General features: G+C 46.9%; 40 protein-coding genes (1 of these 40 cut by a window edge). 29 read left to right on the forward strand and 11 right to left on the reverse strand.

Annotation, left to right across the window (positions count from 1 at the left end):
• Positions 1 to 208: 208 nt before the first annotated feature.
• Positions 209 to 1,546, forward strand: a complete 1,338-nt coding sequence (locus AC6H3C_RS12475; protein ID WP_497521234.1) for an ammonium transporter — start codon at positions 209 to 211, stop codon at positions 1,544 to 1,546.
• Positions 1,547 to 1,669: 123 nt separating this feature from the next.
• Here AC6H3C_RS12475 and AC6H3C_RS12480 read toward each other — a convergent pair whose 3' ends face one another.
• Both AC6H3C_RS12480 and AC6H3C_RS12485 read right to left on the reverse strand, forming a co-directional pair.
• Positions 1,670 to 2,152 (reverse strand): Lrp/AsnC family transcriptional regulator, encoded by a 483-nt coding sequence (locus AC6H3C_RS12480; RefSeq protein ID WP_497515686.1) that lies wholly within the window; start codon positions 2,150 to 2,152, stop codon positions 1,670 to 1,672.
• 226 nt (positions 2,153 to 2,378) lie between these two features.
• Positions 2,379 to 3,644, reverse strand: coding sequence for a mechanosensitive ion channel family protein (locus AC6H3C_RS12485; protein WP_497515688.1), 1,266 nt, complete (start codon positions 3,642 to 3,644; stop codon positions 2,379 to 2,381).
• 72 nt (positions 3,645 to 3,716) lie between these two features.
• On the opposite strand from AC6H3C_RS12485, the gene AC6H3C_RS12490 reads away from it, so the two are divergent.
• A complete protein-coding gene (locus AC6H3C_RS12490) occupies positions 3,717 to 4,994 on the forward strand; it encodes a M64 family metallopeptidase (RefSeq protein ID WP_497515690.1) in 1,278 nt (425 codons plus the stop codon).
• A gap of 4 nt (positions 4,995 to 4,998) precedes the next feature.
• Here AC6H3C_RS12490 and AC6H3C_RS12495 read toward each other — a convergent pair whose 3' ends face one another.
• From AC6H3C_RS12495 to AC6H3C_RS12510, 4 genes are all read right to left on the reverse strand, one after another.
• On the reverse strand, positions 4,999 to 5,586 hold the full coding sequence (locus AC6H3C_RS12495) for an LOG family protein (RefSeq protein ID WP_497515692.1): 588 nt from the start codon (positions 5,584 to 5,586) through the stop codon (positions 4,999 to 5,001).
• Positions 5,587 to 5,659: 73 nt separating this feature from the next.
• Entirely contained in the window at positions 5,660 to 7,630 is a 1,971-nt protein-coding gene (gene gyrB, locus AC6H3C_RS12500) for a DNA topoisomerase (ATP-hydrolyzing) subunit B (protein WP_497515693.1), read from the reverse strand.
• A gap of 344 nt (positions 7,631 to 7,974) precedes the next feature.
• Positions 7,975 to 9,744, reverse strand: a complete 1,770-nt coding sequence (locus tag AC6H3C_RS12505) for a hypothetical protein (protein ID WP_497515694.1) — start codon at positions 9,742 to 9,744, stop codon at positions 7,975 to 7,977.
• Positions 9,745 to 9,761: 17 nt separating this feature from the next.
• Complete coding sequence (locus tag AC6H3C_RS12510) at positions 9,762 to 12,827, reverse strand: tetratricopeptide repeat protein (RefSeq protein WP_497515695.1); 3,066 nt, start codon at positions 12,825 to 12,827, stop codon at positions 9,762 to 9,764.
• A gap of 663 nt (positions 12,828 to 13,490) precedes the next feature.
• Here AC6H3C_RS12510 and AC6H3C_RS12515 point away from each other — a divergent pair.
• Positions 13,491 to 15,458 carry an alpha-L-arabinofuranosidase family protein gene (locus AC6H3C_RS12515; protein WP_497515697.1) on the forward strand — a complete coding sequence of 656 codons (1,968 nt, stop codon included), beginning with the start codon at positions 13,491 to 13,493 and terminating at the stop codon, positions 15,456 to 15,458.
• 42 nt (positions 15,459 to 15,500) lie between these two features.
• Here AC6H3C_RS12515 and AC6H3C_RS12520 read toward each other — a convergent pair whose 3' ends face one another.
• Positions 15,501 to 16,421, reverse strand: a complete 921-nt coding sequence (locus AC6H3C_RS12520) for a DMT family transporter (RefSeq protein ID WP_497515698.1) — start codon at positions 16,419 to 16,421, stop codon at positions 15,501 to 15,503.
• A 142-nt stretch (positions 16,422 to 16,563) separates the two neighbouring features.
• The gene (gene pheT / locus AC6H3C_RS12525) at positions 16,564 to 19,017 is read right to left on the reverse strand and encodes a phenylalanine--tRNA ligase subunit beta (protein WP_497515699.1); all 2,454 of its coding nucleotides are present in this window, start codon (positions 19,015 to 19,017) and stop codon (positions 16,564 to 16,566) included.
• Between the two features lie 294 nt (positions 19,018 to 19,311).
• Between pheT and AC6H3C_RS12530 the strand changes: the two genes are divergently transcribed.
• Complete coding sequence (locus AC6H3C_RS12530; RefSeq protein WP_497515702.1) at positions 19,312 to 21,423, forward strand: M3 family metallopeptidase; 2,112 nt, start codon at positions 19,312 to 19,314, stop codon at positions 21,421 to 21,423.
• 53 nt (positions 21,424 to 21,476) lie between these two features.
• Here AC6H3C_RS12530 and AC6H3C_RS12535 read toward each other — a convergent pair whose 3' ends face one another.
• Both AC6H3C_RS12535 and AC6H3C_RS12540 read right to left on the reverse strand, forming a co-directional pair.
• Entirely contained in the window at positions 21,477 to 21,932 is a 456-nt protein-coding gene (locus AC6H3C_RS12535; RefSeq protein ID WP_497515704.1) for a response regulator, read from the reverse strand.
• A complete protein-coding gene (locus AC6H3C_RS12540; RefSeq protein WP_497515706.1) occupies positions 21,901 to 23,592 on the reverse strand; it encodes a PAS domain-containing sensor histidine kinase in 1,692 nt (563 codons plus the stop codon). The genes AC6H3C_RS12535 and AC6H3C_RS12540 overlap by 32 nt, the downstream gene beginning before the upstream one ends.
• A 238-nt stretch (positions 23,593 to 23,830) precedes the next feature.
• On the opposite strand from AC6H3C_RS12540, the gene AC6H3C_RS12545 reads away from it, so the two are divergent.
• Entirely contained in the window at positions 23,831 to 25,150 is a 1,320-nt protein-coding gene (locus AC6H3C_RS12545) for a Gfo/Idh/MocA family protein (protein WP_497515708.1), read from the forward strand.
• A 312-nt stretch (positions 25,151 to 25,462) separates the two neighbouring features.
• On the opposite strand, the gene AC6H3C_RS12550 is transcribed toward AC6H3C_RS12545, so the two are convergent.
• Positions 25,463 to 26,629, reverse strand: coding sequence for a hypothetical protein (locus tag AC6H3C_RS12550; protein ID WP_497515709.1), 1,167 nt, complete (start codon positions 26,627 to 26,629; stop codon positions 25,463 to 25,465).
• A gap of 154 nt (positions 26,630 to 26,783) precedes the next feature.
• On the opposite strand from AC6H3C_RS12550, the gene AC6H3C_RS12555 reads away from it, so the two are divergent.
• The 24 genes from AC6H3C_RS12555 to AC6H3C_RS12670 form a co-directional block, all read left to right on the forward strand.
• Positions 26,784 to 28,130, forward strand: a complete 1,347-nt coding sequence (locus tag AC6H3C_RS12555) for a 3-keto-disaccharide hydrolase (RefSeq protein WP_497515710.1) — start codon at positions 26,784 to 26,786, stop codon at positions 28,128 to 28,130.
• Between the two features lie 3 nt (positions 28,131 to 28,133).
• On the forward strand, positions 28,134 to 28,973 hold the full coding sequence (locus AC6H3C_RS12560) for a sugar phosphate isomerase/epimerase family protein (RefSeq protein ID WP_497515711.1): 840 nt from the start codon (positions 28,134 to 28,136) through the stop codon (positions 28,971 to 28,973).
• A 20-nt stretch (positions 28,974 to 28,993) separates the two neighbouring features.
• Positions 28,994 to 30,337 carry a Gfo/Idh/MocA family protein gene (locus AC6H3C_RS12565; RefSeq protein ID WP_497515712.1) on the forward strand — a complete coding sequence of 448 codons (1,344 nt, stop codon included), beginning with the start codon at positions 28,994 to 28,996 and terminating at the stop codon, positions 30,335 to 30,337.
• Positions 30,338 to 30,427: 90 nt separating this feature from the next.
• Positions 30,428 to 31,714 carry an acetylxylan esterase gene (locus AC6H3C_RS12570; protein WP_497515713.1) on the forward strand — a complete coding sequence of 429 codons (1,287 nt, stop codon included), beginning with the start codon at positions 30,428 to 30,430 and terminating at the stop codon, positions 31,712 to 31,714.
• A 298-nt stretch (positions 31,715 to 32,012) separates the two neighbouring features.
• Positions 32,013 to 33,227, forward strand: coding sequence for an outer membrane protein assembly factor BamB family protein (locus tag AC6H3C_RS12575; protein WP_497515714.1), 1,215 nt, complete (start codon positions 32,013 to 32,015; stop codon positions 33,225 to 33,227).
• Positions 33,228 to 33,276: 49 nt separating this feature from the next.
• The gene (locus AC6H3C_RS12580) at positions 33,277 to 34,518 is read left to right on the forward strand and encodes an outer membrane protein assembly factor BamB family protein (protein WP_497515715.1); all 1,242 of its coding nucleotides are present in this window, start codon (positions 33,277 to 33,279) and stop codon (positions 34,516 to 34,518) included.
• Between the two features lies 1 nt (position 34,519).
• Entirely contained in the window at positions 34,520 to 35,944 is a 1,425-nt protein-coding gene (locus tag AC6H3C_RS12585) for an outer membrane protein assembly factor BamB family protein (protein ID WP_497515716.1), read from the forward strand.
• Positions 35,945 to 35,964: 20 nt separating this feature from the next.
• Positions 35,965 to 36,936, forward strand: a complete 972-nt coding sequence (locus AC6H3C_RS12590; protein ID WP_497515717.1) for an NHL repeat-containing protein — start codon at positions 35,965 to 35,967, stop codon at positions 36,934 to 36,936.
• On the forward strand, positions 36,933 to 37,127 hold the full coding sequence (locus AC6H3C_RS12595; protein WP_497515718.1) for a hypothetical protein: 195 nt from the start codon (positions 36,933 to 36,935) through the stop codon (positions 37,125 to 37,127). Before AC6H3C_RS12590 ends, AC6H3C_RS12595 begins: the two co-directional genes overlap by 4 nt.
• The gene (locus AC6H3C_RS12600; protein ID WP_497515719.1) at positions 37,117 to 37,713 is read left to right on the forward strand and encodes a 4Fe-4S binding protein; all 597 of its coding nucleotides are present in this window, start codon (positions 37,117 to 37,119) and stop codon (positions 37,711 to 37,713) included. The genes AC6H3C_RS12595 and AC6H3C_RS12600 overlap by 11 nt, the downstream gene beginning before the upstream one ends.
• A gap of 11 nt (positions 37,714 to 37,724) precedes the next feature.
• A complete protein-coding gene (locus AC6H3C_RS12605) occupies positions 37,725 to 38,978 on the forward strand; it encodes a 4Fe-4S binding protein (protein WP_497515720.1) in 1,254 nt (417 codons plus the stop codon).
• A gap of 4 nt (positions 38,979 to 38,982) precedes the next feature.
• Positions 38,983 to 40,821: an outer membrane protein assembly factor BamB family protein gene (locus AC6H3C_RS12610; protein ID WP_497515722.1), complete on the forward strand. Its 1,839-nt coding sequence runs from the start codon at positions 38,983 to 38,985 to the stop codon at positions 40,819 to 40,821.
• Between the two features lie 5 nt (positions 40,822 to 40,826).
• On the forward strand, positions 40,827 to 43,181 hold the full coding sequence (locus AC6H3C_RS12615) for an NAD(P)H-dependent oxidoreductase subunit E (RefSeq protein ID WP_497515724.1): 2,355 nt from the start codon (positions 40,827 to 40,829) through the stop codon (positions 43,179 to 43,181).
• 154 nt (positions 43,182 to 43,335) lie between these two features.
• Positions 43,336 to 44,415, forward strand: a complete 1,080-nt coding sequence (locus AC6H3C_RS12620) for an SGNH/GDSL hydrolase family protein (RefSeq protein ID WP_497515725.1) — start codon at positions 43,336 to 43,338, stop codon at positions 44,413 to 44,415.
• Between the two features lie 43 nt (positions 44,416 to 44,458).
• Positions 44,459 to 46,048, forward strand: coding sequence for an FAD-dependent oxidoreductase (locus AC6H3C_RS12625; RefSeq protein ID WP_497515727.1), 1,590 nt, complete (start codon positions 44,459 to 44,461; stop codon positions 46,046 to 46,048).
• A gap of 33 nt (positions 46,049 to 46,081) precedes the next feature.
• Complete coding sequence (locus AC6H3C_RS12630) at positions 46,082 to 47,191, forward strand: outer membrane protein assembly factor BamB family protein (protein WP_497515728.1); 1,110 nt, start codon at positions 46,082 to 46,084, stop codon at positions 47,189 to 47,191.
• A 283-nt stretch (positions 47,192 to 47,474) separates the two neighbouring features.
• Complete coding sequence (gene dpp5, locus AC6H3C_RS12635; RefSeq protein ID WP_497515729.1) at positions 47,475 to 49,496, forward strand: dipeptidyl-peptidase Dpp5; 2,022 nt, start codon at positions 47,475 to 47,477, stop codon at positions 49,494 to 49,496.
• The gene (locus tag AC6H3C_RS12640; protein ID WP_497515730.1) at positions 49,484 to 49,693 is read left to right on the forward strand and encodes a hypothetical protein; all 210 of its coding nucleotides are present in this window, start codon (positions 49,484 to 49,486) and stop codon (positions 49,691 to 49,693) included. The genes dpp5 and AC6H3C_RS12640 overlap by 13 nt, the downstream gene beginning before the upstream one ends.
• 308 nt (positions 49,694 to 50,001) lie before the next feature.
• Positions 50,002 to 51,195 (forward strand): aminotransferase-like domain-containing protein, encoded by a 1,194-nt coding sequence (locus AC6H3C_RS12645; RefSeq protein WP_497515732.1) that lies wholly within the window; start codon positions 50,002 to 50,004, stop codon positions 51,193 to 51,195.
• Between the two features lie 569 nt (positions 51,196 to 51,764).
• Positions 51,765 to 52,043, forward strand: a complete 279-nt coding sequence (locus tag AC6H3C_RS12650) for an ArsR/SmtB family transcription factor (protein WP_497515733.1) — start codon at positions 51,765 to 51,767, stop codon at positions 52,041 to 52,043.
• A gap of 401 nt (positions 52,044 to 52,444) precedes the next feature.
• Positions 52,445 to 53,611, forward strand: a complete 1,167-nt coding sequence (locus AC6H3C_RS12655) for an efflux RND transporter periplasmic adaptor subunit (RefSeq protein ID WP_497515734.1) — start codon at positions 52,445 to 52,447, stop codon at positions 53,609 to 53,611.
• Positions 53,612 to 53,935: 324 nt separating this feature from the next.
• Positions 53,936 to 54,394 (forward strand): hypothetical protein, encoded by a 459-nt coding sequence (locus AC6H3C_RS12660; RefSeq protein WP_497521267.1) that lies wholly within the window; start codon positions 53,936 to 53,938, stop codon positions 54,392 to 54,394.
• Positions 54,395 to 54,758: 364 nt separating this feature from the next.
• Positions 54,759 to 57,113, forward strand: coding sequence for a TonB-dependent siderophore receptor (locus tag AC6H3C_RS12665; protein ID WP_497515735.1), 2,355 nt, complete (start codon positions 54,759 to 54,761; stop codon positions 57,111 to 57,113).
• Positions 57,114 to 57,131: 18 nt separating this feature from the next.
• Positions 57,132 to 57,671, forward strand: the 5' end (the start) of a protein-coding gene (locus AC6H3C_RS12670) for a PepSY-associated TM helix domain-containing protein (protein ID WP_497515736.1). Its footprint extends 609 nt past the window's final position; the window shows 540 of its 1,149 coding nt (coding positions 1–540); its start codon is at positions 57,132 to 57,134; its stop codon lies beyond the right edge, outside the window.

Raw genomic sequence — 57,671 nt, forward strand, 5'->3', positions numbered from 1 at the left:
TTGTTATTCAGTGAATTTTTAAATCCAAATCCGGGTCATTGAGCTGTTGTGCTAAAAATGAGATAAAATATCTGTCAAAAATACCGTAAAATTTTAATTTATATTTTAAAATGCTATTTTTGTCGATGTAATAATGTCAAATTGATATTAGCTGAAGATATTTTGTTTGACTTTCCGCTGTAATTGTAGGTATATTAAATATGTTGACATGATGAAAAATGCTAATCTGAGTTGGCTTTTTATGCTCTTGCTGCTGATTGTGGTAGGCCTTGTTGGAATATTGGTTCCCAGTGACTTTGGTGGGTTGGACGACCCCAATCTGGTTCCGGGTGATGTTGCCTGGATGTTAACAGCAACCGCCCTGGTTTTATTGATGACGCCTGGTCTCGCCTTTTTTTATGGCGGGATGATTCAACCCAAAAATATTCTGTCAACCATGCTTCAGAGCTACATTGCAATGGGCCTGGTCAGTGTGCTTTGGGTGCTTGTTGCTTTTAGCCTGGCATTTGGCGACAGTATTGGTCCCGAAGGTTTTGGCTTATTCGGTAACCCGGCTACCTTTTTTATGTTTAAGGGAGTGAACGGAGCCACTCATGCCGATTTAAGTCCGACGATTCCCTTGGCTTTGTTTGCCATGTTCCAGTTAAAGTTTGCGATTATTACGCCGGCTTTAATTACCGGATCTTTTGCCGGAAGGGTTCGTTTCCGTTCGTATATGCTGTTCATGGTTTTGTTTACCTTGTTTATTTACGCGCCTTTATGTCATTGGACCTGGCATCCGAATGGATTTTTGCGGAACTGGGGCGTACTCGACTTTGCCGGTGGTACGGTTGTTCATATGTCGGCTGGTTTTGCCGCGCTTGCAGGTGCCATTTTCCTTGGAAAACGAAAAGAGTTTAATAAAGAATTCCGGCCGGCCAACATTCCTTTTGTTTTATTAGGCGCCGGTATGCTTTGGTTTGGCTGGTTTGGTTTTAATGCCGGTTCGGCATTGGCTGCCAACTCTGTTGCCGCATTGGCGCTGATGAACACGAATACGGCATCGGCTGCGGGGATGCTGGCATACCTGTTCCTCGATATGGCCAAAGGCAAAAATCCCTCGGGAATGGGCGCCGCGATCGGTTTGGTGGTCGGTTTGGTTGCCATTACTCCGGCGGCAGGTTTTGTGAGCGTGGGCTCCAGTATTTTTATTGGTGTCGCGGCATCGATGATCAGTAATTATGCTATCGCATTACGTTCAAAAACCAGGCTGGACGATACCCTCGATGTATTTCCGGCACACGGAATGGGAGGTATTGTCGGGATGTTGTTAACGGCTGTATTCGCGCAGGAAGTAGGGCTTATTCACGGTGAAACGGAAACCTTTCTGTACCATTTGCTGGCCTTGCTGATTGTAGGTGTTTTTACTTTTGGAGGCTCGGTGCTGATGTATAAAATAACGGATCTTATTGTGCCATTGCGTGTTTCAGCCCAGGCCGAGAAAGTGGGCCTGGACATCAGCCAGCACAACGAGTCGTATGCTTTTGAATATAAAAGCGACGAATAGCTTTAACGTGGTCGCTCTTTTATATGCTCGAGGACTCCCCGTAACAGGGGAGTTTTTTTGTATATGTATAAAAAAAACCGTCGCTTGCGGACGGTTTTCATTTATTTTTGTCGTTCGTTGGTTTTATTTGATGGCCACCTGACGTTTAAAATCCATTTCCAGCGAAATAAAGGTTTCGGTACGTGCAATTCCTTCAATTTCCTGCAATTCTTCGTCAATCAGTTTTTTCAGGTGCTTATTGGTTTTTGTCTGAATTTTGATAAAAATGGCGTATTGACCCGTCGTATAATGGCATTCAACAATCTCGGGAATTGTTCGCAAGGCCTTCGCCACCTCGGTGTGATACTTTGCTTTTTCAAGATAAATTCCCATATAAGCACAGGTATTATAACCCAGTTTTGACGGGTTGACAATAAATTCACTTCCTGAGACAACTCCCAGGTTTAAAAGCCGCTGTACACGCTGGTGAATTGCCGCACCGGAAACGCCGCATTCACGGGCGACTTCGAGGAAGGGGATACGCGCGTTTTTGGTAATCAGGCGCAGAATTTTCTCGTCGAGCTCGTCAATTTGCGGTAGCGGTTCAATATAATCTTGATTCATCATATAAGTTTAAATTTTCTTTTTCAAAATTTATTAACGTAAATGTACTAAAAAATGACATTTGCTAATAATAATAGTTTAAAAACACATTGTTTGTAATAAATTGAAAGTATTTTCATCAATTTGATTAAAAATATCGATTCGATTTTGGGCAGCAAATGTAGAATATTTTTTTCTATTTCTCAATGATAATTGAGGCCCCCGCGCGAATATCCTTCGAACTTATTAACTATTTTCTGATGGCTGTTTGGTTGATTAAACTGCTGATATCGTTCCCGCTTGGATTTTGGAAAACATGTAAGTCAAATTCCGGCAGGATAGCGAGTACATGGTCAAAAATATCGGACTGAATATCTTCATAATTTGCCCACCGCTGATCCCTGCTGAACACATAGATTTCGAGAGGAATTCCCTTTTCTGTTGGTTGCAGTTGTCTGACCAGAAAAGTCATTTCCTGATGAATATTTGGATTTTGACGCAAATAGGCCTGCAGGTAGGCCCTGAATATGCCGAGGTTGGTTTGTCGGCGGCCATTAAAAAGATCACCTTCTTCAAGTTGAAGTTTTTGATTGTATGCTGTAATATCAGCCTCTTTTCGGGCGATATAATCCTTCAGCAGATGAAAGCGGTTGAGTTTCTCCAACAACTTTTGATCGCAAAAGCGAACGCTCTTCATATCAATGTTGATCGACCGTTTGATCCTTCGTCCGCCCGACTCTTCCATGCCTGCCCAGTTGTTAAACGACTCGGACACCAGGGCGTAAGTCGGGATGGTGGTGATGGTTTTGTCCCAATTCTGAACTTTGACGGTTGTCAGGCTGATATCAATGACCGTTCCGTCGGCGCGGTGTGATGGCATTTCGATCCAATCGCCCGGTTTCAGCATTTTATTCATCGATAGCTGGATACTGGCGACAAAACCGAGAATGGTGTCCTTAAAAATCAACAGCAAAACAGCTGCCATCGCTCCCAGTCCGGCAAACAGGCCCAGGGGTGATTTATTGATCAGAATACTGATCACGATAATGGTTGATATGAAAATAAACAGAATCTGAACCAGTTGGATGTATCCTTTGATCGGACGCGTTGCCGCATAGGGGGTGGTTTGGTAAATATCGTTAATTACATTGGCTGTTCGTACCATTGCAATGGTGAAGATGCAAACAAAATAGATCCGGGATAAACCGTTTAAGACCGCGGAAACCGTTTCAATTTCTGAAAAACCCGAAGACGAATAGATAATAAAAGCAGCGGGGAGGTGGGCCAGAATGCTGAAGACCTTTCGTTTAATCAGAAAGTCGTCCCATTCGGTTTTGGTTCTTTTGATGAAATGGTAAATCATTCGGATGATTACCACCCGGGTAAGCATCTGAACCAAGGCTGATACCAGAAAAAGGACCACCAGCGAAACAGCGATGGCCGAAATTAAGGTCCACTCATCCGTAAAATTCAATTGCTGAAATAAATCAATGAAAATGTCTTTTAATTGCTTCATCTTAGGGCCGCAGATCTTTTTTGAAAATTTGTAATTAGTTTTATAGTTTTAAACAGTAAAAAAGCACTTCGTATGAGGACATTATACTTTATACTTCTGCTGTTGGCAGCGCCTTACCTGCTCCACGCAAAGGTAAATTATTACACTTATTTTGAAAACAGTTCACTGAGAATTGACTACCTGCTGGGGGGTACCGACAGTTCTGCTGCGGTTTTTATTGAGCAAATGAAGAAAGAGCCGTTTTACGGCGGATCGCACACCCGGCTGATTGATGAGCAGGATTACGGGACTTACCGCTACCGGGTTTTTGATTTAAAGAGCGGCGGCTTGATTTTTTTGAAAGGTTTTTGCCCGCTTTTTCAGGAGTGGCAAACAACCGGGGAGGCTAAAGAGATGAAGCGGAGTTATTATCAGGCGGCTGTTATTCCGTTTCCAAAAAACGAAATTCGTTTTACCATTGAGTACCGGGACTGGGAGGGGAAATATCGCGAATTGCTTTCACTGGAAATTAATCCGGACGACTATTTCATACTGAGAGAAGCGTTGCCGGATTACGAAGTGAAAGAACTTCTGAAAAACGGGCGTCCCGATCAAAAAGTGGATGTGGTATTTTTACCGGAAGGATATACCAGGGGAGAGATGCAAAAGTTTATGGCAGATGCGGAACGGATGGTTGAAATTTTGTTTGGCGTTCAGCCATTCAGTCAGCACAAACAGAATTTTAATATCTATGCCGTCAACGTTCCTTCACTGCAGTCAGGGACTGATATTCCCGGCGAAAATATTTACCGGAACACGGCTTTTGGTTCTACTTTTTACACTTTTGATACGCCCAGGTACCTGACCACCAAAGAAATGAAGTCCGTTTACGATGCGGTCGCTTTGGTTCCTTACGATCATATCTGCGTGTTGGTGAACAGTGAGCAATACGGAGGGGGAGGTTTTTATAATTTCCTCACGATAACGACAGTTGACCACGAGAAATCGCCGGAGGTGATGGTACATGAATTTGGTCATGGTTTTGCCGGATTGGCTGATGAGTATTATTCGTCGGCTGTTGCATACGATGAGTTTTATAATAAAAAACTGGAACCCTGGGAACCGAATATAACAACGCTGGTAAATTTTGACGACAAGTGGAACGATTTGATTGACAGCGAAACTCCCGTACCGACGCCCCGCGAAGCTAAATTTTCGAACAAAACAGGCGTGTTTGAAGGCGGCGGCTACTCCGCTCAGGGAATTTACAGTCCGGTAATGAATTGCCGGATGAAAAGCAATGAAGCAAAAGGTTTTTGTCCGGTTTGTGCAAGAGCCATTGAGCAGACAATCCGCTGGCACTGCGAATAGAATTTTACCGGTTATTTTCCGGTACTTTGTACCACTTATTCACCGGGGCCGGCGGAGTGTACGACGCCAGATAACTGATCACCTCTTCGCTCGTTTGAGCAATATAATAAAGGTCACGATATGCCGGTTTGGCAAAATTTTCTTCAAAGGAGCGTTCGAATTGACGAAACAGATCATTATAAAAGCCATTGGTATTCAGAAAAACGATGGCTTTATGGTGATAGTCGAGCTGTTTTAGGGTAATTACTTCCAGAATTTCTTCCAAGGTACCAAAGCCGCCGGGAAGCGCAATAAACGCGTCAGCCAGTTCGCGCATAATGGCTTTGCGTTCCATCATATCTTTCGAAACAATTAATTTCTGGGCGTTCTCCGAAACCAGGTTATGTCCTTTCAACTTTTCCGGGATTACGCCGATGGTTTCGGCGCCGGCCTCGGCCGCCGTTTCCAATACCCGTTCCATCAGTCCCACATTGGCGCCGCCGTTAATGAGCGTTTGTTTGTTTTGACCAATCAGTCGGGCCAGTTTTACGGCTTCGTCCACGTATACCCGGGCCAGTGCGTTGCTTGACGATGAAAAGACACAAATTTTCATAATAACATTATCCTTAAGGTTACCGGAGAAAACAGAATGCCACCCGGTTGATGGATGACATTCTGCATTATTTTTAGGCATCAATGTTGGCGTAAATCGCGTGGTCTTCGATGAACTGACGGCGTGGCGGAACCTCGTCGCCCATTAACATGCTGAAGATGTGATCGGCTTCTGCCCCATTTTCGATGGTCACCTGCCGTAACGTCCGGCGTTCGGGGTCCATGGTGGTTTCCCAAAGCTGTTCGGCGTTCATCTCTCCAAGACCTTTGTAACGTTGGATATGCACCGATGATTCTTTTCCGTCGCCCAGTTCTTCAATCAGGCGCAGACGTTGCTGTTCGTCCCAGGCATATTGTTCCCGTTTGCCTCTTTTCACTAAATAGAGCGGCGGAGTGGCAATGTAAAGGTGACCGTCTTTAATGAGCTCTCTCATATAACGGAAGAAGAAGGTCATAATCAGTGTGTCAATGTGGCTTCCGTCCACGTCGGCATCGGTCATGATGATGATTTTGTGGTAACGTAATTTTTCCAGGTTTGCAGCCTTGGAGTCTTCTTCTGTCCCGATGGTTACGCCCAGTGCGGTAAAAATATTGCGGATTTCTTCACTTTCATACACTTTGTGCTGCATCGCTTTTTCAACATTCAGAATTTTACCGCGTAAGGGCAAGATAGCCTGAAAACGGCGGTTTCGTCCTTGTTTTGCCGTACCGCCTGCCGAATCTCCCTCTACCAGAAAAATCTCGCAGGCTGCCGGATCTTTGTCTGAACAGTCGGCCAGTTTGCCCGGCAAACCACCTCCTGAAAGAACATTTTTACGCTGTACCAGCTCACGCGCTTTACGGGCAGCGTGGCGGGCCTGGGCGGCCAGGATGACTTTGTTGACGATGGCTTTCGCCGATTTCGGGTTTTCTTCCAGGTAATTCGATAGCATCTCGCTTACTGCCTGATCAACCGGTTGGCTGATTTCGGAATTGCCCAGCTTGGTCTTTGTCTGTCCCTCGAATTGAGGTTCCTGCACTTTAACCGAAATAACGGCTGTCAGTCCTTCGCGGAAGTCATCTCCGCTGATGTCGAACTTCAGCTTGCTAAGCATTCCGGATGTTTCGGCATAATTTTTCAAGGTGCGGGTCAGTCCCCTGCGAAAACCGGTCAGGTGTGTCCCCCCTTCAATGGTGTTGATGTTGTTTACGTATGAATGGATGTTTTCGGTAAATGAGGTGTTGTAGTGCAAGGCAATTTCTACCGGCACATCGCCTTTTTCCGATGAAATATGGATTGTTTCATCAATCAGCCGTTCGCGGGTGGCATCCAGGTATTCAACAAACTCTTTAAGACCTTCTTCCGAATAAAACCGTTCGAATTTGGGATTACCCTCTTCGTCGATTTGACGCAGATCAAGCAAGCTCAAATTAATCCCGGCATTCAGGAACGCGAGTTCGCGCAAACGGGCCGAAAGAATTTCGTACTTGTAAACTGTTGTCAGAAAGATACTATTGTCGGGTTTGAACGTGACATGCGTGCCCGTTTTGTCGGTTTCGCCAACTATTTTTGCAGCATAAAGAGGTTTTCCGATACTAAATTCCTGCATCCAGGCTTTTCCTTCGCGAAAAACTTCGACCTTGAGGTGGATCGACAGGGCATTGACACACGAAACCCCCACGCCGTGGAGACCTCCGGATACTTTGTAACTGTCTTTGTCGAATTTACCGCCGGCATGAAGCACCGTCATCACCACTTCGAGTGCAGACCGGTTTTCTTTGGTGTGAATTTCGGTAGGTATACCACGGCCGTTATCTTTAACCGTGATGGAATTATCTTCGTTTATGATGACTTCAATGTTGTCGCAGTAACCTGCCAACGCTTCGTCAATCGAATTGTCAATCACCTCGTAAACCAGGTGGTGAAGTCCTTTTTCGTTTACATCGCCAATATACATTGCCGGACGTTTCCGTACGGCTTCCAAACCTTCAAGTACCTGAATACTGTCAGCTGAATAATTGCCGTTTCCGTTTCCGCTTACTGACTTGTTTTCTAATTCGCTCATCTATTTATTTGTTTGGGTTATTCAAAATCTATTTTTGCTCATCCTTTTCAGAGACGGGCAACCGGTGTTCATTCCGTAAAAATGGTCAACAAAATTCCTTTTTAAAATTTGGGTTGATGTCTGAACAGGTGAATGATTATCAGTTATATAATCAATACTCATCGCCTCTTGCGTACAACATGCAAATATAGCAAAAATATGCTACAAGCAGTCAGGAATTACCGGATTACTTTCCAAAGTTTTCAACAAAAAGTTGAAAAATAACAATCAATATATCAATGAGTTATCTGATGTATTTTGGTCTGTCTTTCAGATTTTTCTTCTTGCAAAAACATTTAGTTAAATCAGAAAGAGAAACTAATTCCCGCAATCAGGTTTAACCCCTTGTTTGTATACCCCAGCCAGCTTTCGTATTTCTGAAATGAAAAGTTATTGACCTGTCCCCAGAAATTAAGGTTTTTTGAGTACCGGTAGTTCAGTCCAAAGTTCAGATCGAGAACCGGTTCCAGGGTGAATACCGTTTGTTCAATCCCGGTGGGCACGGTTGCGTCCTCTGTGTCGTACACAGAGGTTTGGATGAGCCCTTTCCGTTTGCTGATCACGTTAATGTCGGCCGTAATGCTCAAAGGTCCGTCGGGCCTGAAATTGAGTGATGTGGTTGCTTCATAGGCCGGTTTATGCCAGGCTTCTTCAAGCGTGTTCATGTTGTAGGAATGGAATTTTCCTTTCAGCAACAAACTGACCTGATCAGTAGCGGCGTAGAATAGTTCAGCCCCTATGGTCAGTTGTTTTACTTTGTCGTAAAGCGCATCAAAGGTATTTGACCGCGTGGTTTCACCGGTCGATAAGATCCGGTTGTCGTTTAAAATATAAAAATGCTGGTCTTTGATGTTGGCATAGTCGATTCGGGACCCCAGGTGAAAACGCGGACTGAGTTTGCTCCTGACACCTCCGGTAAGAATGTACCTGTGTTTGGCGTTTTTGATATCGTGATAGGGATTGACAAATTGATTTTCGGCGGCAACCGCTGAATAATGGTTGTGTTCGAGATACCCGTCGAGACCGGCGTAAAGGGTTAGTACGTCCTGAATCGGGAACCATTCACCCTTTACGTTGGGGGTTAACAGGTAGTCGCCGTCGGTGTCGCTGTCGGTGACCGAATAGCTGTTGATACCAACCCGTAAACTGGCGATATCGCCTTCAAGGAAAATCGATGGTTTAAGTGTTAAGATCATTTCTTGTCTGTTTCCGAAACCATTGTAGGTTTGGTTTAAGATACTGTCGGCATTGACGAAGGTCAAACCGATGCCGAGCTGACCGTTAAACTGTTCCAGTTTTTTGTCGAATAAGCCGTTCAGTTTTACCAGGTGTTCCTTTTGCCCGGTTTTTGTGCCAAAATACTGGTATTTAAACCCGGTTGTGAAGCGAAAATCAGCTTTCGGGTCTTCGTTCCCCGCCAGCCCGAGACTTAGCCCTCCGCGCGAAAAAGATTGTTTGGCGTCCCACAAGGGGAAGATTGCTTCTTTGGCTGTATTTGACAGCGAATCGCCTGCATAGCCGTAATAACGGAAGGCTTTCTGTTCGAAAAACAGTTTGGTCGACAGGCTTGATTTTCCGATGGCATGTTTGGTGAAAAATTCAGCCAGGTTATCGCTGTGCGGCGCTTTTACTTTATCGTCGTTCAGTAATTTAATCTTCCCGTTCGATGAGAGATGCCTGAGGTGTAAGCCCAGGGTGGTATTTTTGCTTGGGTGGCCATTCAGAAACAGCTCGCCGTAGGGTGTTTGGTAATTTCCGACGCCGGCTTTCAACATGCCGGTTGTTAATTTTTCTTTTGGCTCGCGGGTCATTTGTGCTGCCTGTACCGGTTCAACGGTAAAGGTGGTAAACACCGGCTGCGGATTAATCCGGTAATCAAATACCGGTTTTTCGGTATCTCCCGGTTTGATTTGAGGAATATCGTTGATTTTGAAAGCATCCGAGATGCTTGGCTGGTAGGCTTTCACCACTTCAACTTCTTTGTGCAGTTGGGTCGTATCTTTTTGCGCCAGGGCATGTCCGGTTAAACCGGTAAGCGCCGACAGAAATATATATTTGTTGAATGAACTTCTCATAATCGTCTCTTTTTGATTTATTTTTGATTGATATCAATTTGCATCGGACTGTCTTTCTGCTGCTGCCGTTGTTGTTCCGTTTTTTCCAGATCTCTCAGTTTGGTCCCTGCCGTTTCAATGATTCCGTCGTCTGTTTCAGGATAATTTTCAACAATACTTTTCAGCGTATGTTTGGCCTGAAATTCGTCGCCCCGCGCCAGGTAAATATCGGCCAGCAGGATGAAACTTTTGGCTAACCAAAACTGGTGTGGCGTATTCTTCGAAATAAAATCCATCACCCCGTTTTCAGCCTGCTCCAGTTTGTTCTGGCTGACGAGTATTTCGATGACCCGGTACTTTGATTCGGCTCCTTCTTCCGACGAGGGGTCTGCGGCCAGTGTCGAGAAGATGGGCAGCGCCTGCTGGAAGTTTTTGGTCAGGTAATATGATTTGGCCAGCTTGTAGTTGGCTTCGCGCTTTAATACATCAGTGAGGTTGTCTGAACTGAGCACTAAGCCGGCCGATTCGGCGCAGGCCTGGTAGTTGGCCAACTGGTAATGGCAACGCATAATGCCGGCTCTGGCCTTTAGCAGGTTCCATTTGGTATTCGATATTTTTCCGAGACGTTCGTAGTAGCTGAGCGCTTTGGCGTAATTGGCCGCATTGTATTCCAGTTCGGCCACCCGTCCAAGCGCAGGTTCTGTAAATATGTTATCCGATTTATTGACAACAAATTCATAGTCGGTTAAGGCCGACGAAAACTCACCCGATGCATACTTGGCTTCGGCCAGATAAAAGCGCGCATTCAGGCTGAAACTGCCCTGGGGGTATTGTTGCAGGTAACGTTCGAGTTGGGTGCGCGCCTGCGGATCTTTGTTCATCACCAGCTTTTCGGCCGTCAGGTAACTTAGCGAATCCTGCTCCGATGCCGATACCCGTATTCCCTGGCCCGACCGTTGGGCATAGGCAAAATAAGCGTCAACATTATTTAATTCAACGTAACTGTTCTTTATTCCCAGCATAGCCGACTGGGCTTCCGGACTATTCGGGTATTTCTCGGCCACTTGTTTGTAATAGTCGAGCGCCTTGTTGTAATCCGACATGTTGTAGTAGATCAGGCCAAGCTGTAATAAAGCCTTCGGCTGATAACTGCTTTGCGGAAATTCTTTCAATAAATCCCGGTAATAACCGATCGCTACCTGGTTTTCATTCATCCGTTCGTAAGTTCGCCCCAGTTCAAACAAGGCATCGTCGACAAAGGCCGATTGGGGGAAGGTTTGCAACAGGCTGCGCAGGCTGCTGATCTTTTGCTGCTGTTCGCGCTGGATTCCCAGGCTCAGCGCTTTCTGGTAAAGGGCGTAGTCCGGATCATAGGTTCGTTGTGCGTAAGCCTGCTCGTAGCTGTTTACGGCGTTCCTGTAGTCGCGGTTGATATAATAACAATCGCCCAGGCGGTTGTAGGCATCGCCTAATTTTTCGCTTGGCTTATTTTTATTTAAATCGATATATTTTCTAAACGAGGCGGCCGATTGCTCGTAATTTGCAAGTTTGAAATAAGCATATCCGTGGTTGTAATGTGCCGACTGGTATTCGGGCGTTGTTTGTGCTCCGGGCGACTGTAAAAAACTGCTAAAGCCCGAAGCGGCCTGCTGATAGTTTTCCAGACGGTAGTTTGCTTCCGCTTTCCAGAACAGGGCCGATGCTTTCAGCGCCGGGTTGAATTCGCCGTTGGCCAGCGACAGATCAAAATGACCAATGGCGGGCTGGTATTCGAGGTTGTTGAAAAGCTCCAGTCCGCGGTAATAACTGACCCGCTGATAGGCTTTCCGTATCGAGGGGGTTTTTACCCTGATTTTTTCAATAGAGGCCACCGCATCTTTGAAATTATTGGTGCTCATGTAAACCTGTACCAGGTAATCGTAGGCTGCGTCGTTCCTTCCCGAATTCGGGTAAAGTGAAATGTATTTGTCAAAAGCCTTGATCGTTTCGTTAAACGGAGAGTAGGACAGTTCGTAGGTTATTTTGGCAAAGTTGAAAAGCGCATCTTCACTGATCTCCGGGTTGAAATTCATCTCCGAAGCTGCTTCAAAGGCAACGCGCGCTTTATTTTTATCGCCCGATTTGATGTAGCAGTCGGCCAGCGTATAATAAGCGTTTTGGGCCAGCTCGTCTTTCCCCTTGGAGGCGTGTTCAAGCGGTGCAATGGCGGCCTGGTACTGGCCGGTTAAGTAGTAACAATAGCCAAGCATGTAATTTTCGTCACGCTGGAGGCTTTTTGTGGTCCGGAAATAGGTTTCGAGATGGGGGATCGCTTCCTGAAAACGTTCCAGGTGAAAATACGAACTTCCCAAAATTTTCGACAGGGAAGCAATTTGTTGTTTCTCCGCCGTTTTCATCAGCGGTTCGGTAAATTCAACCACTTTCCCGTAATTTCCCTGTTTATAATAGATCTGGCTCATGTAGAACGGAATGATCGAGGCAAAGGCCGGATTATCTTTCAATTCGTCGAAAGCGGCAAGGGCTGCATCAAAATCATTGTTCATGTACCGGATGTGGGCCCAGTAATATTTCGAAGGAGCTGCCAGCCGGTGATTGGTATTCTTTACCTTAACAAATTCGCGTTCGGCTTCGTTGTAACGTTCGGTTTGAAACAGGGCGTATCCTTTTTGGTAACTGATTTTGACTTGTTCGTCCCGGCTCAGGGCCGAAAGGCTCATGTGCTGATAAGCCTGTAACATGGGTTGATACTGCTTGTTTTTAAAGCGGGCATTTCCCAGCTCAAACCAGGCTTTGTCGGTGTATGCGCTTTCCGGATATTTCTGAAGGAAGGTTTCCATCAGCGGAGAACCGTTTTTCGATTCCAGCTTCAAGGCGCATAGCGCTTCATAAAACATGGCTTCGGCATGGATCTCGGAGCCGGCCTCGCTTTTGGCGGCTATGGCTGCAAATTGTTCCTGGGCCGAAACAAATTGTTTGCCCGTATACAGTTCTTTTGCCTGATGAAGCTCAGCCGAAACAGACTGATAGTATGATGTTTGTTGCGAAAAGGCAAGTTCGGTGATGCAACACATCAGAACTATTGCCGCGAGCAATCTTGTTTTCATAGACTTTGTTTTAATTTGGGTTAAAAATAATGATAAAGTAATCGTTTTTACCTTTTTAACCAACCGACTTCTCAACAAAAAACTGTTTATTTCCATAATGAACGCATTTTAAAAAAGTTTTTTTAGCCTGAAACTCCCCGTTGGAGCCTGCGTCCGCCTATACTATTCATTCTGTATGAATGATTAATTTTTTTGAAAGCGGGTTCTTCAAAATATAGTTACTCTGCCTTTCTCTTTTTTTCTAATAGATTAAATGTCTGTTTGATAATTGCAATTTAAAGTAAAAAGATGACCGTCTTGCCAAATTAATAAAAATATGGAGAAGCCAGTTTCAGAAATCGGTACAGAGGCTAAGAGCGTGGGACCTGATTTCTGCGACACTTTGCGGCTTCCGGGTATTTTCTGCGTATAATGAAAAGTACCTGAATACCTGAATACCATTGAAGGCCTTAAGTAAAACGGTAAAGGCGACTGAAACATTGCGACTGACACTGGTTCATCGTTGATTTTTACGATACAGGGCATCGAACCGGAGTGACGCCGATAGCATTCCGTCCATATTCTGGTGATCTTGTTTTCTTTTTAGAAAAGTATTCATTACTTTTATCGTTCATCCCGGTTACGGATGAATACCTAAATGAAACCATTTAACTACTCACGACGATGCGAAAAACGATAGCAAGCGGAATTTTTATCCTGACATTTTTCCTGCAACTGCAGGTTCACGCCCAACCAAAGATCACGGTTTATGCCAATAAGCCGACGACCGAAATTGCTCCTACCATGTGGGGAGTGTTCTTTGAAGATATCAACTTTGCTGCCGATGGAGGTATTTATGCCGAGTTGGTGAAAAACCGTTCGTTTAAATTTCCCGACCCCTTTGCCGGGTGGAAGGTACCATTCAGGGATTCGGTATTGGTGATTAACGAAACAATTGACGGGAGGGAGCATCGCTTCCTGAGGCTTTCTTCTCTGGCGCGGGGAAATGCAAATTATATCGAAAACCAGGGTTTTCGGGGAATGGGCCTGCATGCCGGTGAAGAATATCGCCTGTCGCTTGGCTCCAGAGCAGTAGGCGGGACAAACTTGTCGCTGCTGGTTGAACTGCTCAACGAAGCAGGTGAACCAATTGGTAAAGCCGATGTGCCCGGTTTGACGACCGATTGGAATGTGAAGGAACTGATCATTACGGCAAGCGCTGCTTCAGCCAAAGGTCGACTGCGAATTTCGCTGAAAGGCGAGGGAACGATTGATTTCGACTATGTGTCGCTTTTCCCTGTCAATACCTTTAAAAAACGGGTTAACGGGATGCGTTCAGATCTGGCTCAACTGCTGGCCGATCTGAAACCGGGCTTTTTGCGCTTTCCCGGCGGTTGTGTTGTGGAAGGGCATCACCTCGATTTACGTTACCAATGGAAAAAAACGGTGGGCGATATTCACGACCGCGAATTAATCATCAACCGCTGGAATACTGAGTTTATGCACCGCCATACGCCCGACTATTTTCAGTCGTTCGGGCTGGGCTTTTTTGAATATTTTGTGTTGTCGGAAGATTTGGGCGCTGAGCCGCTTCCGATCCTGAACTGCGGAATGGCTTGCCAGTACAATACAGGGGAGCTTGTCCCGCTTAACGAGATGGATTCCTACATTCAGGATGCGCTCGACCTGATTGAGTTCGCCAATGGCGATGCATCAACCAAATGGGGAAAATTGCGGGCAGATATGGGGCATCCGGAGCCTTTTAACTTAAAATACATCGGCATCGGGAACGAACAGTGGGGACATCAATACCTGGAGCGTTACGACCTGATTGCCGCGGCTGTACGTGAACGATATCCCGAAATTCAGTTGGTTTCAGGTTCCGGCCCGTCGGCCGAGGGCGACCGCTTTGATTACCTTTGGAACGAACTGAAAGGACGACAGGCCAACCTGGTGGACGAACATTACTACAAAGATCCCAATTGGTTTTTCAATAATGCCCGGCGTTACGACAGCTACGAGCGTGGCGGACTAAAGGTTTTTGCCGGCGAATATGCCAGTCATGTACGCAACGACAATATCAAAGATGCTACCTCAAGCAACTGCTGGGTGGCGGCCCTGTCGGAAGCGGCGTTTATGACCGGCCTGGAGCGTAACGCCGATGTGGTACATATGGCTTCGTATGCTCCGTTGCTTGCGCATGTTGATGCCTGGCAATGGCGCCCCGACCTGATCTGGTTCGACAACCTGAACACGGTCGCTACCCCCAATTATTACGTGCAGAAAATGTATTCGACCCACAGCGGGACCCATGTGTTACCTGTTTTGCGGGAGAATGAAGTGATTGCCGGGCAGGACAGCCTGTATGCCAGCGCATCGGTCGATAAAAACAGCGGGCGTATTTATTTGAAAATGGTTAATGCTTCGTCGGTGACGAAGGAAGTGGTTGTTGAATTTCAGGGAATGAAACCGGCAGTGAAAGAAGCCGTGTTGACCGAGTTGGCTGATCATAACCTGATGCAGTACAACAGCCTGGATCAACCGGCGAATATTGTTCCGCGAAACAGCAAAGCAGCCTTAAAAGGCAACCAGCTGAGTCTGGCGTTAAACCCAAGGTCGTTTGTTTTGGTGGATGTTGCCGGGCGAAAATAGCGACGGATCTGGTACCGAAAAATACGCAGAGCCCTTCATTCATCAGGATGAGGGGCTTTCTGTTTTCTTCCGGCCTTTTTTGACTACCAGAACTGCCCCGGCAAAGACAATGGCTGCTCCAAGCAGCGAGTAAACCGAGAAGCGTTCGCCTTCAATCCACGACACATTTAATTCGGTGAGAATTCCCATGGTTATAAAGGTGATGATGGGATTAAGCAGAATGATGATGCTTATTTTGTTGGCTTCGGTGTAGTGCAAAGCCATGGCGAGGTATTGGTACGAAAATAAGGTATTCAACCCGAGCGACAGGAGCAACAACCACCAGCCCCAGCTTAAACCTGAAAGGGCCGAAAAGTTGACAAAAGGCAGATAAACAAGCACCGGAAATCCGAACAAAAACAAATTTAACAAGCCGGCGCTATATTGCCGGACGAGTGTCTTTTGCAGAACAGCATAAACCGACCAGGCAAAGGCGCCGCTTAAGGTGAGTAAAATTCCCAGCTGGTATTGCTTTTCCTGTCCGGTCATCAGGCTTAATTGCTGATTGTAAAAGATAACAAAACCGGCAATAACCAGCGCAAAACCAATAAATTGAGGGATTCGTATCCGTTCCCTGAAAAACAAAATGCCTGCCAGCGCCAGTAAAATTGGTCCGGCCTGGATGACCAGTTGCGCATTGCTCGGGCTGGTATAATGAATGCCCAGCATGAAGCCCAGGTAATTCCACGACAGGGCAATGGCTGCCAAAACAAGGAGCCAGGGTGGACGAACAAGAATTTTAAGACTTTGGGGAGCCCGGTACAACTGCCACAAAACAAGAAAAAAGAAAGCTACCACAAAACGGAACCACACAATGGTTGGCGGATCTACCTTTTGAACAGCAATTTTGAGCTTTATAGCCAGAAATCCCCAAAAAACAGCCGTTATACAAGCGTAAAAAATTCCTTTTTGCGTATTGGTCATACTTTAAACAGTCATTGGATAATTGGTCATTAGACAATTAGTCATTGGTAATTGGTCATTGCAGCTTGCGGCTTGGAAGGCGGCATCCGTTCGTAATCACAGGCAAAAAAGCCACCGGATCATCCGATGGCTTTGTAATGGTTTATCTGAGCTGTGCGCCGAGTTCTTTTTCAAAGGTAAAAATCAGCTTTTGCATGATCTTATCAATTTGCTTATCGTTGAGGGTTTTTTCGTCGTCCCTCAAAATAAAGCTGATGGCGTACGATTTCTTGCCTTCCGGAATACCTTTACCTTCGTATACATCGAACAAATCGACCGAACGCAGCAGTTTGCGTTCAACCCTTACGGCCAGATCGCGGATTTGTGCAAAGCGAACCTGTTTGTCAAGCAACAGCGCCAAATCGCGCCGTACTTCCGGGTACTTGGGCAGTTCGGCAAAGAGTGTTTTATTGTTTTTTTGTTCCAGCAAAAGATTGTCCATGAAAAAGTCGGCATAAAACACCTGATTTTCAATTTCAAATTCCTTTTGCAGCTTTTTATGCACGATGCCAAACTCAACCAGCTTTCGCCCGTTTGAGGTTGAATAAACCAGGCCCTCCGAAATCAACTCCGTGTTCACATCTTCTGTTTTCAGGTTTTCTGCCTTCAGTCCAAGTTTTAGCAATAAATTTTCAACATAGCCCTTTAACTGAAAGAAACTGCTTCCGTTTTGGGTAAGCGCCCAGCTTTCGCGCTCTTTTTGCCCCGAGATGAAAAGGGATAAGTGTTCTTCTTCTGAATAATTTTTCAGCGGATTTTCAATCAGTTCTATGCCGGTGCAGTGGTAGCAATTACCGAATTCGTACAAACGTAAATCACCATTACGGCGGTTGGCATTATAGGCAATGGTTTCAAGGCCGCCGAACAACAGGGTTTGCCTCATGCCTCCCAAATCAGCGCTCAGGGGATTGAATAATTTAACGGTGTTTTCGGCGGCAAGGCTTGTGCGGTTTTCGTAATACACTGTTTTGGTCAGCGAGTTAGACCAGATTTCGTTAAAACCTTGCGCCGAAAGCATATCGGCCATCAGGTTGCGAATTTTCACCGGATCGGGTTTCACGGAGTATTGCAGCGAAGCATTCACCTGTGTGGGTATTTCAATGTTGTTATACCCGTAAATACGCAGGATTTCTTCAATGACATCGGCCTCGCGCTTCACATCGACCCGGTACGGCGGTACCGCCAGCGACAGCCCGGTTTCACTTTCACTTTCAATCCGGATCTCCAGCGCGGTCAGAATCTTTTTAATGGTTTTGGCGCCTAAATCTTTTCCAATCAGGCGTTTGATGTTGGCGTAACTCACGTCAATTTTAAAGTCGGCGACGGGCACGGGATAAACGTCCACGATTTCCGACGAAATTTTACCGCCGGCAATTTCTTTAATCAGCAGGGCGGCGCGCTTCAGGGCATAAAGAACACCGTTGGGATCGGTTCCGCGTTCGAAGCGGAACGAAGCGTCGGTGTTCAGGCCGTGGCGACGCGCTGTTTTCCGGATAAAAACCGGATCGAAACAGGCCGACTCCAGGAATATATTTTTGGTCGATTCTTTGACCCCCGATTGGATGCCGCCAAACACACCGCCGATACACATTGCTTCCCGGGTGTTGCAAATCATCAGGTCGTCGGGGTGCAGTTCGCGTTCCACTTCGTCGAGGGTGACAAATTTTGTCCCGGCAGGTAAGGTTTTAACAACGACTTTTCCTCCGGTAATTTCGTCGGCATCAAAAGCATGTAAAGGCTGTCCGGTTTCAAAAAGTACGTAGTTGGTCACGTCAACTACATTGTTGATGGGGTTCAGTCCAATGGTTTTCAAGCGATTTTTCAGCCAATCGGGCGACTCTTTAATTTCCACGCCGCTGATGGTCACCCCGGCATAGCGCAGGCAGGCTTCGGGATTGACCACTTCCACCGGGATTTCCAGAGAGTGATCATCCGTTTTAAACATCTCAACCGATGGCCTTTTATAACTGATTTCCTGTGTTTTTTTCAGGAAAGCAGCCAAATCGCGGGCCACGCCAATGTGCGAAGCGCTGTCAATCCGGTTCGGCGTCAGATCCACTTCGATGGAGTAGTCTGATTCAACGTTGAAGTAACGGCTGGCAGGAGTTCCTGCAACGGCATCATCGGGCAGAACCATAATGCCGGCGCGATCGTGCCCCAGCCCGATTTCCTCTTCCGAACAAATCATTCCTTCGGAGGCCTCGCCCCTTATTTTTGATTTCCTGATCTGAAATTCCTGATCGCCGTCATACAAGCTTGTGCCCACCGTGGCGACCACCACTTTTTGCCCGGCTGCCACGTTTGGCGCCCCGCAAACAATGGGCAGGATATCGCCCTTGCCAACATCAACCGTAGTTTTGCTGAGATGATCCGAATTGGGGTGTTTTTCGCAGGTAACAACCTGCCCGATCACCAATCCGCGCAGCCCGCCTTTTATGCTTTCAACTTCTTCAATACTGCCCACTTCCAGACCGATCTGGGTGAGGATATTTTCCAGTTCTTTGGGCTGAAGGTCCGTGTCAATGTAGTCTTTTAACCACTTGTATGAAATATTCATCGTGTAATGCTTTTTTGCTGAATTTCAAAGTCCGACAAAAGTAAACATTTTTTGGGCTGAGGCAAAAGGCGAGCCGGTGGAAATATGAGGAGGAAAAGAAATTGAAAAAAACTGCGTGAAAGAGAAAAGCTCTTTTTTGTGGTTATCTGATTCGAAAACTAAAAAAAGGGATGATTTATTAGGACTAATTCTGAATCTTAGGTGGTCCGTTTTTTTTCATCCTAACATTTGTCAGGGTATCCGTTTCCCGGTTTTTGTATTTTTCGGGCCAAAATTCCAAAACAGAAGAGTTATATGAAGAAAATTACCCCGACTCTTGTTTTATTACTGGCTACCTTTGTGGCCTGTAATTCATCAAAAGAGACAAAAAAAAACATGCAAAATCCTTTTTTTTCGGCTTATGAAACTCCGTTTCAGGTGCCGCCGTTCGACCAGATTAGCCTGGAGCATTATCTTCCGGCCGTTGAGGAAGGTATTAAACAGCAACAACTTGAAATTGATGTGATTACATCGAATGAAGAACCGGCTACCTTCGAAAATACCATTCTTGCATTCGACCAATCGGGTCGTTTGCTGAACCAGGTGATGACCGTGTTTGGAAATTTGAATTCGGCCAATACCAATGAAGACATGCAAAAACTGGCACGGGAGATCTTCCCGAAACAAACGGCTCACTCCGACAACATCATGTTGAATAAAGCCTTGTTTGAACGGGTAAAAGCCGTTTATGACCAGCGGAACCAAGCCGGATACGATCAGGAGCAATTGCGGGTCATTGAAAAATATTACCAGGATTTCGAGCGTAACGGCGCAAATCTGCCCGATGAAGGCCAGGCCCGTTTACGCGAACTGAACCAGCAACTTTCGAGCCTGAGCCTTAGGTTTGGCGAGAACCTGCTGGCCGAAACCAACAAGAATTTTCAGTTGGTGGTTGATTCGGAAGAAGATCTGGCGGGATTACCCGAAGGGCTCATTGCTGCTGCTGCCGACGAAGCACAAAAAAATGGTATGGAAGGTAAATGGGTGTTCACCCTGCAAAAGCCCAGCCTGATCCCCTTTTTACAATATGCCGAAAAGCGGGACTTACGCGAAAAAATTTACCGTGGTTATTTCATGCGCGGCGACAACCATAACGAGTTCGACAATAAAGAAATTATCGCTCAAATGGTTGCTTTGCGCGACGAGAAAGCCAAATTGCTGGGGTATGAAAATCACGCGGTTTATACGATTGACATCAACATGGCAAAAACGCCTGAGCAGGTGTATGATTTTCTGTACAAATTATGGAAGCCGGCATTGGCTGTTGCCAAAAACGAACGTAAAGAAATGCAGGCCATTATTGACCGCGAAGGCGGAAACTTCAAACTGGCGTCGTGGGATTGGTGGTATTATGCCGAGAAGCTTCGCAAACAAAAATACGATCTGGACGAAGAAGAGACCAAACCCTATTTCAGTCTCGATCAGGTGCGCGAGGGCATTTTTTATGTTTCCAACAAATTATACGGCATTACGTTTGAGCGGCGCACCGATATTCCGGTTTATCATCCCGAAGCCGAAGCCTGGGAAGTAAAAGAAGCGGATGGTTCGCACGTGGGCGTGCTGTACATGGATTTTCACCCGAGAGACGGCAAGCGGGTGGGGGCATGGAATACCGGTTACCGCAGCCAGTCGTATAAAGACGGGAAAAAATTTGAGTACCCGGTGACTTCCATCGTTTGCAACTTTACACGCCCCGGCGGCGAGTTGCCGGCCTTACTGACCTTTGATGAAGTGATGACCTTCTTCCACGAGTTCGGTCACGCCCTGCACGGCTTGTTTACCGACGGGCCTTACAAACGGACTGCCGGCCGTGTAGCTCGCGATTTTGTCGAACTGCCGTCGCAAATTATGGAAAACTGGGCAGCCGAACCTGAAGTCTTAAAAGTATATGCCAAACATTATAAAACCGGCGAAGTGATTCCCGATGAGCTGGTACAAAAAATTGTGACCAGCGAACACTTTAACCAGGGTTTTGCCACCGTGGAATACCTGGCCGCCTCCATCCTCGATCTCGACTGGCATACCCTGGAGGTCAACAGCGATGTGACGGCATTTGAAAAAGCTTCGATGGACCGCATCGGGCTGATTGATGAAATTATTCCGCGTTACCGGAGTACCTATTTCTCTCACATTTTCAGCGGTGGTTATTCGGCCGGTTACTACGTTTACATTTGGGCGGCCGTACTGGATACCGATGCTTTTCAGGCTTTTAAAGAGTCGGGAGATCTGTTTAACCCCGGGTTGGCTGCCAAATTCCGTACGCTGCTGGCCAAATCGGGCTCGGATGAGGGAATGGCTATTTACCGCAATTTCAGGGGGCAGGATCCATCGATTGATCCCTTGCTGAATAAACGGGGTTTGAAATAATCCCGGCGGATTAACATTCAGGAGGAGGCTGTTTTTAACCAGTGTGACAGGTGTTAAGAAATGGCCTCTTCCTGTGTTGATGAGGGATAGATAACTTTTTTGATTGCTTCAAACAGCAGACCCGGTTCAACGGGTTTGGAAACGAGGGCTTTGCATCCTGCTTGCAAAGCTTTTTCTTTGTCGCTGATCAGCGAGTGGGCGCTTAAGGCAATCAGCGGATAGTTTTCGTGACGTCCGGCAATGGCTGAAGCCAGTTTCAGCCCGTTTTCAACAGGCATCTTCAGGTTGAGCAACACCAGGTCGGCATGATCGGTTTGCTGCAAGGATTCGGTGTTGAACGATAAATTGTCAACCTGCGCCAGTTTTGCATTTGTTGACGCTAACAGATTTTTCAGAATAAAAACACTCATCGGGTCGTCATCAACAATCAGGAACAGTTTTCCCGAAAAATCGGGAACTGTTGCAGCCTCCCGGCCTTCAGCTATAAGGGGGCTCGGTAAGCACTTCAACCGGCAGTTCGAATGAGAAACAGCTCCCTTCGCCGGGCGTCGATTCGACCATGATTCGGCCGTTCAGGATTTTGGCCATATTTTTTGAGATGGCCAATCCAACACCAATGCCGGTGTACGGTCGGGTAAGCGATTCATCCACTTGCCTGAAATATTCGAAAATGGTTTCCTGGTGGCTTTCCGGAATGCCAATGCCGCTATCGCTGACCGAAAAGGTAATTTTTTTCGGATGATCAAACTGAACGCTATAGGCTATTTTTCCTGAATGAGTATATTTTATGGCATTTTTAAACAGGTTGAGCATAACCTGGTTGATTTTGGATTTATCAGCCAGAAATACCTGGTTCAGGAAATTCGGGTCAGGATTGTAATTTAATTCGATATCGTTTTGTTTGTTCGACAATGCCAGAATTTCTTCCAGCAGGGCTTTGTGTTGAATAAACAGGTCGATTCCTTTAAACCGCTCGCTCCTGATTTTAATATCGACCTGGTCGGTCAGGGCCAGGCTTAAAATATCTTCGATAATTTGAAGCAGATTTTTGCCGCTGTCATATATTTTATTGGCAAAGAATTCGGCTTGTTCAAGAGGTATTTTTTTACTGCGAAGTAAATCGCTGAACCCCAGAATGTGGTGGAGCGGGGTACGAAGTTCGTGGTTGATGGTGGAGAGAAAGGCAGATTTTGTCCGGTTGCTTTCTTCAGCTGCTTCTTTGGCTTTAATAAGCAATTCCTGGTTGTTTTTGGCGTTCAGGGCATTGGCAATGATATTACCCACTGTTTCCAGTAAATGAATATCTGCTTTCGGCCACTCTTTCTGTTTTTTCACCGAATCGAATCCCATAAAGCCGAACAGTTCTTTTTTGTAATGAATGGGTACAACCAGCAGGGAACGAATGTCCTGTGATTGCAGGATTTCTTTTTCAGCCATCGCTTCCTCAGTCATTTCAGCAACATCGTATATATAAATGTGTTCCTGCCGGTTTAGCTTTTTCATCCACCAGGGGAAAATCGAAACGGGCAAACCCTGAAGCTGATCAATCTCCGGTTTGATGCCGGGTGCACACCATTCATGTGTATTGTGCATGAACAGGTTATGGTGTTTCAGTAAAAAAACGTAGCTCCGGTCAATTCCTGAGAAAAGGCCGATTTTTTCGAGAGTATGCCGGATGGTATCATCAATTTTATCATGAGGAATACCCACAAAATCAGCCGATATGCCGGCGACAAGCTTCTCAATTTCATAACGGTATTTCAGGCGCCGGCGCGATTCGTATAAGTCCGAAATATTGATCAGGGTGCCTGTAAGCGACTCCGGGTTCCCGGATTCGTCAAGTCCCGTAATTCGTCCGGCGCTCTGCAAATTCATCCATTGAGCGTTCCGGCTCTTATGCCGGAATTCAACAAACAAGTTATCTTGTTTTTTTGATGAAAAGTGGCAAATAATTGTTTTGGATGCCGCTTGATTTTCCGGCCGGTTCAGTTTATACCAACCTTGTTTTTGGATAGGAATTAAATCCTCATCCGGGTAATCAACGATTCCGGCAAAGGCCTCATCTACGATGAAATCCCTCGATTTTAAATCCCAGTTCCAAATGCCAATCCGGATGTTCTCCACGGCTTTGAGAATGGAAGATTTCCCTGTTTTTCCGCTGTTTGCCATTGTGTTCGCAGTTTCAACTCATCGTTATTCCGGTCTCATGTTCATTTCGATAGATGAGTCGCCGTTAAATTATGATGTTGAGATTTCGTTTTTTTTGAAAGAGGTAATTTAAGGTTTTTTTTCTTCTTTGCAACGAATTGAGTTGGCTGAATCGTTTTTGTTTGTTTCATGATTGGACTTATTCTGTTACCTTTACTGGCTGTTTTTACTAACTAATTCATTAAAAAAAGAATACCTGATGAAAGAAACTGACAGAAGAAGTTTTATCAAACAATCTGCGGTAATAACGGCAGGCATGGCGGCATTACCCACGATCATGAATGCTGGTTGTTCCCCAAACGAAAAAATCAATGTCGGCCTGATCGGATGCCGGGGTATGGGTTTCACCGATCTTCAGTCGTTTTTGAAAAACAAAGAAGTTGAATGCGTTGCTTTGTGCGATGTAGACAAACGCGTACTGGAACCGCGTGCAGCCGAAATTGAAAAGCTGACCGGTAAAAAACCGCTGATGTACGCCGATTTTCGCGAAATGCTGGATCATAAAGACATCGATGCCGTTATTGTAGGCACCCCCGACCATTGGCATTGTTTACCGATGGTTTATGCTTCAGAGGCCGGCAAACATGTATACGTCGAAAAACCAATTGGAACCACCATCGAAGAATGTAACGTGATGATCGCTGCCCAAAAGCGATATAAAAATGTGGTTCAGGTGGGGCAGTGGCAGCGCAGCCATCCGCACTGGCGCGATGTCGTGGACTATGTGCAGGGCGGCAACCTGGGGCGGGTTCGTACCGTGCGCTCCTGGTCGAATGTCGGCTGGAAAAAATCGATACCGGTTGAACCCGACACCGAAGCGCCCGAAGGGGTGGATTACGATATGTGGCTTGGCCCGGCTCCCAAACGTCCGTATAATAAAAACCGCTTTCATGCCAGTTTCCGCTGGTATTGGGATTATGCCGGGGGGTTGATGACCGACTGGGGAGTGCATCTGCTCGATTATGCCCTGTTTGGCATGAACGAATATGTGCCGCAATCGGTGATGGCAGTTGGCGGTAAATACGCCTTCCCGGATGATGCCATGGAAACGCCCGATACCATGACGACCGTTTATGACTTTGGCAACTTTAATCTTGTTTGGGATCATACCATCGGAATTTACGGCGCCAATTACGGTGCCCGCGGACATGGCGTTGCTTTTGTCGGCGAGTACGGCACCCTGGTAGCCGACCGTTCGGGCTGGGAGGTTATTCCTGAAACGAAAAGTACCAGCACAAAAGAAGGTTTTACCGGAGTGGCACAGCAAGCCGCTCAAGGCGATGGACTTGATTTGCATGTAAGGAATTTTCTGGACTGCATTAAAAGCGGGAAAACCCCAAACTGCGACATCGAAACCGGGGCCCATATTGCCCGTATCGCCCACCTGGGGAATATCGCTTACCGTACCGGGCACAAGGTTTTCTGGAACCACGAGAAGCAGGAATTTATTAACGATGCAGAAGCCAACCAACTGGTAAAAGCCAACTACCGGGCTCCCTGGAGCTTACCTAAGATTTAGAGCCTCACACCTGATGTTCAAAAACTGTGCATGTTGCAGGTTTTGGGCATCAGGTGTTTCCTTCGAGAGAGCCAACAACCAGTTACCAATTACCAATTACCAGTTGCCAGTTGCCAGTTACCAATTAACCAATTAACCAATTAACCAATTAGCTAATTAGCTAATAACCAATGGGACAAACATTGGAACTTAGGTACGTATATGCTTTTAAAAACAAAGGACGCCGCGAAGCGCAGTGTTTCGCGGAGATCAGGCTTCCTGTTTCTATACCAAAATAACAATGCCAATTGCAACCAGTCCGTTCACCTGATTCTATTCAAACCGGATGAGTTCGAATGACAAATCGGTTTTGTTGATTCCTTCGACCTGGTACAAGGCTTTAAAATCATCAGAATTGATTTGTTTGAGGTATTCCTCCCGAAAATGCCGCATGTATTCGGGTTGGGTAAACTGTTTTACCGTCGAAATATTACCGATGTCCTGGCTCGACAGGAAGAATAAATACCGGTTATTGCCGTATCCGCCGGCATGGATCACCAGGGCATAGTCTTCTTCTTTCAGATTGTCGTTGCGGGCTTCATAAATTTGCGCACAGGGATCGTTCGATATGATATACTGGATAGATGTATTGGATATCCCGAATGAAAAATTCATTTTCTGAATGATGCTTTCAAAAATACCCATATTTTTGAAGTTGCTGACAAGAATGATATTATAATTCTTTAAATCAGTTGGTTGAACATCTGAAAGAAGCTTTACTTCAATCTCTCCACCGGTTTGAGCAAACACCTGGTAAATATCACTTTCGCAAAACGCTGCCATTTTTGACAAATAGGTCAGGTTCGACTTGGAAAGCAACTTAACAAGCTCCGGTTTTTTATCCAGAAGGTGTTCGTATTCAATTTCCGAATTAATCGAAAAATCGCGGTATATGCCCATCTTTCCGGTTGGCAACATGCCTTGAAATACGTAATAATCGCCCAGTACCAAAAGTGTTTTTAAATCGTTGTCGGCAAACTCCTGCCAAACCGGTAAGTCCTGCCAAACGGGTTTAGCTTCTTTTTCTTTTAAAATAAACAGGAAAAAGGTGATCAGGAAAAGCATAAGCGTAGCCAGAAAAGGAATGAAATACGACCGGTTTTTTTTTCCGGTATATTCTTTCCGGCTTTTGAAACTGACGTGGTATTTTCCGCGATCAATTTCAAAAACGACCTGATCTTTGCTCCCTTCATCATCATAATAATCCCTCAGTTTTTTCCTGACATTGTGAATGTAAACACGGATATTGGAGTCAGATTTGTTTTCATCCTCATACTTTTTGCCGAATAGTTCAACGCCAATGGTGTATTCTTTGGGATTTTTACCTTCGATGGATGCCAGCACCAGGTATTTCAGCAAATCGCAACTTATTTTCGATTTGGCAAAATGCCTGCTTTGAATAATTTTTTCTAAATAACTATGTATGAGCTCTTTGTTCAATGAAGTTGATTTAGTTGTAACGATACGTATAACCGTTATAAAACCAGTTTCCGGCTAACAAATATACCTGAAAAATCAGAATTTACTAATTTCGTTTGCGTTTACAGCCAATTTGTGGGTGAAATAGAATTGCTAACTAAAATTTGATCAAACCATGAGAAATTTCGTTTTATTTTTTTTATTGCTTGTCACCACCACTCTGTTTGCCAAAACAAATGACAAGGACTGGGTGAATTTGTTTAACGGGAAAGATCTCTCCGGATGGAAACAACTGAACGGGCAGGCGAAGTATGAAGTCATCAACGGCGAAATTGTAGGGACTACAGTAGCCAACACCCCGAATTCGTTTTTAAGCACCGAAAAAAATTACGGCGACTTTATTCTTGAACTGGAACTTTTGGTGGATAACGATATGAACTCGGGTATCCAGTTCCGGAGTTTGAGTATCCCTGAATACCAGAACGGGAGGGTACATGGTTATCAATGTGAAGTTGATCCGTCGGCCCGCGCCTGGAGCGGAGGCATATACGATGAAGCACGGCGTGGCTGGTTATATCCGGGAACATTAAATCCGGAAGGCGGAAAAGCATTTAAAAAAGGCGAGTGGAATAAATACCGGATCGAGTGCGTGGGTAACCACATCCGCACCTGGATAAACGGGGTTCCGGTGGCTCATTTGATTGACGACATGACTGCTGAAGGTTTTATCAGTTTACAGGTACATTCCATCGGCCGCGCGGAACAGGCCGGCAAACAAATCCGATGGAAAAACATCCGTATTAAAACCACGGGGCTCAAGCCAACTTTGACCCCGGATGTGTTTGTTGTCAATTTGTTAGCCAATGATCTGTCTGACACAGAGAAAGCCCAGGGCTACAAGTTATTGTTTGACGGAAAAACTTCGTCCGGATGGAAACGCGCTGATGCCGATGGTTTCCCGGAACAAGGATGGGAAGTAAAAGACGGTATCTTATCTGTTTTAGGTAAGAAAAGTGAATCGGAGAAAAGGCCGGGGGATATTGTAACGGTCGAGAAATTCAAAGCGTTTGATTTGCAGTTCGAGTTTATGCTGACCGAAGGCGCCAACAGCGGCGTAAAATACGGACTTGGCAATAATGGTCCTTCCATTGGACTGGAATACCAGATTCTGGATGACGACCGCCACCCGGATGCCAATATGGGAGCTGCCGGTAACCGGAAAATGGCGTCGTTATACGATCTGATTCCCGCGGAAAAGCAATCGAGGTTTGTAAATCCGGTGGGAAGCTGGAACCGCGGACGGGTGGTCGTTTATCCGGACAACCGGGTTGAACATTGGCTGAATGGCATTAAACTGGTTGAATACGTTCGCGACAGTAATATTTACCGCGCCCTGGTAGCTCGAAGCAAGTATGCCGGATTTGAAGCGTTCGGCCTGTCGGCAGAAACCCCGGTGTTGTTACAGGATCACAATGATACCGTTCATTTCAGAAGTATCAAAATCAAACCAATCAATCAGTAAACCATGAAATCATTTAAACCCGTTTATGCCCTATTGTTCGCGATCATCGTTCTGCTCGCTGCATCCTGTAATTGCGGCAAACCGGATACGGCTGAATTGAACCGGAAAGAAGCCAAATTTACACTTGGCGTAGCCTCATATACCTTCAGAAAGTTTACGATTGACGAAACCCTTGCATTCATGCAACGGCTGGAAATCACCAATTTATCGCTGAAAAGTTTTCATTTAAGACTGGATGCTTCGGATGAAGAAATAGCCCTGGCCGTACAAAAATGCAAGGATGCCGGGATTAATTTGTATGCCGGGGGAGTTATTTATATGACCAGCGAGGCCGAAGTTGACCAGGCGTTTGACTATGCCTCAAAAGCCGGGATGAAGATGATTGTAGGCGTCCCGAATCACGAGTTGCTTCCGTATGTCGAAAATAAAGTGAAAGCTTACGATATCAAACTGGCAATCCATAATCATGGTCCCGGCGATAAGCTTTACCCAAGCGCCGAAAGTGCCTATCTGCTGATTAAAGATTTGGACCCGCGCATGGGATTGTGTATCGATATTGGCCACACCAAACGGATTGCCCGTGATCCGTCACAGGATGTAAAAGACTTCTACGGCCGGGTTTTCGATATTCATATTAAAGATGTTACGCGGGCCGATCACGACGGTTCAACCTGTGAAATTGGTCGCGGTGTTATCGATATCAAAGCCTTCCTTTCAGACTTGATTGAACTGGAATACGATGGAATCGTTGCTTTTGAATACGAAAAGGACGGCGACGATCCTTTTGCCGGATTTGCCGAGTCGGTGGGTTACGTCAGGGGAATGTTGGATGCGCTGAGATAAACCTAAAACCAAAATATAGAATGAGTACAAACAGAAGAGATTTTTTGAGAAAGACCGTAGCCGGCGCTGCCGGAATTAGCCTGGGCGCTTCGGCGATGGGAATGTCGGCAAAGAGTTATTCGCGCATTATTGGCGCCAATGACCGGCTTAGTGTCGCTCTGATGGGCTGCGGGCGCAGGGTAGGGGCGTACTACACGGCCTTAAAAGATAAAAACAACAATGTCGACCTGGCCTATATTTGCGATGTCATGAAAAAACAACGCGAAAAAGTTGGTAAAGACTTAGCCGGGAAAGTATCGGGCAAAGCCGCTTTGGTAAATGACATCCGCGAGGTGTTTGCCGATAAAAAGGTGGATGCCATATTCAATGCCACCCCCGATCATTGGCATGCCCCGGGAACCTGGATGGCGATGGAGGCCGGGAAACACGTGTATCTGGAAAAACCCTGCACCCACAGTCCGGGAGAGGGAGAGCTGCTGGTCGCTTTTCAGAAGAAATACGGCAAAGTAATCCAGATGGGAAACCAGCAACGTTCATCCACCGAATCGATTGAGATCATGAATGAAATCCACAAGGGTATCATCGGGGATGTATATAGGGCCGTGGCTTTTTATTCCAATAACCGCGGACCTGTGGTTATTCCGCAAAAAGCGCCTGTTCCCGAAGGTCTCGATTGGGAATTATTCCAGGGGCCGGCTCCACATGTGGATTATATGCACGACATCTGGGACTACAACTGGCACTGGTATGGCTGGAACTGGGGAACTGCCGAGACCGGGAACAATGCCACCCACGAACTGGATATTGCCCGCTGGGCCTTGCAGGTCGACTATCCTGAACATGTGGATGTGCAGGCTGCCAAACGTCATTTCTTAGACGACGGCTGGGAAATGTACGACACCATGGATGCTACCTTCCGTTTTCCCGGAAATAAAATTATTAAGTGGGACGGAAAAAGCCGAAACGGGGCTAAAACTTATGGTTCTGACCGGGGTACAATCATCTACGGAACAGAAGGTTCTGTTTTTGTCGATCGCGGAGGCTACAAACTATACGACCGGAGCGGGAAGCTGATTCGCGACAGCAAATCAAGCGGCAGCGAAGCCGGTACGGCGCTTGGCGGCGGCGATATGACCGACGATCACATCATCAACTTCTTTGACAATATCCGGGGAAAATCGAATAAACTGAATTCGCCGATCGATATGGGGGCCATGAGCCAGTTGCTGACTCACTACGCCAACATCTCCTACCGCGTTGGTAAATCGTTCGACGTAGATACAAGCAACGGACACATTTACGACCGCGACGCTATGAAACTTTGGAACCGCGAATACGAACCCGGTTGGGCCCCAAAATTATAGTCTTTATTTAGATAAATTTTTCAATAAAAAACTCCGGTGTCTCACTGGAGTTTTTTATTTTTAGCCACCTTTTAATCCAATAAATTCTTAATGATGATGAAACTAACGAGAATACTATTTGCGCTTTCCTGTATTTTATCGATCTTCCTGTCGGTAAATGCACAACCTCAGAAAAAATTAGTGACAGTCGTGGTCACTCCCAATCATCCGGATTGGATGTATCGCAACGGCGAACCGGCCGAGTTTACCATATCCGTTTTTAAGAATGACATCCCCCTGGATGCGGATGTGAAATACACGATACGACCGGAGAAAATGGACATTTTGGACGAAGGGACGATCACCCTGAAGAAAGGATCCGCCGTTGTAAAAGCGAAGGGGATGAAAGCTCCCGGTTTTTTGCAGTGTCTGGCCGAAGTAGAGGTCGACGGGAAAAAATATTCCAGCTATTCAACGGCCGGCTACGAGGTCGACCGGATTATGCCGTCCACTTCGTTACCCGACGATTTTACTGCTTTTTGGGACGCCTGGAAAGAAAAACTGGCAGCGGTCCCTGTTGAACCGGTTTTAACGCTCATGCCTGAACGATGCACCGACAAAGTGGATGTATTTCATGTGAGCATGAAAAACATGGAAGGTAAAATTTACGGAATCCTGTGTAAACCGAAAAAGACAGGTAAATATCCGGCTATACTGCATGTGCCCGGCGCAGGAGTCCGGCCATATTACGGTGATGTAAGCGGGGCCGAACAGGGATTTATCACCTTGCAAATTGGAATTCACGGAATTCCGGTGAACCTTGATCCGGTGGTATACGACGATTTACGGGCCGGCGCTTTGATGAATTATAATCAGGCCTTAATGGATGATAAAAACAGTTACTATTACAAGCGTGTTTATCTGGGCTGTGTCCGGGCTGTCGATTTTATTTATGGTTTAGACGAATTTGACGGACAAAACGTGGCGGTTACAGGTGGAAGCCAAGGAGGAGCCCTTTCGATTATTACCGCTGGTCTGGACTCGCGAATTAAATACCTGGCTGCTTTTTACCCCGCCCTTTCCGACCTGACCGGTTATTTAAATGGTCGTGCCGGTGGCTGGCCTCACCTGTTCCAGACAAAAGAAACGCAGCGTGAAGCGCGAATTGAAACATCGAAATATTATGATGTGGTTAACTTTGCCCGTTTTGTAAAAGTTCCCGGTTGGTATTCCTGGGGATTTAATGACAACGTTTGTCCTCCCACTTCAATTTACGCGGCATACAATGTGATTGATGCGCCCAAAGAGCTGCACATTTTTCAGGATACCCAGCATTGGACCTATCCCGAGCAGCAGGAAATGAGGACAGACTGGCTGTACAACAAACTGAAAAAATGATTGTCGACACGGATTTTTTTCGCGGACAAGGAGTTGATATATCTCAATACCGCTAAAATTTCTAATCGTTTAAGGTTCATCCCAAATTTGGGGTGAACCTTTCTATTTAATTGTTATTCAGGATTATATGATTTTATTTTAAACATAATAGTTGTTAACAAATCTAACTATTTAGATCCTGATTAAATTTGCTAACTGGCTGTGTAATCTGCACTTTCCTTAATAAATTTGGAAGCGCCGGTAATCTCGTGAAAAATTACCCGAATAACAGAAATCAATTACCTGAAAATAGCATCATATGAAACAACTATCTGTCATTCTTTTAAATCTTTTATTGGTACTTACATTAAAAGCACAGCAAGCGACAAGCTGGCGCGGTGAAAATGCCGAAGCGAAATACCCGGTTTCGTCGTTGCTGAACGCATGGCCTGAAAACGGCCCCGGGGTTTTATGGCATTTCGAAGGATTGGGCGAAGGCTTTTCAAGTCCGGTATTTGCCAACGGAAAAATCTATTGCACCGGGATGACCGATCAGCTCGGGTACCTGTATATCATCAGCGAAAAAGGCGCCCTTGAGAAAAAACTGAATTACGGAAAGGAGTTCGAGGTGAGCTATCCCGGCTCACGAACCGCAGTCACGATCGTTGATCAGTTGGCCTATATCACAACCGGTTACGGCGAATTGATTTGTTTTAACCTTGAAACTGAAAGAGTCATGTGGAAGAAAGAACTGGCCGGAGATTTCGGTTCCGAACACCTTCGCTGGGGCTTTAACGAAACGGTTGTTGTCGACGGCGATCAGGTGTACTTTACTCCCGGGGGAAAAGAATTTAATATGGTGGCTCTTCACCGGCTGACCGGCGACCTGGTTTGGAAAAGCGCAGGCAAAGGCGAAACAGCCGCCTACTGTACGCCCAAGCTGGTCAGACTTCCGGCGCGAAAACTGCTGGTGACGCATACCGGGAAAGAAGTGATTGCCGTTGATGCCAAAGATGGCAAATTGTTGTGGAGCTATCCTCACCCCAACCAGTACAACATTCATCCGAATACGCCGATTTATCACGATCAGGCTCTTTATTGCTTTAGCGGCTACGGACAAGGCGGTGTAAAACTGGCTTTAAATGACGACGGAACAGCTGTGAAAAAAGTCTGGAGCACCGAGAAAATGGACAACCAGATGGGAGGCGTTGTCCTGCTCGACGGATACCTTTACGGTTCAGGTCACAAATCGCGCGGGTGGTTTTGCCTCGACTGGAAAACAGGCGACGAAAAATGGAATTCAGCCGAGGTGGGCAACGGGGTGATTATTGCCGCTGGAGATAAGCTGATTTTGTATTCCGAAAAAGGAGAACTGGCGCTCGTAAAACCGAATAAGGATAAGTTTGAACTGATCTTAAAAGCAAAAGTCGAATACGGTTCTGCGCAACACTGGGCTCATCCGGCAGTTTACAACGGCGTATTGTATGTCCGCCATGGCAATGCCCTGGTAGCCTATAAAATATCAGCCAGCTAACCGCCAGGAAGGGAAATTGACCGATTTTAGGATAACCAAATCAACTAACATGAAGCAATCTTTGTTCATTTTCATTTTAACACTGTTTTTCGGAATAACAAATGCGCAAATAGCCCAGTTTCGGGGACCCGACCGGGATGGTAAATTCCCGGATACCGGCCTGCTGAAAGAGTGGCCCGAATCGGGCCCGGCCCTGCTGCTCGAATTTGAGGGCATCGGGAAGGGCTATTCATCGGTCGTTTCCAACGGAAAATACATCTATGCTACCGGCATGATGGATACCCTTGATTACCTGACTTGTATCGATTTTGAAGGAAATAAAAAGTGGCAGGTTCCTTATGGCGAATCCTGGAAACAATCGTTCCCCGACACCCGGAGTACGCCAGCCATCGAAGACGACCGCGTTTATGTGATCAGCGGCATCGGCGAGTTGGTTTGCCTGAATGCTGAAACCGGCGCCATCAACTGGAAAGTGAATGTCGATCGCGATTTTAAAGCCGACTGGCACATCTGGGGCGTTTCGGAGTCGCCCCTGATCGTGGATGATAAGGTTGTTTGCACACCCGGGGGAACCGAAACCTCGGTTGTGGCTTTCAATAAAATGACCGGCGAAAAAGTTTGGAAAACCGACTGTGTTGGCGGACAACGATCGTACGCGTCGCCCACCTTGTACCAACTGAACGGCAAACAGTACATTTTGGCTGCTTCGGCGACCAACCTGATGGCGGTTGAACCTGAAACCGGGATCGTTAAAATGACATACAAGTATTACAACCAGGAAAAATGGTCCGATCAACCGGGCCTGATCTGGACAAATATTCCCTTGTTCAGAAATGATGAAATATTTTTATCGATGGGCTACGATTATCCGGCCGTCATGTTAAAAGTAAATGCTGAGCAGAACGGATTTACCGAAATTTATACCGATACCATTTTTGATAACCACCACCACGGGCTAATCGAGTTGGATGGTTACATCTATGGTTCAAACTGGGAGAACAACCGGAAAGGAAACTGGTTGTGCAAAAACTGGGAAACCGGCGAAATCACCTATAATGTTGCCTGGAATACCAAAGGCGCTGTTATTTATGCTGATGGTCTGCTCTATATTTATGAAGAACAGCGCGGAAATGTAGCCATTGTAAAACCCGATCCGTCAGGCTTTAACCCGATCAGTACCTTTCAGGTTAAAAAAGGCAGCGGGCCGCACTGGGCCCATCCCTATATCAATGACGGAAAGCTCTTTTTAAGGCATGGTGAGCTGTTGATGGTGTATAATTTGAAAGCATAGCGTGAAGAAAATTCTGATTAATTCGTTGATTGGACTGGTTTTAATGATGGGCATTGGCGCCTTCGTTTTCTGGCTGGCAAAAGACCCGACAGGCGACTTTGCGGCAAGTATGCCCGGAGAAGATCAGCGGGAGGCCGGCAGCCTGATACAGGAAATCGTCCTGATCGGGGAAAAATTTAATTTGTTTGGCCACCAGGCTGCCGAAATGAAAGGCAGCTGGCCCCGTTTTCGCGGCGCTGCTTTTGATAATATCGTGTCTGAAAAACAATCATTGAAAAATTCATGGAATTCCGACGAACCGGAGGTATTATGGACCATTGAACTTGGCGAAGGACATGCCGGGCCGGCTATTTATAGGGGCTACGTGTACCTGCTTGATTATGACGAGGAAAACAGGGAAGATGCGCTTCGCTGCTTTTCTTTTGCTGACGGGCAGGAAGTGTGGAGACGCTCCTACGAAGTGCGTGTGAAACGAAATCACGGCATGTCGCGAACGGTTCCTGCCGTTACCGAAGATTACGTGGTGACCATTGGGCCGCGTTGCCAGGTGATGTGCGTCGACCGCCTGTCGGGCGACTTTAAGTGGGGGATCGATTTGGTAAAAGACTATGGCGCAACGGTTCCGCAGTGGTACACGGCCCAGTGTCCGCTGATTGACGGCGACAAGGTGATCCTGGCGCCCGGAGGAAGCGCCATCATGATTGCCGTAGACATTCACACCGGAAAAGTACTGTGGGAAAGCCCCAATGATATGCAGTGGAAAATGTCGCACTCGTCCATCATGCCCATGCGCTTAAACGGGCGGAAAATGTACGTGTACAGCGCCGAAGGCGGTGTGTGCGGCATCGCGGCCGACGGCGAAGATGAAGGGACAGCGCTGTGGCAGTCAAACGCCTGGAACCATTCGGTGGTAGCGCCTTCTCCCGTGATTTTTGACGATGGACGGATTTTTCTCACGGCCGGTTACGGGGCAGGAGGGATGATGATTAAAGTGAGCCCGGATGCAACACGGTTTAAAGTTGAGGTGCTGGCCGAATACCTTCCGCGCGACGGTTTGGCCAGCGAACAACAAACACCGGTGGTCTGGAACGGGCATTTATTTGGCATTCTTCCTAAAGACGGCGGCTCAAACCGGAATCAGCTGGTTTGTGTCCATCCCGATAATGTGCAGGAAATGGTTTGGACTTCGGGAAAAACCACCCGCTTTGGCCTGGGCCCTTTTCTGATTGCCGATGGAAAAATGTATATCCTGAGCGACGACGGAACCTTGACCATGATTAAACCGGATACCAAACAATACATCGAGCTGGCGCAAAAGAAGATATTTGACGGCCATGATGCCTGGGCGCCGCTGGCGATTGCCGACGGACGGCTTTTGCTGCGCGACTCTAAAACCATGTTTTGTCTGGATATTGGGAATGATTAACCCGTAAATCAAAACCCGGAATGAAAAAAAGAAAACTCCTGAATAATATCCTGATCGTGATGACCCTGGCCATTGCGTTTATCATCGGTCGTGATTTTATTGTGAACCGGGGCGGGAAACACATCGAAAATCCATACGCCTTCGATATTCGGGAGTATACGGTGGTTGATCCGGCCGAAATTATTTACAGGGAAGTGAAAGCCTTGCAATTACCGGTTGCTGAACCTAAAGGAATTGCCTGCCATGCCGGAATGTTTTACGTGATTGCCGACAGTAATCTGCTTATTATAAATATTGAAGGGCAGTTGCTCAGGCAGATCGGGCTGGACGATTCGCCAACAGCCCTCGCTGTACACGAACATATTTGGCTGGCCTTTAAAAACCGCCTGATTTGTCTGAATCAGAATGGTGATGTGCTCGATCGCTGGGGCGATTATGGCCCGAGATCGGTCATCACATCGCTGGCTGTTTCGGGCAACTATGTTTATATTGCCGATGCAGGCAACCGGGTAATCTACCAGTGTACTCATAAGGGAGATCTGGTTCAGCGTATCGGCGAAAAGGATGAACAGAAATCCGTGCCCGGATTTATCATTCCCAGCCCGTATTTTGATATCGCCTTGAGCGAAGACGGGTTTTTGTGGGCTGTTGATCCCGGAAGACACAGTTTGTTAAACTTTAACCCCGATGCGTCGCTGCGTACTTCCTGGGCCAGGTCGTCGGTGAAAACCGAAGGATTCAGCGGATGCTGCAATCCTTCCCACATGTTCGTCATGAATGACAATTCATTTATCACCAGCGAAAAAGGGATTGTTCGTGTGAAAATATATGATCAGCACGGAACATATCGGGGCGTTGTGGCGACTCCGGATATGTTCGATGCAAGCTCGCCTGCGCCGGATGTATGCGCCGACGAAGAGGGCCGCGTGTTTTTGTTGGATTTCAGCCGGAAACAGCTGCGGATTTTTGAACCGAAAACCGATGAACGATGAATAGAAAAGCATTTTTACAAACAGGATTCCGGCTTGGCATGTTAACCCTGATTACCGGGGGAGCGCTGTTTCTGGTCAGGCAGAACCGGATTGACTTTAAATGCACTGCTGACGAGCGCTGCAAATCCTGTTCGAAATTTACTGCCTGTGATTTGGATAAAGCCAAACAAACCCGAAAGAATGAAAGATAAATTGCATCATAAAAAGACCGACCGGCGCGAATTTATTCAAAAAGGAATGCGACTGACCCTGGGTTTTTCTTTGGCCGGTATCGCCGGAGCGGCTGCGCTGAAGGTTTCAGCCGACGATTACGTTTGGCAGATCAACCCCTTTAAATGTATTTTTTGCGGACGCTGTGCCGATTATTGTGTGGTTACCCCGTCGGCTGTAAAATGTGTGCATGCCTACGAGCTTTGCGGCTATTGTGATTTGTGCGGAGGCTATCTCAAACCCGATGCCAATGCCCTGTCGACCGCTGCCGAAAACCAGCTTTGTCCGACTTCGGCCATCCGGCGAAAATTTGTGGAAGATCCGTATTTCGAATATGAAATTGATGAAGATTTATGTATTGGCTGTGCGAAATGCGTTGAGGGATGCACCTCCTTCGGAAACGGATCGTTGCATTTGCAGGTTCGCCACGACCTGTGCGTAAACTGTAATGAGTGTTCCATTGCCCGCGTATGTCCGGCAGATGCCTTTCAGCGGGTTCCGGCCTCAAACCCGTACCGGATAAAAGGCGATTTCGTGGCCGGAACCGGCGAATCAAATCCTGCTTAATACTGAACAGAATGAATTGGATCAATAAAACAGCCTTCTCTTTATCAGCCTTTCTGCTGAGTATTCCTGCTCTGGCACAACAACGCTTTCCGAAACCGGAATTTGAAACCGGCTATGTGCAGCCGCCGACAACTCAACCTTTGCCACGGGCTGTTTTTTTAGAATACCTGGATGTATTTATGCTGATGGCTGTGCTGGCTGTTGCTACCTGGTTTGTGCTGAAAAAACGCTCGCGGAGAGGCGTTTTCTGGACCTCTGTTTTTTCATTGGTCTATTTCGGGTTTTACCGTGAGGGATGTATCTGTGCCGTTGGTTCGATTCAAAACGTAACGCTGGCCATGTTCGATCCGGCCTATGTATTGCCGTTTACAGCCTTGCTGTTTTTTGTGATTCCGCTGATAGTTACCTTATTTTACGGGCGAACTTTTTGTGCGGCTGTTTGTCCGCTTGGCGCAATCCAGGATTTGGTTGCATTCCGTCCGATTGAATTACCCCGGTGGGTGCAAAAGGTTCTGGGAATCATCCCGTATTTGTATTTGGGCTTGGCTGTTTTGTACGCTGCCACCAAATCCGAATTTCTGATATGCCGTTACGATCCGTTTGTCGGCTTATTCCGTTTCGATGCCGAATTTCAGATGCTGTTATTAGGTGGTTTATTTCTGTTGGCGGGCGTCTTTGTAGCCCGTCCGTACTGTCGCTTTTTTTGTCCGTACGGCGTATTGCTGGGATGGATGTCGCACTTTTCCAAAAAACACATGACCATTACCCCAACGAACTGTATTCAATGTAAGTTGTGTGCCAATTCCTGTCCGTATGGGGCCATTAACGAACCGGTCGAAGAAAAAGGAAACCGCCGTTCCAATGTTCAGCGCCTGATGACTTATTTGCTTTTTGTCCCGCTGTGGATGGGCATTGGCGGCCTGGCCGGGTCGATGATGCACGTGCCTCTGGCAAAATTCAACTCAACGGTTTATCTGGCCGAGCAGTTGGTGCAACACCCGGAGTTGAAGCAGGACCATGATAACCTCGATGTGCGGGCTTTTATGCAGTCGGGCAAAACCTTGGAACAACTGGTGACCGAAGCAAAAGAGATCAGAAGCCAATTTTATTGGGGAGGCTGGATCCTGGGCGCTTTTATCGGGCTGGTCGTTGGGCTGACCCTGGTGAAATTGTCGTCGCACCGAAACCGAAACGACTACGAACCCGATAAAACAAATTGTTTAAGTTGCGGACGATGTATGGATTATTGTCCGGTGAAGAAATAACACGATGAAAATAAACATGGACCCGAAAGATAAAATGACCCTGGCTGTTCGGATTGCCTGGATTGCCGCTGTTTTTAGCCTGGTGATGAGTGTGATGCTCATTTTCAATTATATTCAGCTAAAATCGGTTGATCCGCTGGAAACCCCGGCTTTACAATCTCTGGTCGACCAGTTACGCCAGAATCCGCAGGATGAGGTGTTGAAAGAAAATATCCGTGCGCTCGATCTGATGATCCGAAAAGCCTATTTTACAAGTATGCGGCAAATTCGCACCGGATCATGGTTGCTGGTATTTGGCGTAGTGGTATTGGTGTTGGCGATCCGCTACCAAAAATCGCTTCGCCCGGGTTTGGAAGAACTGGAAGGTATCGAAAAGAACCCGTTCCTGGATAAACAGCAAGCCCGTGCCTGGTTGATTTATTCGGGCGGCGGTTTGTTTATACTGGCCTTGTTGTCCGGCTTTTTCTCCGAAAACATACTCAACCGCTACGAAACGACAGAACAAAACGATCAGTCGGCAGTGCCGGCGGTAGAAGTCATTGCCGTTCAGCCGGTTGGGGAAGAAATGGAAGCGTTTGAGGAATCAGGGGAGGCAAAAATAACTGAAAATCAGGATAGCGGAGCAAAAATTGAAGGACTGACACCTGGCGACGAAGAGAAAGCTCCGGTTGCTGCGACTCCTCCGTCCAGAGAGCAAATCCGAAAAAATTACCCATTCTTCCGCGGACCGGATGGAACGGGTTTAAGCTATAAAACGGGTGTTCCCGAAAAATGGAATACAGAAACAGGTGAAAATGTCCTGTGGAAGGTGAAAGTTCCCCGGAAAGGCTATAGTTCGCCGATTATTTGGGACGATCGCTTGTTTGTAACCGGAGCCGATGAAACGGCCCGCACTGTTTATTGCTACGATAAAAACAATGGCAAGCTGCTCTGGGAGGCCAATGCCGATCAAATTACCGGATCGCCTGTAAAAATGCCTAAAGTAACCGAAGATACCGGTCTGGCGGCTCCGAGTATGGCTACCAACGGTCATGCCGTTTTTGCCTTGTTCGGAACCGGCGACCTGATATCGCTCGATATGAGCGGAAAACGCCTCTGGGTAAAAAGCCTGGGTGTGCCGGATAATCATTACGGGCATTCCTCTTCACTCATTATTTATAAAGATAAGTTACTGGTGCAATACGATACCAACCGCGGGGCTAAGGTGATGGCTCTGGCAACGGCCGATGGCTCCGTGAAATGGGAAACTCCCCGGAATGTTAAGATTTCGTGGGCCTCGCCGGCGCTGGTGAATACCGGCAGCCGCGATGAACTTATCCTGACCGGCGAGCCGCTCGTGGCCGGATATGACCCGGAAACCGGGAAGGAATTATGGAGCGTAAGCTGCATGATGGGTGAAGTTGGTCCTTCGGTGGGCTATACCGACGGGATCGTTTTTGCCGCAAACGAGTATGCCACCCTGGCGGCCATTAAGCTGGGAGCACAGCCCGAAGTGATTTGGGAAGAAGATGAATACCTGCCCGAGGTAGCCAGTCCGTTAGCTGCGAATGGCCTGTTAATCGTGGGAACCAGCTACGGCATGGTTGCCTGTTATGATGCGCTGAACGGTACAAAATACTGGGAACAGGAATTCAGCAGCGGTATTTACGCCTCGCCGGTATATGCCGACGGTAAGGCGTATGTGATGGATATGAGCGGAACCATGCACGTGATGAAAATGGCCAAAGAATACCAGCTGATCGCAGAGTCGAAACTGGGCGAAAAAGCAGTTTGCTCGCCTGTTTTTTCCGGGGGCAGAATGTATTTGCGTGGCTTCGGTAATTTGTATTGTATCGGAAAATGAACGAGATGAAGGAAGAAATACAGGATATATTCAGCCAGGTTGACGAAATTGTCAGGCAAAAAGGGACGACCAAAAAGTCGGTCATCCCCATTCTCCAGGCAATCCAGCATACATTCAATTATTTACCCGAAGAGGCGTTGCGCCGGGTGTGTGAAACAACGGAAATCACCGCTGAAAATATCACGGGTGTGGCAACTTTCTATTCCCAGTTTCGGTTAAAACCTGCCGGCCAGCACCTGATCAAAGTGTGCGTGGGAACCGCTTGCCATGTGAAAGGGGCCATGCAGGTATACGACGCTTTTAAGCGACACTTTAATTTACCCGCCCATGAAGAAACGGATATCTCGGGAAAATACACCCTCGAAAAAGTTTCCTGCCTGGGCTGTTGTACCCTGGCTCCGGTAGTTCAGATTGATGACGTAACCTACGGGCACGTGACGACCGATAAGGTTGAATCGGTTGTGATGGACTTTGAAAGTCAGATTGGTAAAACCGGGAGAAAAAGCAAATTCCGGAATGCTGACGGGAGTGAATTTCAGGGCGAAATACGGGTCGGACTGGGCTCGTGTTGCGTAGCCAGCGGAAGCCAGGAAGTAAAGACAGAGATAGAAAAAACGATTGCCAACACCGGCATTCACCTGCACCTGAAAAACGTGGGATGCGTGGGGATGTGCCACCAGGTCCCCTTGGTGGAGATTATCGACGAGGAAAAAAAGAGCACTTTATACGCGAAAGTGAAACCCAACGAAATTTCCGATATCATCCATGCTCATTTCAAACCGAAAGGATTGTTAGACCGGATTAAAACCTCGGCCTATCATTTTCTGGAAAATATACAGACCGATACTGTTTGGGAAGGTGTTGACCGTTATGCCCTTGATGTTCGCGATGAAATGGTTTCCAATTTTCTTGACCGGCAGATTTCCATTGCTACGGAACACCGCGGTGTGATTAATCCGCTGGATATGGACGAATACCGAAGCTATGGCGGGTTTGAGGCTTTGCAAACAGCCTTGCAGACGGATCGGCATCAACTGATCCTGAAAATAAAAGACAGCGGCCTGCGCGGCCGGGGAGGAGCCGGATTCCTGACCGGCCTGAAATGGGAACTGGTTGAAAAAGAGAAAAGCGAAAGGAAATACCTGATCTGCAACGGCGATGAAGGCGATCCAGGGGCGTTTATGGACCGGATGCTGCTCGAATCGTACCCGTACCGGGTGATCGAGGGGATGTTGGTTGCAGCCTGGGCCATCCAGGCAACCGACGGTTATTTTTATATCCGCGCTGAATACCCGCTGGCGGTTACCCGTATCAGGCAGGCTTTGGTTAACTGTCGCGAACAGAATTTGCTTGGAAAGAATATCCTCGGTTCGGGTTTTAACTTTGATATTCAGATTTACGAAGGGGCAGGCGCTTTTGTGTGCGGCGAAGAGACGGCCCTGATGACTTCGATTGAAGGAAACCGCGGTTTTCCGACCATCCGTCCGCCGTTTCCCGCCCAAAAGGGCTTGTGGGGATATCCAACTTTAATCAACAATACCGAAACGTTTGCACAGGTTTCGTACATTATTCGGAAGGGGGAAGGGCATTTCAGCGCGATCGGGACTGAAAACTCAAAAGGGACCAAGGTGTTTTCACTCGCCGGCAAGGTTAACCGCGGCGGTTTGATTGAAGTGCCCATGGGAATTACCATTCGCCAGATTGTAGAAGAAATAGGCGGAGGCGTGCAAAACGGCAAAAAGTTTAAGGCGGTGCAGGTGGGCGGACCTTCGGGAGGCTGCATCCCGGCTTCGCTCTACGATACGCCTATTGATTACCATTCGCTGCTCGAAGTGGGCGCCATGATGGGCTCCGGAGGCCTCGTGGTGCTTGATGAAGACGATTGTATGGTCGATATTGCCCGTTATTTCCTGTCGTTCACCCAAAATGAATCGTGCGGAAAATGTACCTTTTGCCGGGTCGGCACCAAACGCATGCTTGACATTTTGAATAAAATAACCACCGGAAAAGGAACAAAACAAGACCTGGATGAGTTGAAACACCTGGCTGAATGGACAAAAAAAGGAAGTTTGTGCAACCTGGGTAAATCGGCGCCCAACCCGATCCTGACTACCCTGCGCTATTTTCACGATGAGTACGAAGCGCATATCGAAGGGCGATGTCCCTCGGGAAAATGCATGGAAATGATCACCTATTCCATCACCGATGACTGTATCGGTTGTACCAAATGTGCCCAGAAATGTCCGGTGGATGCCATTTTGTTTGAGCCGCATAAAAAGCATACAATCAACACCAAACTGTGCATCAAATGTGATGCCTGCCGACCGGTTTGCCCGGTTGACGCGGTGATTGTGAGATAACAGACGGAAAATGACATTTTGTTGTTAACTATAAATTCAAATACAGATGAACAGTTTTCGAAACCTGAGAATAGACCAACGAACTGATGTTTTAACAACATACGATGGTTCTATGTCCCGGAAATTGATTTGGGTCAGCGTAAAAAATAAGGTCATGAGATATCTGCTGTACTGCCTGATTCTGGCGCTATTTGTGCCTGGTATCGGCACCGCGGCAACTGATAGCTTGAAATATGTTAATGCCGCGACTCTTCCACTGATCGGTAAGGGTTTTTCGGATACTCAAAACCGCTATGAACGGTTGCCTGCCCGTCTTGAAAGCCAGACCCGGCCTCCGGTTTGGAATTTATCAAAGAATTGCAGTGGCTTGGCAGTTCGTTTCAGGACCAATTCGCCAATCATTGCCGCCAAATGGGAAGTTACCGGAGATGTTTTTATGAATCATTTTACGATGACCGGCATCAAAGGGCTTGATTTGTATTGTCTGAAAAACGGTAAATGGCAGTTCGTTAATACCGCAAGGCCATCGGCAAAAGCAACAACAGCTGTAATTATCAAAAATATGCCGGCGACGGAAATGGAGTATATGCTGTATTTGCCGTTATACGATGGATTGGTGAATCTTGAAATTGGCATTAAAGCTGAATCAACGATTGCCTGGCCCGAGGTAGATTCTCCCCGGGCAGGCCAGCCGGTGGTATTTTACGGCACCAGCATTACCCAGGGAGGTTGCGCCTCGAGGGCGGGCATGGCCTATCCGAATATTTTATCACGTATGCTTAACCGCGAGATCGTGAACCTTGGTTTCAGCGGTAACGGCCAACTCGATTTGGAAGTTGCCGAAGCGATGGCAACCATTGATGCCTCTTGCTTTGTGATGGATTGTCTGCCAAATGTGAGCGTTGCCCAGATGACTGAAAAGTATTCCCGCTTTTTGGAAATCATACGCGAAAAGAACCCGGATACACCAATACTTCTGGTTGAAACGATTCTTTTTCCGCACATGTATTTTGATCAGACCGTTTATACCTTGCTTCATGAAAAAAATAAAACTCTGACCCGGATTTTTCAGGAGCAAAAAAACAAAGGAGACCGGAATATCTACTACGTGAAAGCAGGTAAACTGATTGGCGATGACCAGGAAGCAACGGTTGACGGCATACATCTGACTGACCTGGGATTCCTGAGGATCGCGGAGAATCTTTATCCGACAATCCGGAAATTAATCAAATAGATCATTCCGGACACGGATTGAATTTTCAAAAGGCAACAGGTACATGATAACACTCAAAATAAATAACCAAACGATCGAAGTTCCGCAGGGAACAAGCATTCTTGATGCTGCCCGGAAACTGGGAATTGATATCCCGACCATGTGCCACCTCGAAGGTACGGAACATTTTACTTCCTGCATGGTGTGCCTGGTAAAAGATGCGCGTTACGGCCGGCTTATGGCTTCCTGCTCGATGCCGGCCGCGGAAGGCATGGAAATCATGACCAACGATGAGGAGTGCCGCGAATCGCGAAAAGCAGCGCTGGAGCTGCTGCTGAGCGAACATGTGGGCGATTGTGAAGCGCCCTGCCAGTTGGTTTGCCCGGCGCATATGAATATTCCCCTGATGAACCGGCTGATCGCTGCCGGCAATTTTGACAAAGCCATTGAGGTGGTAAAGCGCGATATTGCCCTGCCTGCTGTTTTGGGGCGGATTTGCCCGGCCCCCTGCGAGGCTGGCTGTCGCCGCAAACAGGTGGACGAGCCGGTATCAATTTGCCTGTTGAAGGGATTTTCGGCCGACCAGGAACTTGATAAAGGAATCGGTCCTGTCCGTACAAAGAAGAAGTCAGGTAAGAAGGTTGCCATTATCGGAGCCGGGCCGGCCGGATTGGCGGTCGCATTTTATCTGAACCGGGCAGGTCACCAGGTGGCGATGTATGAGAAGAATGAACGGGCCGGCGGCGATTTATTGAAAATTGCCGAAACGATTTTGCCACCGGATGTCCTGAAATCGGAAATGGAGGCGATTTTAAATTCGGATATTTCCGTTCAGTTTCAGATTGAGGCAGACCGGCCGCTGTTTGAAAAGCTCCGGCAGGAAAACGATGCCGTGGTTTTGGCAACAGGGGTATTGAACGATCAGTTGAGCGGATGGGGCCTTACGCTGTCGAAAACAGGCATACAGGCCGATAAAGAGACTTATGAGACTTCGATGAAAGGGGTTTTTGCCATCGGGAATGCCCTGCGTCCGTCAAAACTGGCGGTCCGTTCGGTAGGACAGGGGAAAGAGCTGGCTCATCTGTTGGACCACTTGTTCGAAACATCCGAACTGACAGCCAAGCCCTCGCGTTTCAATTCGAAATTCGGTAAACTGGAAGCGGTTGAATTGATGGAATACCTCAAAGAATCTGTGGATGATCCGCGCCGCGAAGCAAGCCGGGGAAAAGCTGCCGGTTTTACCCGCGACGAAGCTGTTGCCGAAGCCAAACGGTGTTTGCACTGCGATTGCCGCAATCCCGAGAGCTGTCAACTGAGGGAATTGTCCGACCGGTATGGAGCCGAACAAAAGCGCTTTCAGTATGACGGGCGTTTCATGGTAAAAAAAGAATTTGCCGCGAAAAGTATTGTTTACGAAGAATCAAAATGTATCAAATGCGGCATTTGTGTGCGCATTACCCGGCAATACCGCGAAACCTTCGGTTTTTCATTTATTGGCCGTGGTTTTGATGTAAAAATTGGCGTACCTTTTAATGAAAGTATTGGTAACGCGCTGGAAAAAACAGCTGCGCTGGTCGCTGAAAAATGTCCGACAGGCGCTCTGGCAAAAGTGGATTGCGAAGAGCAATTAAACCGTTCCGAAACCTCATCCTGAACTTGTTTCAGGATTTATTAAAATAAGATTTAAATGAAGAAAAATATAACCATCCTGGCGCTTCTGTTTCTTTCAAACTTACTGTCTGCACAGAGCGAATGGCCCGTCTTTCGCGGAAACCGACAGCTGACGGCGAATGTAAATGCCACTCTCCCTGACCGCTTGAAATTGTTGGCTTCCTTTCAAACCGATGACGATATTAAGGCCTCGCCGGTGGTAAAAGACGGCGTGGTGTATTGCGGATCGACAGACGGCTGTTTTTATGCATTCAATTTAAAAGGACAACTAAGGTGGAAATTCGAAACCGGAAACGGCATTGAAGCGCCGGCGGTACTGCTCGATGGCAAAGTGCTGTTTGGCAACCTCGACGGCAGTTTTTTCTGTTTAAATCAAAAAGACGGAACGGAGGTTTGGAAGTATAAAACCGACAACCAGATTATTGGATCGGCAAACTGGGGTGCCATCGATGGAAAAACAGTTTTGGCTGTGGGAAGCTACGATTATTTTCTGCATGGGTTAAACCTGGCCGACGGCAAAGCGCTGTGGAAATACGAATCCGATAATTTCATCAACGGGGCGCCTGCCTTATACAAAAACAGGGCTGTTTTTGGCGGTTGCGATGGTTTTTTGCACCTGGTTGATCTGAAAACCGGAACGGCAGCCAAAAAGATCGAAATCTCCACCTATGTCGCCTCATCGCCTGCCATTGCCGGAAACGAAGCCTATGTGGGCGATTACGACGGCCGGTTTTACGCCGTCGACCTGGAAACGGGTAAAATTCGCTGGACCTATCATAACCCCGAAAAAAACCTGCCTTTTATTGCTTCGCCGGCTGTTTCGGGCAACTTCATCGTTTTGGGAAACGAAGATCGCCGGCTTTACTGCATCTCGCGAAAAGACGGAACTTTAATCTGGGCAAAACGCCTGACCAACCGGATCAATTCATCCTCGGTGATCGTGGGCAACAAGGTAATAACCGCCACGATGGACGGCCTGCTTTTTATACATCACCTGCAAAACGGCGAAGAACTCTGGCGCTACGAAATTGGCAGCCAGATTGCCGGATCACCGGCGGTATACGAAGGTAAAATTGTAATCGGGTCCAACGACGGACGGATTTACATTTTCGGGGAAGCAAACTAATGTCAAGTTAAAAGAAAACAAGCAGAAGTTTAATTTTCGCGACCGGGTAATCTCTTGTTCTGATTCAGACCGTCTGTTTAAACCTGAAATGACACGAAGATTCGGCATAATCATAATTTTATTTCCTGCTCAAATCCTGAGTTTTGCACTTTTATTTTTCACCACAAAAAAGTATTTTGTGCCCCCTGTTTTTTAATGCCGAAAACTTAACATATCTATGAGGAAAATAGTTGTTTTAATTGCTGCAGTTGTTTGGATGAGCAGCTGTTCAAATCGAGAATCTATGGAGGAAAAGAAGACCTATGTGCCGGAAACGCCGGTTTTGAGTTCGGATGTGATGACTCCTGAAGTACTGTGGTCGTTTGGAAGAATCGGCAATACAAGCCTTTCTCCCGACGGGCAGACCGTGTTGTTTGCCGTAACTTATTTCAATATCGAAGATAATAAAGGCTACCGCGAGTTATACACCGTTCCGGCCGGAGGGGGAGACGTAACCCGAATCACCAATACGGCATCGAATGAATCGGATGCACGGTGGCGGCCCGATGGCAAAAAGATTGGTTATTTGTCGTCTGAATCGGGCAGTACCCAATTTTGGGAAATGAATCCCGATGGCACGGGGGCAGAGCAGATGTCGGATGTTGAAGGAGGAATTTCCGGTTTTAAATATTCGCCCGACCAAACAAAAATTGCCTACATCAAAAAAGTAAAGCTGGATGACGATATTCATGATTTGTTTCCCGATTTACCCAAAGCCAATGCCCGGCTCGAAACAGATCTGATGTACCGCCACTGGGACAGCTGGCACGATTATACTTACAACCATATTTTTGTGGCCCACTACGGAAGCGGTAAAATCATCGGCGGAAAAGATATAGTGGAAGGGGAGAAGTTCGATGCGCCCGACCGCCCTTTCGATGGTTCGGAACAAATCTGCTGGAGCCCCGACAGCAAATCGATTGTGTATTCGTCTAAAAAATTGCGTGGCAAGGCTTATGCCGAAAGCACCAATACCGATTTATACCTGTACAGCCTGGCAAGCGGCGAAACCAAAAACCTGACCGCCGAGCATAAAGGCTATGATAAAAATCCGGTTTTTTCGCCCGGCGGGGAGTTTCTGGCCTGGACCTGTATGCTGCGCGATGGCTACGAGGCCGACCAGGCGCGCTTGTTTGTAATGGATCTGGCTACCGGTAAACAGACCAACTATTCGGCTAACTGGGAGCAGGAAGCCGGACACCTGAGCTGGAGCCGTGACGGAAAATCAATTTATTTTATCAGCGGGATTCACGGGACGGAGGAAATTTACCGCCTCACCCTGGACGATGGCCAAATCAGCCGCCTGACCAATGGCGTGCACGATTACCAGAGCGTGGACGAAACGGCCGGTGGAAAGCTGCTGGCTCAAAAAGTTTCTATGTCGCAACCGGCCGAGCTTTACCTGGTTGACCCGGAAACCGGCAGCGATACAGCGCTTACCGCTGTCAACAAAGGCCTGCTCGATCAACTCGTTATGGGAAAAGTAGAAGCACGCTGGGTGAAAACTGTTGATGATAAAGACATGCTGGTTTGGGTGATTTACCCGCCGCATTTCGACCCGAATAAAAAATACCCTGCTATTTTATACTGCCAGGGCGGACCACAGGGAATGGTCAGTCAGTTTTGGTCGTATCGCTGGAATTTTCAGATGATGGCCGCCAACGATTATATCATTGTGGCCCCCAACCGTCGCGGCTTGCCGGGTTTTGGTATGGAATGGCTCGAGCAGATCAGCAAGGACTATGGTGGCCTGAACATACAGGATTACCTGGTGGCGATTGATGAACTGGCCAAAGAGCCCTATGTGGATAAAAACCGCCTCGGTGCAGTTGGCGCCAGTTACGGCGGTTTTTCGGTGAATTACCTGGCCGGTCACCACGAAGGGCGGTTTAAAGCATTTATTTCGCACTGCGGTATTTTCAACTTCGATCAGATGTACGTGACGACCGAAGAAATGTGGTTCGAAAATTGGGATATCGGTGGCCCCTTCTGGGATAAAACAAACGCTGCCGCCCAGCGTTCGTACCGTTTCTCCCCGCATTTGTTTGTCGAAAAATGGGACACGCCCATCCTGGTGATTCACGGCGAAAAAGATTTCCGGATTCCCTACACGCAGGGCATGGGGGCCTTTAACGCGGCTGTTCTGCGCGATATTCCTGCGCAGTTTCTGTTCTTCCCCGAAGAGAACCATTGGGTTACCCAGGCCCAAAACGGGATCCTTTGGCAACGGGTTTTCAAAAACTGGCTCGACCGGTGGCTGAAATAGTTTTACTGAATTCACAATACCAAGGGCCGTCTCCGAAAGGGAATGGCCCTTTTTTCTTCTTATCTGATGTGTTTTTTCCATGCGTACCCCTGTTTTGTAAACAAACCCACTATTATCTTAAATTTTTTACAGCAAAAATCAAAAAAATGGCAGCAATACTTTGCCGGGCAGAAAAATCTGCTTCTTTTGCAGAATAATGATGAAACAAGCTATCCATATCATTCTCGTCGTGGCGCTCGCGGTCTCCGTGAACGGTCAGGGAAGAGTATGGATGTAAGATATTTTTTAATTTGCAAAACAGGCCATTCTCTTCGGGGAATGGCCTGTTCCGTTTTTAACATGAACCGGATTATAACAAATATGATTGCAGTCGCAGCGCTTGTCCTTGTGGAGTTGGCCACATAGGAGCGGGTCTGTATGGTATAGCCAAAAGCCCTTTCCGGTGTGGTCAGCCCCGGAAAGGGCTTTTTTTGTTTGCCAAAGTTTAACCTTTAAATAAATGAGTATGGAAAATCAGTTTCCCGAAGAAAAGTTTTCCGGACAGTACCGGAACATCCCGGTATCGTTTGTCCGGAGTATATTAAATGCGGTTAGCCAAAAGGAGGTAATCTCTTTTGCAGGCGGTTTGCCTAATCCTTCGCTGTTCCCGGTTGACGAACTGGCCGAAAGCGCCCGCGCGGTGATGGCCGGTCACGGGCGCACCATTTTGCAATATGCCGGATCGCTGGGTTATTATCCCTTGCGCGAATGGATTGTCAACCGATACAGCGCCAAGTACAGGATGAACATCACTCCCGAAATGGTGGTGATCACCAATGGCTCGCAGCAGGCCATCGATATCGTGTCGAAGTTGTTTATCAATCCCGGCGACGGGGTCATTCTTGAAAAACCGAGCTACCTGGGTGCCATCCAGGCCATGTCGGCCTATTTGCCCTACTTTCGCGAAGTTGACCTGGAAGACGACGGTGCCAACCTGGCCCAGGTAGAAACTTTGTTTTTAAACGACGATGTCAAGTTGATGTATGCCGTCACTAACGCGCAAAACCCATCGGGAATCAGCTATTCGCACGAAAAACGACTGGATTTGGCCATGCTTTTGAAACGTTACAACCAGTTTCTTCTGGAAGATGATCCGTACAACGAGATTTGTTTTGAGGGTGAGTTTCCCGCCCCCGTGAAAAAATATGCGCCGGAGTACGTTGCCTGGACGGGCTCGTTTTCGAAAATGGTCGCTCCTGGTTTACGCAATGGCTGGGTGGTACTGCCCCCTCCGCTGGTGCCGCATTTCGACAAGGCCAAACAATCAACCGATCTTAATCCGAATAACCTGACGCAATACGTATTGCACCATTACCTCACGGATTTCGATTTAGACGGACATTTGCAGCGCATCCGCACGAAATATGCCGAACAAGCGGCATGCATGTGCCAGCTGTTGCACCAATACCTGCCCGACGAAGTGCAGATGACCAAGCCGGGCGGCGGCATGTTTATCTGGCTGACTTTGCCGGAAGGTTTGCGCTCGGACGAACTGATCCATCGAACCATGCAGCGCGGTGTGATTTTTGTCCCCGGCAATTCGTTTTTTACCAAAGGGCAGGGTAGTAGGCATATCCGGATGAATTTCACCAATGCCGAGTTGCCCGAAATGGAGAAAGGAGTAAAAGTTATGGCAGAAGAAATCGGAAAAATGATCTGATTTTCAGGGATATTATCTTGTGGATAATTTACACTTCCAGTGTTCCCCACAGATGGTATCCCTGCTCAACTTCCACGATGCCGATTAAAATGCGCGAATTACCGGTTCGAAGCATCCGGTCCCGCCTTGTTTGAGCGACGCGTTAAACGGGGAGGTGGCGCCTGTTGCGATATTTTCGGGTTAATCTAAATACTTAGGTCTGTTTAAAAATGTACGATTTATTACAATTTCAACCCCGACTCTACTCATTAACGGGAATAATTTGGCGCTGTAACTGTGCAAAAGTAAACAAGCCGGTTGGTGAGCGCTTGCATTAATGCCGAATGGACGGCCAAGGATGGATAATTATCAATGGTAAGGTTTGCTCCGCCAGATCAACGACCCGGGAAATCGATAGCATACCCGGTTATTTTGAAAAGTTAAAAGTTTTTGACTGATGACTGATAAAATCATAAAGTTGATGATTTTATCCAGAGGATGCACGGAAAACATGGCACAAAAAAAGTTGAAAATTGGGAAAATTCTCCTAATATTCATATATTTGCATGTTTCAATGTAACGGGAAGGATATGGACTTAAAACAAGTAAAGAAAATTTCGAAAGCATTGGCCGACAGCAACAGGCTGCAAATCTTGCAGGAAATCAGAAAAAAACCCAATTATTTGATGTGTACCGACATTTGTGGATTTATTAATCTGTCGCAACCTTCCATCTCACACCACATCAAACAATTAATGGATGCTGATTTAATAAGCTATGTAAAAGAGGGCCGGCAGATGAAGTACCGGATTAATGAAGATGTTTTTGAAGAGTACATCAATTTCCTGAAAACATTAAATAGAGGTTAAATAGAAGTTAAATTTCATCAATCTATTGAAATGTGTCAATGTATTTCATAGCTTTGTTTTCTTTTTGACACCAACCTTTAAATGAATCCCCAATTTTTCAGTTGAGTTTGCCTTTTATTACGGGTGTTTTGCTACGTCTTGGAAATTTTCAGATAATGAATTTATTATCTGAAAAATCAGCAGTAACAACAAGACAATTCTGAACCCGGCAAAGTTTACTCAACAGGTTTGCAGCATATTTCAGTTCTGCATGTGTATCCGACCCAAAAATCAACCAGATATTTTTTTGAAAAACATCGAAACATTTAAATGTATCTATTGTTTTTAATTTTCAAGTTGGTCAATTAAATTTTTCAGAAGTAATTTATTTAAAGTGGTTAGTTATGAAAACAAATGAGAAAATGAGAAAACGAAGAATTGACCGGACGGCCGGCACAATGATTCTCGTGCTGGCCCTTTCAGGTTTTTATCTGACAGGTTGCGAGAGTAGCCGCGGCGATACACCTCCTGCACCTGCAATGAAAGTTCCGGTCGCTGCACCTTTATATCAACCTGTTACGGAGTGGGAAGAATACAGCGGCCGGTTTAGGGCCATCAAAAGGGTAGAGGTCAGGGCCCGGGTTGGCGGTTATGTGGATCAAGTGCTGTTTCGCGACGGCGAACTGGTTAAAAAAGGCGATGTATTGTTCAGGATAGACCCGCGTCCGTTTCAGATCGTATTAGATCAGGCTGAAGCCCGTCTGGAGCAGGCTAAAGCCGAAAAACAACAGGCTGAGAATGCTTTCGGCAGGGTAAAATCACTGAAAGAATCAAAAGCCATATCCCGCGAAGAATACGACCAGCGGGAGCAGGCGTTGAACATAGCCATTGCCCGCGAGGAAGCCGAGAAAGCCGATGTGGCACAAGCGAAGCTCAACCTCGAGTTCACGGAGGTCAGGGCGCCGATTTCAGGAAAAATCAGTGATGAATTTGTGACTGAAGGCAACCTTGTCAGCGGGGGAAGCGACCAGGCCAGTTTGCTGACCACCTTTGTGTCGCTCGACCCCATCTACTTTTATTTTGAAGGAAGTGAATCTTCTTTGTTGAAATATGCCCGGAAAAATAACGGCGACCATGTTAACGGCGTTGCCGGTCCAAATGCCCGAATCGCTGTAAAGTTGCTGGATGAGGAAGAATTTCAGCATGAAGGAAGTTTCAATTTTATGGACAATGAAGTGGATCAGGGAACGGGTACCTACCGGGGCAGGGCTGTAATTTCAAACCCCGATTTGGTCATTACCTCCGGGATGTTTGGATCAGCGCATGTTTTTAACAGCGACCCTCAGCCGGCTATTCTTATTCCGGATGAGGTAATTGGAACCGACCAGTCGCAAAAGTTTGTCTATGTGCTTTCGGACGACAATAGGGTAGAGGCAAGACCAGTTGTCCTTGGTCCACTGTATAACAGTAAATTGCGGATTATACGAAGCGGTGTGGAACCAAACGACCGGATTATTATTGGAAATATTCAGAAGATCCGTCCAACCATGGAAGTAGAACCTGAAGCAAGACTGCTTTCGTCGAATTAAAGAAAACAGGAGCAGTTAACCCAGTCGCAGTTTCGTCGAAGATTGATTGATATTGAGACTGATTACTTCATCTGAAAAAATAGTAAAGTATGAAATTTAGTCTTTAACAGCGTAGAGTCTGTTGTCATTGGTTCCAGTTTAAAAATGTACGATTTCAGTACAATCTAAAGCCTTACTTCACTCATTACCGGAATGATTTAGCGCAGAACTGTGCCATAAAATACTACGGGTGTATTGAAAGATGTTAATAACTTTATCGCACATCCGTAAATGAACAAAAGATTTTCAAAAAGCAAAGGATGCATGTAAACATGCTGGTGGAGAATACTCGAATTTGAACGAGTCAAAGCCCGCGAGAAATTAAGCCAAACGGAAAAACAACTTTCAGGAGTTCTGTATGAAAGGGGAGTTGACAGTCAGGGTTTTGCCGTGATTAGAAGTAAAGGCGACCAAGCTCTATTCAGACTGAACACCCAAATGCTTAAACGTAAAATGGGTGTACCTGATAGCCGACCTGTTGCTGATTTCCTTCCTACAATCAGTATAAAGGCTAAAGACCTGGCTGCCGAAATGACTGGACTAAATGTGCAAAGCAAAGATCTAAAAGGTCAAATGAAAATTGAAAAAGAGCATATCGACAACAACCTGGCTGTTAGAAATATGCTTACCCAAAGGGGAATCGTGCCGGAAAATCTTCCACCTGCCGAAGATGTTAAGAAACTTCAGCGGAAACTTGACGGAGACGAGAAAAAACTCTTGAAAGATACAAAAAAGAAAAAATGACACGCGCCGTTGCGAATCTGTTATTCGTCCTCTGACAAGCATCTGTTAACCGCCGCCGGTTAAGGTATTGCGACTGTTTGTTCGTTTGCTGCATATCGCCAATTATTAGGATATCCTTCTTTTGCTTTCCTTGTTTTTTCCGCAGCGTAAACTTCAGTGTCCATCAAATAAACGACCTGTTTGGGTTCCTTCCTTCCGTATCGGCTTCTTTTGCTGGATTTATCTATTTGATTATTAGATTGATATGACGATTGGCTCCTGCCGGTTTCTGTAAATCATAACATATTGGGATTGATGGCCGTTTGAACGGCTTCTAACTTTGTTGCCTAAATTCTTATTCAAAATAATTCAAAATAAAATACGGATGAAAAGTTTGAACGTTCTTATCGTACTCTTATTCGCAATGATAACGGGCTATGCCCAAACCGGATTTATTTCAGGAAAAGCCAAGGTGCCCGATGAAGGAGAAGATGCCCTGATTAATATCGGGCTGAAGGGGACCAATAAAGGAACCATTACCGATGTCCACGGTAATTTTGTCATTCAGCAGGTTCGGGCCGGAAAATATAAACTGGAAGCATCCTTTATCGGATATCGGACATTTGAAACAGATGTGGAGGTGGTTGCCGGAAAAGAAACCGTGATTCCGGCATTTTACCTTCAAAAAACAGATGAAGAAATCGGCGAGGTGGTGGTCACCGGGAAGCAAAATCCGGCTTACACGGCTGATGCTGCATCATCGTCTTTACGAATCAGCACGCCGTTGCTAAAAACGGCCCAGAACATCCAGGTGATCACAAAAGAGATGCTTAACGACCAGCAACTGGTTGATATGCTGGAAAGTGTTACCCGTAATACCAGCGGGGCCATGATGATTGAGCACTGGGGCAGCTTTGCCCGGATCAATATGCGTGGCTTTAAGCTGCCGGCTTTTCGTAACGGGATGAATGTTGATTTGCCCTGGGGCCCGCTGACCGAGGACCTGTCGGTGGTCGACCGGATTGAGTTTGTTAAAGGACCTGCCGGTTTTATGCTGTCGGCCGGAGAGCCGGGCGGCTTTTACAATGTGGTGACGAAAAAACCGGACGCCGGGATGAAAAACGAAATTTCGCTTACGATGGGTTCGTTTAATCTGTTGCGCTCAACGCTCGATTTGGGCGGAAAAATCGGCGAAAACGATAAACTGCTGTACCGTCTGAATGTGATGGGCTCGACAAAAAAATTGCACCGCGATTACGAGTTCAACGACCGCTACACCCTGGCTCCTTCGGTCACGTACCGGATCAGCAACCGCACCTCGCTCAATGCCGAATATATTTATCAGTATTCGAAAATGTCGGTTGTCGGGGCAGCCTACGTGTTTTCGCCCGATGGTTACGGCTCCTTACCGCGCAATTATACAACGGCTGAACCCAATATCGATCCGTCGACCATCCGCGAGCACAATGTTTTTTTGAACCTGAAACATCAGTTGGATGAAAACTGGAGCCTGACAGCTCAACTCGGGTATCTGAACTATAAATTGGTCGGCTCGTCGCTTTGGCCCGACTCGGTCAGTGCTGCCGGTATTTACCGCGGACTGGGTGTTTGGGATGCGCTAAGCAATGCCCGCATGGGGCAGGTGTTTGTAAACGGCGATGTTTATACGGGCCCGGTGAGGCACCGGATTTTGTCGGGACTCGATTTAAGTGACAAAGAGTATTTTGCCGACTGGTTCCAATCAGGGCCGCTGGGCGGAGAAAACAATCCTTTGTCGTTAACCAATCCGGTCCATTTTATCAGCAGTTTGCTGATCCCTGTTTTCGACCGCAGCATGAGTATTCGTCAGCGGGCCATGAATGCCGGTTATCCGGCGGCCCAGTTTACAGGCTCTTCGTCGGTTTACGTGCAGGATGAACTGGGCTTTTTTAAGGACCGCCTGCGCCTGACGCTTGCCGGCCGGTTCACCTCCTACAAAACGTCGGTGTACGGTACCACCACCAACGATCGGGTTTGGTCGCCCCGTGCCGGAATAAGTTATTCGATTGACGACCAGACGGCGGTTTACGGTTTGTACGACCAGTCATTTATTCCCCAGTCGGGAGCCGATAAAAACGGCAATGCGTTTGAACCGGTCCGGGGCAACGATCTGGAAGCGGGCATCAAGCGCAGCTGGGCTAATTTCCGCTGGCATTCTTCCTTAACGTTTTATCAACTTACGAAAGAAAATGTGTTGACCGCCGATCCCGAAAACATCAATTACAGCATCCAGTTGGGTGAAGCCCGGTCAAAAGGACTCGAACTGGATATTCAGGGCGAAATTGTCAAAGGCTTAAGCCTGATCCTGAATTATGCCAATACCCGGGTTGAAGTGACCAAAGATACGGATGCCTCCAGGGTGGGAACTCGTTTGGCCGGTCATGCCAAGTACATTAGCAATGGTTGGTTGAAGTATCAGTTTAAACAGTCTGAGCTGAAAGGACTGGAGTTTGCTTTGGGTTACCAGTATCAGCTTGACCGTTCGTCGTGGAGTTGGGGGGCCGATAATCAATCGGTGTTGCCCGATTATTTTCGTCTCGACGGCTCCATCGGCTGGGCAAACGAAAAACTGTCGGCCGGCTTAAACATCAACAACATCCTGGATAAATACCTCTACTCGGGCAGCGCCTATGGCAGTTATTACTATTGGCAAACCGAGCCGGGAACAAATTTCAGGTTAAACATCGGCTTTAAATTTTAACAACTGTCCGCTAAAACCATGTTAAAATATTGGATAACGAAAATACATCTCTGGCTTGGCCTTGCTTCGGGAACGGTTGTTTTTATTGTTTCGGTTACTGGCTGTATTTATGTTTTCAGCAAAGAAATAACCGGATGGAGAAGGGCTGAGGCGATTTATGTCGAACAGGTCGAGCCCGAAACCGCCTTGATCAGCGATCTGTGGCAAACGGCCCAGGCCGGGATGGGCGACGGCATACCGCTTAGCTGGGCGCATATCCCGAACAACCCGCGAAAAAGCTGGATATTTTACGGTTATAAAGGAAATGAGGGAGGGCTGACTTATTTTTCGGCGATCGATTATTACCGGTCGGTTTATGTTGATCCGTACACCGGACAGATAAAAGCCGTTTACGACGAAAAGGCCGATTTTTTTAACGTGGTAAAGTTTCTGCATTGGAGTTTGCTGCTAAAAACACCGCTTGGCCAGCCGATTGTAGGTTGGAGCACGTTTGTTTTTGTGATCCTGCTCATCACCGGACTTATTTTATGGTGGCCGAAAAATTTTAAAAGCTCTAAA

It is taken from the genome of Gaoshiqia sp. US2, assembly GCF_059705485.1.

Excerpts from the sequence above, each read along its gene's own strand:
- AC6H3C_RS12475 (WP_497521234.1), top strand. The coding sequence starts at position 209 with ATGATGAAAAATGCTAATCTGAGTTGGCTTTTTATGCTCTTGCTGCTG.
- AC6H3C_RS12480 (WP_497515686.1), bottom strand. The coding sequence starts at position 2,152 with ATGATGAATCAAGATTATATTGAACCGCTACCGCAAATTGACGAGCTC.
- AC6H3C_RS12485 (WP_497515688.1), bottom strand. The coding sequence starts at position 3,644 with ATGAAGCAATTAAAAGACATTTTCATTGATTTATTTCAGCAATTGAAT.
- AC6H3C_RS12490 (WP_497515690.1), top strand. The coding sequence starts at position 3,717 with ATGAGGACATTATACTTTATACTTCTGCTGTTGGCAGCGCCTTACCTG.
- AC6H3C_RS12495 (WP_497515692.1), bottom strand. The coding sequence starts at position 5,586 with ATGAAAATTTGTGTCTTTTCATCGTCAAGCAACGCACTGGCCCGGGTA.
- gyrB (WP_497515693.1), bottom strand. The coding sequence starts at position 7,630 with ATGAGCGAATTAGAAAACAAGTCAGTAAGCGGAAACGGAAACGGCAAT.
- AC6H3C_RS12505 (WP_497515694.1), bottom strand. The coding sequence starts at position 9,744 with ATGAGAAGTTCATTCAACAAATATATATTTCTGTCGGCGCTTACCGGT.
- AC6H3C_RS12510 (WP_497515695.1), bottom strand. The coding sequence starts at position 12,827 with ATGAAAACAAGATTGCTCGCGGCAATAGTTCTGATGTGTTGCATCACC.
- AC6H3C_RS12515 (WP_497515697.1), top strand. The coding sequence starts at position 13,491 with ATGCGAAAAACGATAGCAAGCGGAATTTTTATCCTGACATTTTTCCTG.
- AC6H3C_RS12520 (WP_497515698.1), bottom strand. The coding sequence starts at position 16,421 with ATGACCAATACGCAAAAAGGAATTTTTTACGCTTGTATAACGGCTGTT.
- pheT (WP_497515699.1), bottom strand. The coding sequence starts at position 19,017 with ATGAATATTTCATACAAGTGGTTAAAAGACTACATTGACACGGACCTT.
- AC6H3C_RS12530 (WP_497515702.1), top strand. The coding sequence starts at position 19,312 with ATGAAGAAAATTACCCCGACTCTTGTTTTATTACTGGCTACCTTTGTG.
- AC6H3C_RS12540 (WP_497515706.1), bottom strand. The coding sequence starts at position 23,592 with ATGGCAAACAGCGGAAAAACAGGGAAATCTTCCATTCTCAAAGCCGTG.
- AC6H3C_RS12545 (WP_497515708.1), top strand. The coding sequence starts at position 23,831 with ATGAAAGAAACTGACAGAAGAAGTTTTATCAAACAATCTGCGGTAATA.
- AC6H3C_RS12555 (WP_497515710.1), top strand. The coding sequence starts at position 26,784 with ATGAGAAATTTCGTTTTATTTTTTTTATTGCTTGTCACCACCACTCTG.
- AC6H3C_RS12560 (WP_497515711.1), top strand. The coding sequence starts at position 28,134 with ATGAAATCATTTAAACCCGTTTATGCCCTATTGTTCGCGATCATCGTT.
- AC6H3C_RS12565 (WP_497515712.1), top strand. The coding sequence starts at position 28,994 with ATGAGTACAAACAGAAGAGATTTTTTGAGAAAGACCGTAGCCGGCGCT.
- AC6H3C_RS12570 (WP_497515713.1), top strand. The coding sequence starts at position 30,428 with ATGATGATGAAACTAACGAGAATACTATTTGCGCTTTCCTGTATTTTA.
- AC6H3C_RS12575 (WP_497515714.1), top strand. The coding sequence starts at position 32,013 with ATGAAACAACTATCTGTCATTCTTTTAAATCTTTTATTGGTACTTACA.
- AC6H3C_RS12580 (WP_497515715.1), top strand. The coding sequence starts at position 33,277 with ATGAAGCAATCTTTGTTCATTTTCATTTTAACACTGTTTTTCGGAATA.
- AC6H3C_RS12590 (WP_497515717.1), top strand. The coding sequence starts at position 35,965 with ATGAAAAAAAGAAAACTCCTGAATAATATCCTGATCGTGATGACCCTG.
- AC6H3C_RS12595 (WP_497515718.1), top strand. The coding sequence starts at position 36,933 with ATGAATAGAAAAGCATTTTTACAAACAGGATTCCGGCTTGGCATGTTA.
- AC6H3C_RS12600 (WP_497515719.1), top strand. The coding sequence starts at position 37,117 with ATGAAAGATAAATTGCATCATAAAAAGACCGACCGGCGCGAATTTATT.
- AC6H3C_RS12605 (WP_497515720.1), top strand. The coding sequence starts at position 37,725 with ATGAATTGGATCAATAAAACAGCCTTCTCTTTATCAGCCTTTCTGCTG.
- AC6H3C_RS12610 (WP_497515722.1), top strand. The coding sequence starts at position 38,983 with ATGAAAATAAACATGGACCCGAAAGATAAAATGACCCTGGCTGTTCGG.
- AC6H3C_RS12615 (WP_497515724.1), top strand. The coding sequence starts at position 40,827 with ATGAAGGAAGAAATACAGGATATATTCAGCCAGGTTGACGAAATTGTC.
- AC6H3C_RS12620 (WP_497515725.1), top strand. The coding sequence starts at position 43,336 with ATGAGATATCTGCTGTACTGCCTGATTCTGGCGCTATTTGTGCCTGGT.
- AC6H3C_RS12625 (WP_497515727.1), top strand. The coding sequence starts at position 44,459 with ATGATAACACTCAAAATAAATAACCAAACGATCGAAGTTCCGCAGGGA.
- AC6H3C_RS12630 (WP_497515728.1), top strand. The coding sequence starts at position 46,082 with ATGAAGAAAAATATAACCATCCTGGCGCTTCTGTTTCTTTCAAACTTA.
- dpp5 (WP_497515729.1), top strand. The coding sequence starts at position 47,475 with ATGGAGGAAAAGAAGACCTATGTGCCGGAAACGCCGGTTTTGAGTTCG.
- AC6H3C_RS12645 (WP_497515732.1), top strand. The coding sequence starts at position 50,002 with ATGGAAAATCAGTTTCCCGAAGAAAAGTTTTCCGGACAGTACCGGAAC.
- AC6H3C_RS12650 (WP_497515733.1), top strand. The coding sequence starts at position 51,765 with ATGGACTTAAAACAAGTAAAGAAAATTTCGAAAGCATTGGCCGACAGC.
- AC6H3C_RS12655 (WP_497515734.1), top strand. The coding sequence starts at position 52,445 with ATGAGAAAACGAAGAATTGACCGGACGGCCGGCACAATGATTCTCGTG.
- AC6H3C_RS12665 (WP_497515735.1), top strand. The coding sequence starts at position 54,759 with ATGAAAAGTTTGAACGTTCTTATCGTACTCTTATTCGCAATGATAACG.